Origin of the sequence: Pseudomonas asplenii (assembly GCF_001293465.1) — a bacterium.
In the GTDB taxonomy this organism is placed as follows: Bacteria; Pseudomonadota; Gammaproteobacteria; order Pseudomonadales; family Pseudomonadaceae; genus Aquipseudomonas; species Aquipseudomonas fuscovaginae_B.
In genome coordinates this window covers 115,344-158,654 of the sequence record NZ_JSYZ01000030.1, presented here as the reverse complement: position 1 = coordinate 158,654, position 43,311 = coordinate 115,344, and the positions used below count along the sequence as shown (strand labels likewise).

39 protein-coding genes and 1 pseudogene (1 of these 40 cut by a window edge) are annotated in these 43,311 nt (G+C 62.3%); 20 read left to right on the top strand and 20 right to left on the bottom strand.

Annotation, left to right across the window (positions count from 1 at the left end; genetic code table 11):
- Positions 1–154: 154 nt before the first annotated feature.
- A complete protein-coding gene (tyrS, locus tag PF66_RS30050) occupies positions 155–1,354 on the bottom strand; it encodes a tyrosine--tRNA ligase (RefSeq protein WP_054056989.1) in 1,200 nt (399 codons plus the stop codon).
- A gap of 210 nt (positions 1,355–1,564) precedes the next feature.
- Between tyrS and PF66_RS30045 the strand changes: the two genes are divergently transcribed.
- Entirely contained in the window at positions 1,565–2,983 is a 1,419-nt protein-coding gene (locus tag PF66_RS30045) for a peptidoglycan DD-metalloendopeptidase family protein (protein ID WP_054064673.1), read from the top strand.
- 3 nt (positions 2,984–2,986) lie between these two features.
- Positions 2,987–4,078, top strand: a complete 1,092-nt coding sequence (locus tag PF66_RS30040; protein WP_054064672.1) for an anhydro-N-acetylmuramic acid kinase — start codon at positions 2,987–2,989, stop codon at positions 4,076–4,078.
- A gap of 61 nt (positions 4,079–4,139) precedes the next feature.
- Here the strand turns inward: PF66_RS30040 and erpA are convergent, their stop codons facing one another.
- Together erpA and argC are read right to left on the bottom strand one after the other, a co-directional pair.
- Positions 4,140–4,490, bottom strand: coding sequence for an iron-sulfur cluster insertion protein ErpA (erpA, locus tag PF66_RS30035; protein ID WP_017902852.1), 351 nt, complete (start codon positions 4,488–4,490; stop codon positions 4,140–4,142).
- Positions 4,491–4,659: 169 nt separating this feature from the next.
- Entirely contained in the window at positions 4,660–5,694 is a 1,035-nt protein-coding gene (gene argC, locus PF66_RS30030; protein ID WP_054064671.1) for an N-acetyl-gamma-glutamyl-phosphate reductase, read from the bottom strand.
- A gap of 134 nt (positions 5,695–5,828) precedes the next feature.
- Here argC and hemJ point away from each other — a divergent pair, with 134 nt between their 5' ends.
- The 6 genes from hemJ (at position 5,829) to coq7 (ending at position 10,406) form a co-directional block, all read left to right on the top strand.
- Complete coding sequence (hemJ, locus tag PF66_RS30025; protein ID WP_054056993.1) at positions 5,829–6,260, top strand: protoporphyrinogen oxidase HemJ; 432 nt, start codon at positions 5,829–5,831, stop codon at positions 6,258–6,260.
- A 32-nt stretch (positions 6,261–6,292) separates the two neighbouring features.
- On the top strand, positions 6,293–7,264 hold the full coding sequence (locus PF66_RS30020) for an NAD(P)H-dependent flavin oxidoreductase (RefSeq protein ID WP_054056994.1): 972 nt from the start codon (positions 6,293–6,295) through the stop codon (positions 7,262–7,264).
- 74 nt (positions 7,265–7,338) lie between these two features.
- Positions 7,339–8,181, top strand: coding sequence for a DUF805 domain-containing protein (locus PF66_RS30015; protein ID WP_054064670.1), 843 nt, complete (start codon positions 7,339–7,341; stop codon positions 8,179–8,181).
- A 122-nt stretch (positions 8,182–8,303) separates the two neighbouring features.
- Positions 8,304–9,092, top strand: coding sequence for an SDR family NAD(P)-dependent oxidoreductase (locus PF66_RS30010; protein ID WP_054056996.1), 789 nt, complete (start codon positions 8,304–8,306; stop codon positions 9,090–9,092).
- Between the two features lie 65 nt (positions 9,093–9,157).
- Positions 9,158–9,496: a histidine triad nucleotide-binding protein gene (locus PF66_RS30005; RefSeq protein ID WP_054056997.1), complete on the top strand. Its 339-nt coding sequence runs from the start codon at positions 9,158–9,160 to the stop codon at positions 9,494–9,496.
- Positions 9,497–9,758: 262 nt separating this feature from the next.
- Positions 9,759–10,406, top strand: coding sequence for a 2-polyprenyl-3-methyl-6-methoxy-1,4-benzoquinone monooxygenase (coq7, locus tag PF66_RS30000; protein ID WP_054057052.1), 648 nt, complete (start codon positions 9,759–9,761; stop codon positions 10,404–10,406).
- 92 nt (positions 10,407–10,498) lie between these two features.
- Here the strand turns inward: coq7 and PF66_RS29995 are convergent, their stop codons facing one another.
- The gene (locus tag PF66_RS29995) at positions 10,499–10,921 is read right to left on the bottom strand and encodes an OsmC family protein (RefSeq protein ID WP_054056998.1); all 423 of its coding nucleotides are present in this window, start codon (positions 10,919–10,921) and stop codon (positions 10,499–10,501) included.
- 208 nt (positions 10,922–11,129) lie between these two features.
- Here PF66_RS29995 and crp point away from each other — a divergent pair, with 208 nt between their 5' ends.
- Positions 11,130–11,780 (top strand): cAMP-activated global transcriptional regulator CRP, encoded by a 651-nt coding sequence (gene crp, locus PF66_RS29990; protein ID WP_054056999.1) that lies wholly within the window; start codon positions 11,130–11,132, stop codon positions 11,778–11,780.
- On the opposite strand, the gene PF66_RS29985 is transcribed toward crp, so the two are convergent.
- From PF66_RS29985 to PF66_RS29925, 13 genes are all read right to left on the bottom strand, one after another.
- Positions 11,777–12,478 (bottom strand): lipoate--protein ligase family protein, encoded by a 702-nt coding sequence (locus PF66_RS29985; RefSeq protein WP_054064669.1) that lies wholly within the window; start codon positions 12,476–12,478, stop codon positions 11,777–11,779. The genes crp and PF66_RS29985 overlap by 4 nt on opposite strands.
- A gap of 67 nt (positions 12,479–12,545) precedes the next feature.
- Positions 12,546–13,385: an indole-3-glycerol phosphate synthase TrpC gene (trpC, locus tag PF66_RS29980; RefSeq protein WP_054064668.1), complete on the bottom strand. Its 840-nt coding sequence runs from the start codon at positions 13,383–13,385 to the stop codon at positions 12,546–12,548.
- Positions 13,382–14,431: an anthranilate phosphoribosyltransferase gene (trpD, locus tag PF66_RS29975; protein ID WP_054057002.1), complete on the bottom strand. Its 1,050-nt coding sequence runs from the start codon at positions 14,429–14,431 to the stop codon at positions 13,382–13,384. The genes trpC and trpD overlap by 4 nt, the downstream gene beginning before the upstream one ends.
- 9 nt (positions 14,432–14,440) lie before the next feature.
- Positions 14,441–15,034, bottom strand: coding sequence for an aminodeoxychorismate/anthranilate synthase component II (locus tag PF66_RS29970; protein ID WP_054064667.1), 594 nt, complete (start codon positions 15,032–15,034; stop codon positions 14,441–14,443).
- A 13-nt stretch (positions 15,035–15,047) separates the two neighbouring features.
- On the bottom strand, positions 15,048–16,535 hold the full coding sequence (gene trpE, locus PF66_RS29965) for an anthranilate synthase component I (protein WP_054057004.1): 1,488 nt from the start codon (positions 16,533–16,535) through the stop codon (positions 15,048–15,050).
- 71 nt (positions 16,536–16,606) lie between these two features.
- The gene (locus PF66_RS29960) at positions 16,607–17,425 is read right to left on the bottom strand and encodes a phosphoglycolate phosphatase (protein ID WP_054064666.1); all 819 of its coding nucleotides are present in this window, start codon (positions 17,423–17,425) and stop codon (positions 16,607–16,609) included.
- The gene (gene rpe / locus PF66_RS29955; RefSeq protein WP_054057006.1) at positions 17,422–18,096 is read right to left on the bottom strand and encodes a ribulose-phosphate 3-epimerase; all 675 of its coding nucleotides are present in this window, start codon (positions 18,094–18,096) and stop codon (positions 17,422–17,424) included. Before rpe ends, PF66_RS29960 begins: the two co-directional genes overlap by 4 nt.
- A gap of 249 nt (positions 18,097–18,345) precedes the next feature.
- Positions 18,346–19,170, bottom strand: a complete 825-nt coding sequence (locus PF66_RS29950; RefSeq protein ID WP_054057007.1) for an ABC transporter permease — start codon at positions 19,168–19,170, stop codon at positions 18,346–18,348.
- A gap of 13 nt (positions 19,171–19,183) precedes the next feature.
- A complete protein-coding gene (locus PF66_RS29945) occupies positions 19,184–20,431 on the bottom strand; it encodes an ABC transporter permease (RefSeq protein ID WP_054064665.1) in 1,248 nt (415 codons plus the stop codon).
- A 211-nt stretch (positions 20,432–20,642) separates the two neighbouring features.
- A complete protein-coding gene (locus tag PF66_RS29940) occupies positions 20,643–21,686 on the bottom strand; it encodes an ABC transporter substrate-binding protein (RefSeq protein ID WP_017902871.1) in 1,044 nt (347 codons plus the stop codon).
- 71 nt (positions 21,687–21,757) lie between these two features.
- Positions 21,758–22,882: an ABC transporter ATP-binding protein gene (locus PF66_RS29935; protein ID WP_054057010.1), complete on the bottom strand. Its 1,125-nt coding sequence runs from the start codon at positions 22,880–22,882 to the stop codon at positions 21,758–21,760.
- A 248-nt stretch (positions 22,883–23,130) separates the two neighbouring features.
- The gene (locus PF66_RS29930) at positions 23,131–23,760 is read right to left on the bottom strand and encodes a response regulator (protein ID WP_054057011.1); all 630 of its coding nucleotides are present in this window, start codon (positions 23,758–23,760) and stop codon (positions 23,131–23,133) included.
- Positions 23,761–23,777: 17 nt separating this feature from the next.
- Positions 23,778–26,201, bottom strand: coding sequence for a PAS domain-containing sensor histidine kinase (locus PF66_RS29925; protein ID WP_081009942.1), 2,424 nt, complete (start codon positions 26,199–26,201; stop codon positions 23,778–23,780).
- Positions 26,202–26,265: 64 nt separating this feature from the next.
- Between PF66_RS29925 and PF66_RS29920 the strand changes: the two genes are divergently transcribed.
- Positions 26,266–27,258, top strand: a complete 993-nt coding sequence (locus tag PF66_RS29920; protein WP_054064664.1) for a DUF3530 family protein — start codon at positions 26,266–26,268, stop codon at positions 27,256–27,258.
- Between the two features lie 12 nt (positions 27,259–27,270).
- Here PF66_RS29920 and PF66_RS29915 read toward each other — a convergent pair whose 3' ends face one another.
- The 3 genes from PF66_RS29915 to PF66_RS29905 are packed head-to-tail and all read right to left on the bottom strand — an operon-like array spanning position 27,271 to position 29,736.
- Positions 27,271–28,038 carry a TerB family tellurite resistance protein gene (locus PF66_RS29915; protein ID WP_054064663.1) on the bottom strand — a complete coding sequence of 256 codons (768 nt, stop codon included), beginning with the start codon at positions 28,036–28,038 and terminating at the stop codon, positions 27,271–27,273.
- A gap of 1 nt (position 28,039) precedes the next feature.
- Positions 28,040–28,714 (bottom strand): N-acetylmuramate alpha-1-phosphate uridylyltransferase MurU, encoded by a 675-nt coding sequence (gene murU / locus PF66_RS29910; RefSeq protein WP_054064662.1) that lies wholly within the window; start codon positions 28,712–28,714, stop codon positions 28,040–28,042.
- Positions 28,711–29,736, bottom strand: coding sequence for an aminoglycoside phosphotransferase family protein (locus tag PF66_RS29905; RefSeq protein ID WP_054064661.1), 1,026 nt, complete (start codon positions 29,734–29,736; stop codon positions 28,711–28,713). The genes murU and PF66_RS29905 overlap by 4 nt, the downstream gene beginning before the upstream one ends.
- A 1,124-nt stretch (positions 29,737–30,860) precedes the next feature.
- On the opposite strand from PF66_RS29905, the gene ltrA reads away from it, so the two are divergent.
- From ltrA to PF66_RS29855, 10 genes and pseudogenes are all read left to right on the top strand, one after another.
- Entirely contained in the window at positions 30,861–32,555 is a 1,695-nt protein-coding gene (gene ltrA / locus PF66_RS29900) for a group II intron reverse transcriptase/maturase (protein ID WP_054064660.1), read from the top strand.
- A 421-nt stretch (positions 32,556–32,976) separates the two neighbouring features.
- Positions 32,977–35,532: pseudogene (locus PF66_RS29895) on the top strand (LPS-assembly protein LptD); the annotation flags it as partial.
- The gene (locus PF66_RS29890; protein ID WP_081009941.1) at positions 35,507–36,829 is read left to right on the top strand and encodes a peptidylprolyl isomerase; all 1,323 of its coding nucleotides are present in this window, start codon (positions 35,507–35,509) and stop codon (positions 36,827–36,829) included. The pseudogene PF66_RS29895 and the gene PF66_RS29890, both read left to right, overlap by 26 nt.
- Complete coding sequence (pdxA, locus tag PF66_RS29885) at positions 36,826–37,815, top strand: 4-hydroxythreonine-4-phosphate dehydrogenase PdxA (protein ID WP_054064658.1); 990 nt, start codon at positions 36,826–36,828, stop codon at positions 37,813–37,815. Before PF66_RS29890 ends, pdxA begins: the two co-directional genes overlap by 4 nt.
- Positions 37,812–38,630, top strand: a complete 819-nt coding sequence (rsmA, locus tag PF66_RS29880; protein ID WP_054057019.1) for a 16S rRNA (adenine(1518)-N(6)/adenine(1519)-N(6))-dimethyltransferase RsmA — start codon at positions 37,812–37,814, stop codon at positions 38,628–38,630. The genes pdxA and rsmA overlap by 4 nt, the downstream gene beginning before the upstream one ends.
- Before the next feature lie 121 nt (positions 38,631–38,751).
- On the top strand, positions 38,752–39,132 hold the full coding sequence (gene apaG / locus PF66_RS29875; RefSeq protein WP_054057020.1) for a Co2+/Mg2+ efflux protein ApaG: 381 nt from the start codon (positions 38,752–38,754) through the stop codon (positions 39,130–39,132).
- On the top strand, positions 39,132–40,007 hold the full coding sequence (locus PF66_RS29870) for a symmetrical bis(5'-nucleosyl)-tetraphosphatase (RefSeq protein ID WP_054064657.1): 876 nt from the start codon (positions 39,132–39,134) through the stop codon (positions 40,005–40,007). The genes apaG and PF66_RS29870 overlap by 1 nt, the downstream gene beginning before the upstream one ends.
- A 35-nt stretch (positions 40,008–40,042) precedes the next feature.
- On the top strand, positions 40,043–40,372 hold the full coding sequence (gene glpE, locus PF66_RS29865) for a thiosulfate sulfurtransferase GlpE (protein WP_054064656.1): 330 nt from the start codon (positions 40,043–40,045) through the stop codon (positions 40,370–40,372).
- Between the two features lie 301 nt (positions 40,373–40,673).
- Positions 40,674–42,596 (top strand): PrkA family serine protein kinase, encoded by a 1,923-nt coding sequence (locus PF66_RS29860; protein ID WP_054057023.1) that lies wholly within the window; start codon positions 40,674–40,676, stop codon positions 42,594–42,596.
- 139 nt (positions 42,597–42,735) lie between these two features.
- Positions 42,736–43,311, top strand: the start of a protein-coding gene (locus tag PF66_RS29855; RefSeq protein ID WP_017902887.1) for a YeaH/YhbH family protein. 696 nt of this gene lie beyond the right edge of the window; the window shows 576 of its 1,272 coding nt (coding positions 1–576); its start codon is at positions 42,736–42,738; its stop codon lies beyond the right edge, outside the window.

Here is a 43,311-nt window from a genome sequence, read left to right as displayed (position 1 = left end):
TCAACCGTTATTTTCAGATTTCTGTCATAAAGGTCAAAACGCCCACAGATACCGGAGCAGGAACCTGAACTGCTGTCTGACTCCTATAAAAGCAAAAAGCAGAAGGCCGGCCCCAAGGGGCCGGCCTTCTTTGAGCCTGACACGGAAACGCGAATTACTCGGACTTCAGGGTGATCCGGGCAAATGCCTTCTTGCCGGCCTGGCAGACATGGGTAGCCCCCAGCTTGAAGACGAACGCACGATCGACCACTTCGCCATCCACCCGCACACCACCGGAACCCAACAGATCACGAGCGACTGCCGAGTTCTTGACTAGGCCCGCCTTGTTGAGGATCGCAGCGATCGGCATATCTTCGGCCGCTGCCAACTCGATCTCCGGCAGATCGTCCGGCAGTTCGCCATCCTTCATACGATTGCCCGCGCCACGATGGGCATTGGCCGCCGCCTCCTCGCCATGGAAACGGGCAACGATCTCTTCGGCCAGCAAGATCTTGATATCCCGCGGGTTGGCACCGCCCTCGACATCCTTGCGCAACTGATTGATCTCATCCATCGAACGGAAACTCAACAGTTCGAAATAGCGCCACATCAGCGCATCAGGGATCGATACCAGCTTGCCGTACATCACACCCGGCGCTTCCTGGATACCCACATAGTTACCCAGGGACTTGGACATCTTCTTCACACCGTCCAGACCTTCGAGCAGCGGCATGGTGAGGATGCATTGCGCCTCCTGCCCATAGGAACGCTGCAACTCACGCCCCATCAGCAGGTTGAACTTCTGGTCGGTACCGCCCAACTCGACATCGGCCCGCAACGCCACCGAGTCATAGCCCTGCACCAGCGGATAGAGGAACTCATGGATCGCGATCGGCTGCTTGGAGCTGTAGCGCTTGTCGAAATCGTCACGCTCGAGCATACGCGCCACGGTGTACTGCGAAGTCAGGCGAATGAAGTCCGCCGGCCCCATCTTGTCCATCCAGGTGGAGTTGAACGCCACCTCGGTCTTGGCCGGGTCGAGAATCTTGAATACCTGGGACTTATAGGTCTCGGCGTTCTCGAGCACCTGCTCGCGAGTCAGCGGCGGACGCGTAGCACTCTTGCCACTCGGGTCACCGATCATGCCGGTGAAATCGCCGATCAGGAAAATGACCTGGTGACCCAGATCCTGGAACTGGCGCAGCTTGTTGATAAGCACCGTATGACCCAGATGCAGATCCGGCGCCGTCGGGTCAAAGCCAGCCTTGATACGCAGCGGCTGGCCGCGCTTGAGCTTCTCGACCAGTTCCGACTCGACCAACAACTCTTCCGCACCACGCTTGATCAGCGCTAGCTGCTCTTCAACCGACTTCATAACCAACCTGCAAGGCTCAGATTCAAAGGGAACCAACCATACAAGATCGCAGCCCAATTACAAGTTTTGCCCGGCGTACGGCCAAGCCAGGGCCTGCCTGCACATGACAGACTTGCTTCAGAGATGTTTTGGTTATATTTTATACAGTTATTTCATCTTCATCATGTCATTCATCTTTTCCAATTCATCTTTTTCAAAGTCAAATCACTCATGAGCACAGAACCGCCTAAAGCGCCGCCGCTTTATCCGAAGACCCACCTGCTGGCCGCAAGTGGTATCGCCGCCCTCCTCAGCCTGGCACTGCTGGTGTTTCCATCCAGCGATGTCGAAGCCAAGAAAACGACCCTGAGCCTTGAACTGGAAAGTCCCGCTGCTCAACTGACACAAGACAAAGACGCTGTAGAACTCGACCAGGCCACAAATGAAGGCAATGAATCGCCTTTCGCCCAGATCGAAAACAGCGACGATGACAGCAAGAACACCGCCAAAAGCGAGCCTGCACCTGCCGTGGAAGAGAAGAAGGCACCCGGTCACCGCGAAGTGACCGTTGCCCGTGGCGACACGCTCTCCACCCTGTTCGAAAAGGTCGGCCTGCCTGCTGCAGCCGTGCATGAAGTGCTGGCCAGCGACAAGCAGGCCAAGCAGTTTTCCCAGCTCAAGCACGGCCAGAAACTGGAGTTCGAACTGAGCCCCGACGGCCAGTTGAACAACCTGCACAGCAAGGTCAGCGACCTGGAAACCATCACCCTGACCAAGGGCCCGAAAGGCTTCACCTTCAATCGCGTGGTCACCAAGCCAACCGTCCAGTCGGCCTATGTACATGGCGTGATCAACAGCTCCCTGTCCCTCTCGGCCCAACGCGCCGGCATGCCCCACAGCCTGACCCGCGAGATGGCCAGCGTCTTCGGCTACGACATCGACTTCGCCCAGGATATTCGCCCAGGCGACGAGTTCGAGGTGATCTACGAACAGAAAGTGGTCAACGGCAAGACCGTCGGCACCGGCAACATTCTGTCCGCCCGCTTCACCAACCGCGGCAAGACCTACACCGCCGTGCGTTACACCAACAAGCAGGGCAACAGCAGCTACTACACCGCCGACGGCAACAGCATGCGCAAGGCTTTCATCCGTACTCCAGTGGACTTCGCCCGCATCAGCTCGCGCTTCTCCATGGGCCGCAAGCACCCGATCCTGAACAAGATCCGCGCCCACAAGGGCGTCGACTACGCCGCCCCACGTGGTACGCCAATCAAGGCAGCGGGCGACGGCAAGGTGATCCTGGCGGGGCGTCGCGGCGGCTACGGCAACACCGTGATCATCCAGCACGGCAATAGCTACCGTACCCTCTATGGCCACATGCAGGGCTTTGCCAAGGGCGTCCAGACCGGCAGCAACGTCAAGCAGGGCCAGGTGATCGGTTATATCGGCACCACCGGTCTGTCGACCGGCCCGCATCTGCACTACGAGTTCCAGGTCAACGGTGTGCACGTCGACCCGCTGAGCCAGAAACTGCCGATGGCCGACCCGATCGCCAGATCCGAGCGCGCCCGCTTCCTGCAACAGAGCCAGCCGCTGATGGCGCGCATGGACCAGGAAAAGGCCACCAAGCTCGCTTCGGCCAAGCGCTGAACCATGGCGCTCTATATCGGCGTGATGTCCGGCACCAGCCTGGATGGGCTGGATATCGCGCTGATCGAGCTGGGCAGCGGCATCCAATTGCTGGCCACCCACTACACTCCCATGCCTGACGCACTGCGAGCCGAACTGCTCGGCCTGTGCGCCAGCGGCCCGGATGAAATCGCCCGGGCCGCGATAGCCGAACATAAGTGGGCGACCCTCGCCGCCCGTGGCGTCAACGCCCTCCTCGCCCACCAGTCGCTCACCCCCGAATCGATTCGTGCCATCGGCAGCCATGGCCAAACCATCCGCCATGAACCGGCCCGCGGCTTCACGGTACAGATCGGCAACCCGGCGCTGCTGGCCGAACTGACCGGGATCAGCGTCGTCAGTGATTTCCGCCGGCGTGACGTGGCAGCCGGCGGCCAGGGCGCACCGCTGGTACCCGCCTTCCATGAGGCTCTGTTCGAGGAGCGCAGTGCAAATTGCGCGGTACTGAATATTGGCGGCTTCAGCAACCTGAGCCTGATCGAGCCGAACAAGCCGGTGTCAGGCTTCGACTGCGGCCCTGGGAACGTGCTGCTGGATGCCTGGATTCAAGACCAGCGCGGCGAGACCTACGATCGCAACGGCCAGTGGGCCGCCAGCGGCCAGGTCGAACCGCAGTTGCTGCAGGCGCTGCTGGGCGACCCCTTCTTCCAGACCACCGGCCCCAAGAGCACCGGACGGGAAGTCTTCAATCTGAACTGGCTGAAGCAACACCTGGGGCGCCTGCCGACCTACAACGCCGAGAACGTGCAAGCCACACTGCTCGAACTCACCGCACAGAGCATCATCGAGTCGCTGACCCATGCCCAGACAGGCACCGAGCAGTTGCTGGTCTGTGGTGGCGGCGCCCATAACGCGGCACTGATGGCACGGCTGGGCCAACTGCTGCCCGAAGCCAAAGTCGCCAGCACCGCAACCCACGGCGTAGATCCCGACTGGGTCGAGGCCATGGCCTTCGCCTGGCTCGCCCACTGCTGCCTGGAGGGCATCCCGACCAACCGCCCCAGTGTGACCGGCGCGCGCGGCTTGCGGGTGCTGGGCGCGATCTACCCGGCCTGAGCCCCACAAGGCAAAACGCCGCGAAGATTCGCGGCGTTGAGATCAGGCGCTTGAAGACCCGTCAGATCGAGAACGACGAACCGCAACCACAGGTGGTGGTGGCGTTCGGGTTCTTGATCACGAACCGCGAACCTTCCAGACCCTCCTGGTAATCCACTTCCGCACCGGCCAGGTACTGGAAGCTCATCGGATCGACCACCAGGCTGACGCCTTCGCGCTCGACGATGGTGTCGTCCTCGGCCACATCCTCGTCGAAGGTGAAGCCGTACTGAAACCCTGAACAACCGCCGCCCGTCACGAATACGCGCAGCTTCAAGCGATCATTACCCTCTTCATCGACCAGGCTCTTCACCTTGTGCGCGGCACCCTGGGTGAATAGCAAAGCCGTGGGGGTGAAGGATTCGACGCTCATGTTGACTATCTCCCGGCGTTACGCCGCCATAATGCGTGATGACGTGCATTATCCGCTTCTCCTAGAAAAGCGGTCAACTATTGTTATGGTATATCAATAAACCCGTTACACGAGGCACCATGCAAAAAGGCCCGCATGGCGGGCCTTTTCGGTGAATCGCAAGATGCGGTTATGGCAGCATGCCGGCATGGGACAGGCCCAGGCGCTCATCCAGGCCGAACAGGATGTTCAGGTTCTGTACCGCCTGGCCCGAAGCGCCCTTGACCAGGTTGTCGATCACCGACAGCACGACCACCAGGTCGCCGTCCTGCGGACGGTGCACTGCAATCCGGCACACGTTCGCACCACGCACGCTACGGGTTTCCGGATGGCTGCCAGCCGGCATCACATCAACGAACGGCTCGTTGGCATAACGCTTCTCGAACAGCGCCTGCAGGTCGACGGAGCGGTCCGCCACAGTCGCGTACAGAGTGGAGTGAATGCCGCGAATCATCGGTGTCAGGTGCGGCACGAAGGTCAGGCCGACGTCCTTGCCGGCGGCACGATGCAGGCCCTGACGGATTTCCGGCAGGTGGCGGTGCCCCTTGACCGCGTAGGCCTTGAGGCTTTCCGAGGTTTCGGAATACAGCGAACCGACGCTGGCACCACGACCGGCACCGCTGACACCGGACTTGCAGTCGGCGATCAGCCGCGAAGCGTCGGCCAGGCCGGCTTCCAGCAATGGCAGGAAGCCCAGTTGCGTGGCGGTGGGGTAGCAACCCGGTACAGCGATCAGCCGAGCCTGGCGGATCTTCTCGCGGTTCACTTCCGGCAGGCCATAGACCGCCTCGTCCAGCAGCGCCGGCGCACCGTGCGGTTGGCCATACCACTTGGCCCATTCATCGGCATCCTGCAGACGGAAGTCGGCGGACAGGTCGATGACCCTGGTCCCGGCGGACAGCAGTTCGCCGGCCAGGGCATGGGCAACGCCGTGAGGCGTGGCGAAGAACACCACATCGCAGGCGCCCAGTGTCTTGACGTCCGGCACGCTGAACTTGAGGCCATCGTAGTGACCGCGCAGGTTCGGATACATGTCGGCCACGGCCACTCCGGCCTCGGATCGGGAAGTGATGACCACCACCTCTGCCTGCGGATGCTGTGCCAACAGACGCAGCAATTCGACACCGGTGTAACCCGTGCCGCCGACGATACCGACCTTCACCATGACCTGCCCCTCAACGAACCCACTGGAAAGCCCTCGATAATAGGGCCCGCGCAGGCCTGCGACAACCGTCAAGGTGACGTGCGGAGGCTCGAGACTCTACTATTTGTTCCACCGTGAACCTGGAAATCAAAAAAATGCTCTATCTCTGGCTCAAAGCCTTGCACATCGTCAGCGTCGTCTGCTGGTTTGCCGGCCTGTTCTACCTCCCGCGCCTGTTCGTCTACCACGCCCAGAGCGAGGACAGTATCAGCAAGGAACGCTTCAGCGTCATGGAGCGCAAGCTGTACCGCGGCATCATGGGCCCGGCGATGATCGCCACGCTGATCTTCGGCGGCGCGCTGATCAGCCTCAACCCCGCTGCCTACTTCACCCAGGGTGGCTGGATGCACGCCAAGCTGACGCTGGTGGTGCTGCTGATCGGTTATCACCACATGTGCGGCGCCCAGGTGAAGCGCTTTGCCCGTGGCGAGAACACCCGCAGTCATGTCTTTTATCGCTGGTTCAATGAAGTACCGGTTGTGATATTGCTGGCTATCGTAATTCTGGTCGTGGTCAGACCGTTCTAAGCCAATAAGCCGTCACTCCCGGAGTACCGCCCATGTCGCTGCCCGTCCTGCTCGAACAACGCCTGCGCCTGCCCGTCGTGGCGGCGCCGATGTTCCTGATTTCCAACCCGCAACTGGTCCTGGCCTGCTGCCGCAACGGCGTGGTCGGCAGCTTCCCGGCCCTCAACCAGCGTGAAAGCAGCGGTTTCAAGGCCTGGCTGGAGGAAATCGAAAGCGGCCTGGCGGAACTGGACAATCCGGCGCCCTACGCCGTCAACCTGATCGTGCACCACAGCAACCCGCGCCTGCAGGCCGACCTGCAGATCTGCATCGAACACCAGGTGCCGATCGTCATCACCAGCCTGGGTGCGGTCAAGGAAGTGGTCGACGCGGTGCACAGCTACGGTGGCCTGGTTTTCCATGACGTGACGACCCGTCGTCACGCCGAGAAGGCCGCCGAGGCCGGTGTCGACGGCCTGATTGCAGTCGCCGCCGGCGCCGGCGGGCATGCCGGCACCTGGAGCCCGTTCGCGCTGATCGCCGAAATCCGCCAGTTCTTCGACAAGACACTGCTGCTGTCCGGCTGCCTGAACCATGGCCACGAGATTCTCGCCGCGCAGTTGCTGGGCGCGGACCTGGCCTATCTCGGCACCCGCTTCATCGGCACCACGGAAAGCCATGCGCCCGAGGCCTACAAGCAGATGCTGCTGAAGTCGCATGCCGCCGACATCGTGCACACCGCCGCCGTTTCGGGCGTCCCGGCCAGCTTCATGCGCCAGAGCCTGGAAAACGCCGGTTTCGACCTTGCCGCCCTGCAGGGCAAGGGCGAAGTCGACTTCGGCAGCAAGCTCAAGCCGCTCAATGACGAAGCCAAGGCCTGGAAAACCGTCTGGTCCGCCGGTCAGGGCGTTGGCGAGATCAACGACCTGCCGAGCATCGACCAACTGATCGCACGACTCGACGACGAGTACCGCCAGGCGCAATCCCGGGCGGCGCAACTGTCAGGACACTGGCCCCGCCCGTGAGCCCGCTGTGGCCTGCAAGTATCTTGCGGGCCTACACTAGGCGCCATCCATCAGTATCGAGACAGGGACGCCCAATGAGCAACACCCGCTTCAAGATCGTATTCGATGGCACCTTGCTGCCCGGCGTGGAACAGACCACCGCCCAATTCAACCTTGCCGAACTGTTCAAGAGCGACATGGCTTCCGTGGAAAAGCTCTTCAACGGTCACCCCATTGCGCTCAAGCGCGACCTTTCGGCCACCGAGGCGCAAAGCTATCTCCAAGCCCTGCGCAACACCGGGATCGACGCACGGATCGTCGAGGAAACACCGAGCGTCGAACTGAGCCTGGCGGATGTCAACGAGCTGCCCGCCAGCGTGCCGCCTCCCGCAGCCGGCGAACCGCAGTCACGGTACGTTCCACCTCCAGAGAACAACCCGTCGCACTCACCCTACGCGCCACCTGCCGCCCAGGTTGGAGATACGCTGCCCACCTTCGGGCCGCTGAAGGTGTTCAGCCTCAATGGCCGGATCGGACGATTGCGGTATCTGGCGTGGAGCATGACGGCGGCACTCGTGACCTTCGTTCTGCTGATGCTTCTGACCACCATCCTCAGAGGCTCGGCGATCGTTGGCGGCCTGGTCGTGGTGGTTGCCGCCGCTTTTTACCTCCTCCTGACCATCCAGATCGCCGTACAACGCCTGCACGATATCGGCTGGTCCGGCTGGCTCTGGCTGCTCATGCTGGTGCCCCTCATCGGCTACGTGTTTCCCTTCATCCTGCTGTTCTGCCCAGGCAACGCCTCGGCCAACCGGTACGGCGCTCCGCCGCCGCCCAACAGCACATCGGTCAAGGTGCTCTCGATTCTGGCAAGTATCTTCGTCTTCCTGATCAGCCTGACCGTCGTACTGGGAGCCGCCAGCATCAGGAACATCTAGGCCAGCCAGGCCAAGAGCAGCGCCAAGCAACCGTGGCCCCTGTAGACTATCGGCAAAATAAACAGCGCTGACCTTGCGACCTCCCTGTCCCGAGGCCCGGCGCCGTTGCCATGGAGAATTGCATGACCCGTTACGCCCTGATCACCGGCGCTTCCAGCGGTATCGGCCTGGCCCTGGCCGAAGCCCTGGCGCGCCGCGGTCGCAACCTGATCCTGGTTGCCCGTCAACGTGATCGGCTGGAAAGCATTGCCATCGAACTGACCCAACGCTTCGGCGTCGAGGTGCTGTTCCGCGCCTGCGACCTGGGCGAACCGCTGCGTCTGTCCGGCTTCCTGCTGGAGCTGGAGGAAGGCGCGCACCAGATCGATCTGCTGGTCAATTGCGCCGGTATCGGCACCAGCGGCCCGTTCCTGGCCCAGGACTGGGGTACCGAGCAGGACCTGATCGAAGTGAACATCCTCGCCCTCACCCGCCTGTGCCATTCCCTCGGCAACCTGATGGCGATCCAGGGCGGCGGGCAGATCCTCAACGTCGCCTCGATCGCCGCCTTCCACCCGGCGCCATGGATGAGCAGCTACTACGCCAGCAAGGCTTACGTCCTGCACTTCAGCGAAGGCCTGCGCGAAGAGTTGAAAAAAACCGGGATCAAGGTCTCGGTGCTCTGCCCCGGCCTGACCCGCACCGCCTTCTTCGATACCGCCCAGTTGCAAGCCGACAAGCTCAAGCAGAGCAAGCTGATGATGAGCCCCGAGGAAGTCGCGCTCTACACGGTACGCGCCCTGGACAAGAATCGCGCGATCATCATCCCCGGCTGGCGCAATCGCTGGCTCACCCGCCTGCCGCGCCTGGGCAGCCGCTGGATGGTGCGCAAACTGGCCGGCCTGATTACCCGGGCATACTGCCCACGCTGACACTTGAACTCGCGGGCCGCAGCAGACAGACTCCGGCCCATCCCTACGCAAATGGAGAAACAGTTGTGGATACTCTGTTCACCAAGATCATCAACCGGGAGATACCCGCGAAGATCATCTACGAAGACGACCAGGTCCTGGCGTTCCACGATATTGCCCCGCAGGCACCGGTGCATTTCCTGGTGATCCCGAAGAAGCCGATTCGCACCCTCAATGACCTGACCGAGGACGACAAGGCACTGGCCGGGCATATCCTGTTCACCGCCCAGCGCCTGGCGCTGGAGCTGGGCTGCGAGGAAGGCTTCCGCGTGGTGATGAACTGCAACGAGAAAGGTGGCCAGACGGTCTACCACATCCACATGCATGTGCTGGGTCAGCGCCAGATGAACTGGCCTCCGGGCTGATACGCCTCCTTGTTGGAGCAGGTTTGCCGGCAAAGATGATCGCAAGATCGGTACAAGGCTTGCCGGCCTGTTCGCGGGCAAGCCCTGCTCCTGCCGGGAATGCGTGAGCGGCTCGATCATGGCGGGAGCCGGCTTGCTGGCGACAGGGATCGCCAGTCCACACAAACCCTTCCGCTGCCCGGCCATCCAGCCGATGACCCAGCTCAAACCTTCCGCCCCGGATTGCGGTAAACTGCAGACCGAGATTCCTCCGGAGGTCAGCATGACTACCCAACGTCACTACTCGCCGATTGACCGCCTGCTGCTGCAGGCCGACGCCGCCATGCGCACCCTGCTCCCGTTCAGCGGCCAGCCGTATCGCCCATCGCCGGCCATCGTCCAGCCCGAAGCGCAGATGAGCGAGGAGGATACCCGCCATGTCGCCGGACTGATGCGGATCAACCACACCGGTGAAGTCTGTGCCCAGGCGCTGTACCAGGGCCAGGCCCTGACCGCCAAGCTGCCCCACGTACGCGAAGCCATGGAGCACGCGGCCGAGGAAGAGATCGACCACCTGGCCTGGTGCGAGCAACGTATCCGCCAGCTGGGCAGCAGCCCGAGCGTGCTGAATCCGTTGTTCTATGGCTTGTCCTTCGGAATTGGCGCGGTGGCTGGGCTGATCAGCGACAAGGTCAGCCTCGGGTTCGTCGCGGCGACCGAAGACCAGGTCTGCAAGCACCTGAACGAACATCTGGAACAACTGCCCGCCGAAGACGAGAAATCCCGGGCGATTCTCGAACAGATGCGCATCGACGAGGAACACCATGCCGAGTCGGCGCTCGATGCCGGCGGTTTCCGCTTCCCGGCGCCGGTGAAGTTCGGCATGAGCCTGCTGGCCAAGGTGATGACCAAGAGCACCTACCGCATCTGAACCGGCGGATCATAGGCGGGGCTGCGACCGCTGCTTTTTTGTAGGAGCGGCCGGCCGACGCTCCTACAAACAGCGCAAGCCTGCCCAGGGCATCAGCCGAGTTCGACGATCTCGTAGTCATGGCTGATGGCCACACCTGCGGCACCGAGCATGATCGAAGCCGAGCAGTACTTCTCGGCCGACAGCTCGATCGCCCGCTTGACCTGCGATTCCTTCAGGCCCCGCCCCTTGACCACGAAATGCAGGTGGATCCTGGTGAACACCTTCGGATCTTCGGTCGCACGCTCGGCTTCAAGGAACGCTTCGCAGCTCTCGACCGGCTGGCGCGCCTTCTTCAGGATGCTGACCACGTCGAAGTTGCTGCAGCCACCCAGGCCCAGCAGCACCATTTCCATGGGACGTACGCCCAGGTTGCGGCCACCACTTTCCGGCGGGCCATCCATCACCACCACGTGTCCGCTACCCGACTCTCCGAGGAACATGGCTTCGCCAGCCCATTGGATGCGTGCCTTCATCGCCAAGACTCCACTGATTAAAAAGGTCGCCAGCTTAGCACAGCACCCTGTGGGCTCAGGCGACGACCGGTTGGTCGGTCCATTAAATTCCACCATCTCGACACCGCGTGTCTGTTAAGCTGACGCCAAATCGCTGGCGTTATGCCAGCTTTTTGGCTACGCCTAAAAAAACCAAACCAAACCGTGCAGTCTTTTCCAGGATACAAACATGGTTGCTCTGGCTTCCGCTTCCCCCTCCAAGATCAAGAACCTCGACAAACTGCTGATGCACTGCCAGCGTCGTCGCTACCAGGCCAAGAGCAACATCATCTGCGCCGGCGATCGTTCGCAGACCCTGTTCTTCATCGTCAAGGGCTCGGTCACCATCCTCATCGAAGACGATGACGGCCGGGAAATGATCATCGCCTATCTCAATGCCGGGGATTTTTTCGGTGAGTTGGGGCTGTTCGAGCAGGCGGGGGTCGAACAGGAGCGCAGCGCCTGGGTACGCGCCAAGGTCGAGTGCGAGGTGGCGGAAATCAGCTATGCCAAGTTCCGCGAACTGGCCCAGCAGGACCCGGACATCCTCTACGCCCTCAGCGGACAGATGGCACAGCGCCTGCGCAACACCACCCGCAAGGTCGGCGACCTGGCCTTTTTCGACGTGACCGGGCGCGTCGCCCGCTGCCTGCTGGACCTGTGCAAGCAGCCGGATGCCATGACCCACCCGGACGGCATGCAGATCAAGATCACCCGCCAGGAAATCGGCCGGATCGTCGGCTGCTCGCGGGAAATGGTCGGCCGAGTGCTCAAGGATCTCGAAGAGCAGAACCTCGTACACGTCAAGGGCAAGACCATGGTGGTCTTCGGTACCCGCTAGGCGTCGAGCAGACCTGCCAGCAGTTGCTGGTACGAACCGGCCAGCCGCTCAAGGAACAGCGGGGCCGGATAGACCTCATGCAGGGCGACATGGCTCGCAGCGCGCACCCGCTGCTCCAGACTGCACGCCTGATAGAACAGATTGACCGCCGCCACCATCGACTCACGTTCGTCGTCGATCAGCATCGCACCATGCACCAACCCCACCGGACGCGTTCCGCCCCGGCTCTGCCGCCAACGCTGAGCAGTGCCGACCAGCTTGCGCCCATTGAGGTTGACGTTGTACCGACCATCGCAGAACGCCCCCTCGATCTCCCCCAAGGAAGCGACACCCCCCAGTTCGTCCAGCGCCTCGCAAATGGGCTGACACAGGCGCAGGTAACCGGTTTCGATGCGGTTCTGGTCACCCTCGCTGCGCGGTGGCGCATAGACCAGGGAAATGTTCACCGTCGACGAGGACTGCGGCACCGGTTCACCACCGGTCTCTCGCAACAGGACCGGCCAACCGCTGGCCGCCAGCGCCTCACAGGCCGCTTCAAAACCCGGCAACCGATTCAGCCGCCGCGGCATGACCAGGGCACGATCACTGGGCTGCCACAACAACAGCCCCCAGTCCCGCTCGCCGGCACAGACTTCGGCCAGCAGATCCTGTTCGGCACGCAGGCCGGCTTCGACGGTAAAGGCTACAGGCAGGGTCATGGCAAAAAGATCCGTTCAGTCAGGCCATGAAAAAGCCGGCAATGCCGGCTTGTTCGAACAACAGGTTTCAATCGAGGGTGGAACCGGTGATCACCGGCGTCCCGCGCTCCGGGAAGAACAGCCGCTGCAGTTCATCACCCGGGTTCTGCGCACGCATGAACGCTTCGCCGACCAGGAACGAGTACACCTGGCTGATTTCCATCAGCTCGACATCGGCCCGGTTGAGGATGCCACTCTCGGTGACCACCAGGCGGTCGCGCGGCACCATCGGCAACAGGTCGAGGGTGGTTTCCAGGCTGACGTCAAAGGTGTGCAGGTTGCGGTTGTTGATACCGATCAGCGGTGTGTCCAGATGCTTCAGTGCCCGCTCCAGCTCGGCGGCGTCATGGGACTCCACCAGCACGTCGAGCCCGACAGCCTTGGCCACCGAGGCCAGCTCGGCCATCTGCCCGTCTTCCAGTGCGGCGACGATCAGCAGGATGCAATCGGCGCCCATGGCCCGGGCCTCGACGATCTGGTACGGATCGACCATGAAGTCCTTGCGGATCACCGGCAGCTTGCAGGCCGCACGGGCCTGTTGCAGGTACAGGTCCGAGCCCTGGAAATAATCCACGTCGGTCAGCACCGACAGGCAGGTCGCCCCACCCTTCTCGTAGCTGCTGGCTATTTCCGCCGGGATGAAATGCTCGCGAATCACTCCCTTGCTCGGCGAAGCCTTCTTGATTTCGGCAATGACCGCCGGCTGCTTGCGCTTGGCCTGGTCGAGCAGCGCCTGGGCAAAACCGCGAGGAGCATCGGCGGCGCGAGCCAGGTTCTCAAGCTCAGCCAGACTCAGGCGCGCACTGCGCTCGGCAACCTCCTCGGCCTTGCGGGCGAGGATCTTCTCCAGAACGGTTGGCACACTCATGCTTCATTCTCCTGCTTGAATACCGCGGTGAACGCGCCCAGCTCCTCGAGTTTTTCCCGGGCAAGGCCGGTATGCAGCGCATCATGGGCCAGGGCAACGCCTTCCTTGAGGCTGCTGGCCAGATCGGCGGCATACAGCGCGGCACCGGCGTTGAGCACGATCATTTCCGCAGCTTTCTGGCCGTTCTCGGTCTTGCGGCGCCCCAGTGCATCGCGGATCAACGCCAACGACGCCGCCGGGCTGTCCACCACCAGGCCAAACAGACTCTGACTCTTTATACCCAAGTCTTCGGGCTGAACCCAATACTCGGTTATTGCACCATTTTTCAGTTCGGCAACGTAGGTCGGTGCCGCCAGGCTGAATTCATCCAGGCCGTCCTGGGAATGCACCACCAGCACGTGCTTGCTGCCCAGCCGATGCAGGACTTCCGCCAGTGGCCGGCAGAGTGCCTGGGTGAACACGCCCACCACCTGGTGCTTCACGCCAGCCGGATTCGTAAGCGGGCCAAGCATGTTGAACAGGGTGCGCAGGCCCAGGTCGCGACGCGGGCCTGCGGCGTACTTCATCGCACTGTGGTGGGTCTGGGCGAACATGAAACCGATACCGACGTTATCGATGCAACGCGCCACCTGGACCGGCGTCAGGTTCAGATAGACACCGGCCGACTCCAGCAGGTCGGCACTGCCGCTCTTGCCCGACACCGCCCGGTTGCCATGCTTGGCGACAGTACCGCCAGCCGCTGCGACGACGAAGGCCGACGCGGTGGAAACGTTGAAGATGTTGGCACCATCACCGCCGGTACCGACCACGTCGACCACACCGTCGAGGCTCTGCAGTTCGACCTTGTCCGCCAGCTCGCGCATGACCGAAACCGCACCGACGATCTCGTCGATGCTTTCGCTCTTCATGCGCATGGCCATCATGAAGGCGCCAATCTGCGCCTCGGTGCACTGCCCGGTCATGATCTCACGCATGACATCGCGCATTTCTTCGGTGCTCAGGTCCAGGTGGCCGACGATACGGCTCAGGGCTGTCTTGATATCCACGAAAACTCCTTAGCGCACGCCGCCGGTCTGTTTGAGGAAGTTGGCGAACAGCTGGTGTCCCTGCTCGGAGAGAATCGACTCGGGGTGGAACTGTACCCCCTCGATGTTCAGCGTCTTGTGACGCAGGCCCATGATCTCGTCGACCGAGCCGTCTTCCAGCCGGGTCCAGGCGGTCAGCTCCAGGCACTCGGGCAGGGTCTCGCGCTTGACGATCAACGAGTGGTAGCGGGTAACGGTCAACGGCAGGTTCAGGCCCTCGAATACCCCCTTGCCTTCGTGGTACAGCGGGCTGGTCTTGCCGTGCATCACCTGACGGGCACGCACCACATCGCCGCCAAAGGCCTGGCCGATGGACTGGTGGCCGAGGCAGACGCCGAGAATCGGCAGTTTGCCGGCGAAATGCCGGATGGCCTCCAGGGAAATGCCCGCCTCGGTCGGCGTGCAAGGGCCAGGCGAGACCACGATGCGCTCGGGCTTGAGGTCTTCGATTTCAGCCACGGTCAGTTCGTCGTTACGTACGACCTTGACGTCCGCGCCCAGCTCACCGAGGTATTGCACGACGTTGTAGGTAAACGAGTCGTAGTTATCGATCATCAGCAACATGACAAAGGGTTCCTCAGGCGTCGGACGCGGGGGTTTGTTCAGCAAGGGCGACCGCGCGGAACATCGCGCGACGCTTGTTCAGCGTTTCTTCCCATTCCAGCGCCGGCACCGAGTCGGCGACGATGCCGCCACCGGCCTGCACATGCAGTTCGCCGTCCTTGATCACCGCAGTACGAATGGCAATCGCGGTGTCCATGTTGCCGTTCCAGGCGTAGTAGCCGACCGCGCCGCCATACACGCCGCGCTTGACCGGCTCCAGTTCGTCGATGATTTCCATGGCGCGGATCTTCGGTGCGCCGGACAAGGTCCCTGCCGGCAGGATCGCCCGCAGCGCGTCCATGGACGTCAGGCCGCTCTTGAGCTGGCCGGTGACGTTGGAAACGATGTGCATCACGTTGGAGTAGCGCTCGATCACCATCTTCTCGGTGAGTTTCACCGAACCGATCTCGGAAACCCGGCCGGTATCGTTGCGCCCCAGGTCGATCAGCATCAGGTGCTCGGCGATCTCCTTTTCATCCGACAGCAGGTCGTCTTCCAGTGCCCGGTCGGCGTCCTCGGTGGCACCGCGCGGGCGGGTGCCGGCGATCGGCCGCACGGTGATCAGGTTGTCCTCGACCCGCACCAGCACTTCCGGCGAACTGCCGACCACATGGAAATCGCCGAAGTTGAAGAAGTACATGTACGGCGTCGGGTTGAAGCAGCGTAGCGCCCGGTACAGGTCGATGGGCGCAGCCTTGAAGTCGATCGACATGCGCTGCGACGGCACCACCTGCATGCAGTCGCCGGCCAGGATGTATTCCTTGATGGTATCGACCGCACGCTCGTAGTCACCCTGGGTAAAACTGGAGCGGAACAGCGGATCGGCCGCCGGTGGTCGATCGAGTGCCAGCCCGCGCCGCGGCGTGATCGGCTGGCGCAGTTGCTCGAGCAACTGCTGCAGGCGCGCCTGGCCCTGCTCGTAGGCGTTGTCCTGCGCCGGGTCGGCGAGGACGATGGCGTGCATCTTGCCGGCCAGGTTGTCGAACACCACCACCGCATCGGAGACCATCAGCAGGATGTCCGGCACACCCAATGGATCGGGGTTCGGGCACTGGCCCAGGCGCTTCTCCACGTAGCGTACGCAGTCATAGCCGAAGTAGCCCACCAGGCCGCCGTTGAAACGCGGCAGGCCAGGGATGGTCGGAACGTTGTAGCGCGCCTTGAACGCCTCGACGAAGGCCAGCGGATCATCGGCCTCGCAGGCTTCGATCTCGACGCCGTCGTGGGTCACGCGGATCTGGTGGTCATGCACCCGCAGCACGGTGCGGCATGGCAGGCCAATGATCGAGTAGCGGCCCCACTTCTCGCCGCCCTGCACCGATTCGAGCAGGTAGGAGTTGGGCTGGTCGGCCAGTTTCAGGTAGATCGACAACGGCGTATCGAAGTCGGCCAGGGTTTCGCAGGCAAGCGGGATGCGGTTGTAGCCGGCAGCGGCCAAACGCAGGAATTCTTCGCGGGTCATCATGTGCCTCGTGGCTTGAGGTTCAAACGGTCAGGTATGCAAACGCGCCGCACGGAGCGGCCAGATAAATGTCAGGCGCGCCAACGCCAACGGGCCAAGGCCTTGATGACTTTCATCCAGAGTTTGCGAGTGACCACCACGATGGCGTTTCCAGGAGGGGATTGAGTACAGTCCGCCGACATTAGCTCAGCGCCGCCCTCCAGGCAACCGGGAATCAGTGCGCGCAGATCATCGATGACCAGCGCCGGCTGCTCTTCGGCGATCGGCCGGCCATGGTTGTAGCCATAGCTGAGGGCCACGCAGGCGACTCCGGCGGCCCTGGCGGCCTGCACATCGCTGCGCGAATCGCCGACGAACAGGCTCTGCGATGCCGGGATGCCGGCCATTTTCATGACATGGAACAGCGCCGCCGGATCGGGCTTGCGCTGTGGCAGGGTGTCGCCGCCAATGATCCAGCGGAAGAAGCGCCCCAACTGCATCTCGTCGAGCAGGGGCGCGACGAAACGTTCGGGCTTGTTGGTGATCAGGGCCATTTCCACACCCTGCTTCTGCATCCAGCGCAGGGTTTCCCGGACGCCGGGGTAGACCGTGGTCCGGTCATGGCCGCCATCATAGGCCTCCATGAACAGCTCCAGGCCCTGCTCGGCGTCGCTTTCGCTCACCGCCGAGTGATCGAGGCCACCGGCCAGGGCCCGACGCACCAGCACCGGGGCGCCGTTGCCGACCCATTCGCGCACCGCTTCCAGGCCGGCAGCGGGCCGGCCCAGGGCGAGCAGCATCTTGTCGACGGCGGCCGCCAGGTCCGGTACCGAATCGATCAGCGTACCATCCAGATCGAACATCACCAGCTTGGGCAGCCCACCCGCAAAGAGCTGCTCGAAGGCACTCATGATCGGGCCAGCGCCAGCTCGGCGCGCATCTTCTGGATGACGTCGCGGTAATCCGGAGCGTTGAAGATCGCCGAGCCGGCGACGAAGGTGTCAGCTCCGGCCTCGGCGATTTCGCGGATGTTGTTCACGTTCACCCCACCGTCGATCTCCAGGCGGATATCACGGCCGCTGGCATCGATCAGCGCCCGTGCCTCGCGCAGCTTGTCGAGGGTCCCGGGAATGAACTTCTGCCCACCGAAGCCCGGGTTGACGCTCATCAGCAGGACCATGTCGACCTTGTCCATCACGTACTTGAGCACATCCAGCGGCGTGGCCGGGTTGAACACCAGGCCGGCCTTGCAACCACCATCGCGGATCAGTTGCAGGGAGCGGTCGACATGCAGGGTGGCTTCGGGATGGAAGGTGATATAGGTCGCACCGGCCTCGATGAAGTCGCCGATGATACGATCCACCGGGCTGACCATCAGGTGCGCGTCGATCGGCGCGGTAATGCCGTACTTGCGCAGCGCCGCGCAGACCATCGGGCCGATGGTCAGGTTGGGGACGTAGTGGTTGTCCATGACATCGAAGTGCACGATGTCGGCGCCGGCGGCGAGAACGTTGTCCACTTCCTCACCCAGACGGGCGAAGTCGGCGGAAAGAATCGACGGAGCAATTGCGAAGGGCTGCATGACGCACCTTTTTGAGCGGAATCACGGTGGCGCGCATTGTATACCTCATGTTTCGCCAAACGCACCGTGACCGCGATAATTGGCCGCACATGCAGCAGGCTCTTTTCCTACGACTTTAGTCGCCCTCGCAGCGGTTTCCCCCGTATTTACGGACACCCTCCTTAGGAGCCGGCTCTGGCGATAGCGCCCTTGCCATCGCCCGAGATATCACTGGATGGCCGCCTTCGGCGGATCGCCAGCCAGCCGGTTTCAGGCCTGGGTCGTACGCAGCTTCTCGCTGCGCCCGCGCAACCATTCCAGGGTCAGCAGCAGGATCACCGAGAAGGCGATCAGCAAGGTCGCGGCTGCGGCGATGGTCGGGCTGAGGTTTTCGCGGATACCGCTGAACATCTGCCGTGGCAGCGTCGCCTGTTCGGGGCCGGCGAGAAACAGCGTCACCACCACCTCGTCGAAGGAGGTGGCAAAGGCGAACAGCGCCCCGGAAATCACCCCCGGTGCAATCAGCGGCAGGGTCACCCGGCGGAACGTCGTCAGCGGCGATGCCCCCAGGCTGGCCGCAGCACGTACCAGGTTGTGGTTGAAGCCCTGCAGGGTCGCCGAGACGGTGATGATCACGAACGGCACACCCAGCACCGCATGCACCACGATCAGCGAGGAAAAGCTGTTGCCCAGCCCCAGTGGCGCAAAGAACAGGTAGCTGGCGACGCCGATGATCACCACCGGCACCACCATCGGCGAAATCACCAGGGCCATCACCAGCGGCTTGCCGGGGAAGTTGCCACGGGTCAGGCCGATGGCCGCCAGGGTACCGAAGACCATCGCCAGCACCGTCGCCGCCGGAGCGACGATGATGCTGTTCTTCAGGGCGCGCATCCACTCGGCGGAGGCGAAGAAATCCTGGTACCAGTGCAGCGAGAAACCTTGCAGCGGATACACCAGGAAACTGCCGGCATTGAACGACAGCGGAACGATCACCAGTACCGGCAGGACCAGGAACAACAGGATCAACCCGCACAGGATGCGCAAGCTATAGAACCAGACCCGCTCGACGGGCGACATGTATGGACTGAGCATTTCGATTCTCTCCTTAACCCAGGCTCAGGCGGCTGGCGCCCACCAGCCGGCTGTAGATCAGGTACAGCAGCACGGTCGCCAGCAGCAGCAGGCCGCCCAACGCCGTCGCCATGCCCCAGTTGATGCTGGTGTTGGTGTAGAAGGCGACGAAATAGCTGACCATCTGATCGTTCGGGCTGCCCAACAGCGCGGGGGTGATGTAGTAGCCGATCGCCAGGATGAACACCAGCAGGCAACCGGCGCCGACACCGGCATAGGTCTGCGGGAAGTACACCCGCCAGAAGCTGGCGAACGGGTGGCAGCCCAGGGAGATCGCCGCCCGCATGTAGGTCGGCGAGATACCTTTCATCACGCTGTAGATCGGCAGAATCATGAACGGCAGCAGGATGTGGACCATGGAGATGTAGACCCCGGTACGGTTGAACACCAGTTCCAGCGGCTTGTCGATCACCCCCATGGCCATCAGCGCGCTGTTGATCAGGCCGCCCGACTGCAGCAGCACGATCCACGCCGCCACCCGCACCAGGATGGAGGTCCAGAACGGCAGCAGCACGAGAATCATCAGCAGGTTGCTCTTGCGTGCCGGCAGGTTCGCCAGCAGGTAGGCCAGCGGATAGGCCAGGACCAGACAGACCGCGGTGATCACCAGGCCCATCCAGAACGTGCGGGCAAAGATATCGAGATAGATGGCCTGGTCAGGGGTGGCCGCGGCCAGTTCGCCGAGGTCGTCGATGCGATGATCGACGGCCGCCAGCAGGTAATAGGGGGTGACACTACTGGTATTGCGCCGGATCGCCTGCCAGTAAGCCGGATCGCCCCAACGTTCATCGAGGGCTTCCAGGGCTTCCTTGTAGGAGGCCGGTTCAGTCTTGAACGGCAGGGAGCGGGCAGTCTTGGTCAGCAGGCTGCGGTAGCCGGCCAGTTCCATGTTCAGGCGCTTGGACAAGTCGCCCAGGTTCTGATTCTTGCGGGCCTCACCCAGCTCTTCGCCAAGGGCCTTGTAGGCTGCCTCTCCAGGCAGGCCCTTGCCATCCCAGGCCGACACGGCTGCCACGGTACGCGGCAGGGCGCTGATCACCTCGGGGTTGCCGACGCTCTTGTAGAGCAGCGCGACGATAGGGACCAGGAACACCAGCAGCAGGAACAGCACCAGCGGCGCGATCAAGGCCTGGGCCTTCCAGCGGTTGACCCGCTCGGCGCGTGCCAGGCGCTGCTTCAGGGTGGGACTGGTCCCCTCGTTCAGAGGAACGGTGATGGCCATGACGAACTCCGGAAAATTTTTATTGTTACTGACGCATACCGACACCCGATGTGGCGCCTGTAGGAGCGCGGCTTGCCCGCGAATAGGCCCTTGAGGCCGCTAAAAGCTTCGCGGGCAAGCCACGCTCCTACAGGTCAAGGCCAGCAGCATTGGCGGCGCTTGAACGGACGCCGCCGCCAGCAAGCCGGCTCCCACAAAGGGCTGTGGTGTATTACTTGGCCGCCCAGGCGTTGAAGCGCTGCTCCAGTTGCTCGCCGTTGTCAGCCCAGAAGCTGACGTCGATCTGCACCTGGTTGGCGATGTTTTCCGGCGTGGTCGGCATATCCTTGAGGATGTCCTTGGCCAGCAACGGTACCGCCTGGGTGTTGGCCGGGCCGTAGGCGATGTTCTCCGAGTAGGTCTTCTGCTGCTGCGGCATCACCGAGAAGGCGATGAACTTCTTCGCCACGTCGGCACGTGCCTTGTCCAGGCCCTTCGGAATGGCCCAGGCATCGAAGTCGTAGATACCGCCGTTCCACACCACCTTCAGGTTGCTTTCCTTCTGCACCGCGGCGATCCGGCCGTTGTAGGCCGAGCTCATCACCACGTCGCCCGAAGCGAGGTACTGCGGTGGCTGGGCACCGGCTTCCCACCACTGGATGTAGGGCTTGAGTTCATCGAGCTTCTTGAAGGCGCGATCCTGGCCATCCTTGCCGGCCAGCACCTTGTAGACGTCCTTCGGTGCAACGCCGTCAGCCATCAGGGCGAATTCCAGGGTGTACTTGGCACCCTTGCGCAGGCCGCGCTTGCCCGGGAATTTCTTGGTGTCCCAGAAATCGGCCCAGCTGGTTGGCGCGGAAGCGAGCTTGTCGGCGTTGTAGGCCAGTACGGTCGACCAGACGAAGAAGCCTACGCCGCATGGCTGGATGGCACCCTTGACGTAGTCTTCGGTCTTGCCGAACAGCGCCGGGTCCAGTTGCTCGAACATGTCTTCGTCACAGCCGCGGGACAGTTCCGGCGACTCGACTTCGACCAGGTCCCAGGACACGCTCTTGGTGTCGACCATGGCCTTGACCTTGGCCATCTCGCCGTTGTACTCGCCGGCGACGATCTTGCCGTTGCCCGCCTGAGCCTCCCAAGGGGCATAGAACGCCTTGACCTGGGCCGCCTTGTTCGCGCCACCAAAGGACACCACGGTCAGGTCGGTCGCCGCCATGGCATTTGCCGCGCACATCAGCCCTACTGCGAGGGCACTGAATTTCAGGGATTTGAGCATTTATTCTTCTCTCCACGAGTGCAGGTTGGTGAAGCACGGGGCGATGGATTCGCCTCTTGGGGTACAGCGCTTCAGCTGGCGTCGAGCACCGGGTCCAGCGCGCGAACGTGCTCGACCTGCCAGCCAAGGGGTACGACATCACCGACCGCCAGCGCCGGGTCGAGCTCGGCGATGGGCTGTTTCACGAAGAAGTCGGTTTTGCCGCAGACTTCCAGACGCACGCGAACGTGGTCGCCCAGATAGATGAATTCGGCCACGCGCCCGGAGAAGCGGTTGACGCAGGATTCGCTGGAACCGTTGAGGCTGATGCGCTCGGGGCGGATCGACAGGGTCACCGGCTCGCCGGCCTTGCCGACATTCACCGCCAGGGCCTCGACCTTCTCGCCGCGCCCCAGCTCGACCACGCAGCGATCGCCGTTGTGGCTGTGCAAGCGCCCGCTGAGGCGGTTGTTCTCGCCGATGAAGTTGGCGACGAAAGTGTTGCGCGGCTCTTCATAAAGCGTGCGCGGTGGCGCGATCTGCTGGATCTCGCCCTGATGGAACACCGCCACCCGATCGGACATGGTCAGGGCTTCGCCCTGGTCATGGGTCACGTAGACCACGGTCACGCCGAGACGCTGGTGCAGGTGCTTGATTTCCATCTGCATGTGTTCGCGCAGTTGCTTGTCCAGCGCGCCCAGCGGCTCGTCCATCAGCACCAGTTGCGGCTCGAACACCAGTGCCCGGGCCAACGCCACCCGCTGCTGCTGGCCGCCGGACAACTGCGCCGGGTAACGCTGGGCGAACTTGTCGAGCTGGACCATGCCCAGCACACGCTTGACCCGCTCGCTGATGTCGGTCTTGCTCAGGCCGCGCACGGTCAGCGGGAACGCCAGGTTCTCGGCCACGGTCATGTGCGGGAACAGCGCATAGTTCTGGAACACCATGCCGATATCGCGCTTGTGCGGCGGCACGTTGTTGATGGAGCGCCCGGCCAGTTGGATCTCGCCGGCGGTCGGTGTTTCGAACCCGGCCAGCATCATCAGGCTGGTGGTCTTGCCGGAACCGGAGGGCCCGAGCAAGGTAAGGAATTCGCCCTTGCGAATGTCCAGGTTGAGGTCCTTGACGATCAGGTTTTCCCCATCGTAGCTCTTCTGCACGCCACGAAAGCTGACCAGGATGTCCTTGGCCCCAGCGCTTGAATCAACCTCGCTCATACCCACACCTTTTTGTTTTGACTGCCGTGGTCTAAGCCTAGTGAAGGCTGCACACAGCGCAAATCGGGGGCCGGGAGAGATTGTCCTCAGCAGTCTGGAAGAGTTGTTGTAGGGATTGCCCTACAGGGATGGCGCTATTGGATAAGCCGACAAACGGATCGCCACGGCAGGCCTTATGACATCATCCAGCCCCGACCGACAGTTGTCGCAAATGGATACGCCCACTCTTTTTTCCATCGGCGCAAGCGTCAGAGCAACTTGTGCTCCATGGCGTATTTCACCAGTTCAGCCAGGGAGGTGACGTTGAGTTTCTGCATCAGCCTGGCCTTGTGGGTACTGATGGTCTTGCTGCTCAACGCCAGTTGCTGGGCGATGTCGTTCACGTTGGCGCCCTGGGCCAGGCGCTCGAATACCGAGAATTCCCGCTCCGACAGCAAAGCGTGCAGTGGCCGGGAATCGGTCAGGCCGACCTCGAAGACCATCCGGTCGGCCAGTTCGGGGTCGATGTAGCGCCCGCCCGCCGCCACCTTGCGAATGGCGGTCAGCAACAGCGACGGATCGCTGTCCTTGGTGGCATAGCCGGCGGCGCCGATCTTCAGCGCCCGGGCGGCCATCTGCGCCTCGTCATGCATCGACAGCACCAGGATCGCCGGCGGATCGCTCAGCGCGCGAATCCGCGGAATGGCCTCCAGGCCGTTGACCCCGGGCATCGAGATATCCAGCAGCACCACCTCGCAGGGCGTATGCCGCAAGGCTTCCATCAGTTGCTCGCCATTGCTCGCCTCCCCCGCCACCTGCAGGTCCTTGGCCAGGCCGATCAACTGCTTGATGCCCTCGCGGACGATGGTGTGGTCTTCGGCTACCAGTACGCGGATCACGTCTTACTCCTGCTCGGTCAAAGGGCTTGCATGGCCTGCGGCGGGTCCAACGGTACACGAACGCTCAGCGTCGTGCCTTCGCCGACAGCGCTTTCCAGCGACAGGCTGCCGCCCAGCATCAGTACGCGCTCGCGCATGCCGACCACGCCGAACGAAGTCGGCCGGCCACTCGGGGCGACAAACCCGACACCGTCATCGCTGATGCTCAGGCACAGGTCCTGCCCGTCGATCGCCAGCGTCAGTTCCACAGTATGCGCCTGGGCATGGCGCATGACATTGGTCAGCGCCTCCTGGAGAATCCGGAACAGCCCGGTGGCCTTGGCATCGCTGAGCGCCGGCAGGTTTTCCGGAACCTGCACCAGGCACGGGATCTGCGTCCGCGCCTCGAAACGCCGCGCCTGCCATTCGATCGCCGAGGCGATACCGGCATCGAGAATCGGCGGGCGCAAGGCGGTCGCGACATCGCGCACCAGTTGGAACAATTGCGCGATCAGCTTCTTCATGCTGTTCAGGCGCTCGTTCAACCCGGGGTCCAGCTCGGCATAGGCCAGCTCGCACATGGAGGTTTCCAGCTTGAGCACCGTCAGCATCTGCCCCAGCTCATCGTGAACCTCCCGGGCGATACGGGCCTTCTCCTCCTCCCGGACACTCTCCAGGTGCGCCGACAGCTCGCGCAGTTGCTCGCGCGAACTGGCCAGTTCCAACTCGATCCGCTTGCTTTCACTGATGTCCCAGACGATACCGTCCCAGACCATCGTGCCATCCGCCAGACGGCGGGTGATGGCCTTGATCTCGGCCCAGCGCTGCCGGCCTTCGCGGGTCATGATCCGGCCCTGCCAGGACCAGTCGCTGCCGGAATCGATCGCCAGGTCCTGGACACGATGATAGTCGGCGCGGTCGTCCGGATGGACCACGCTGCGCAGGCCGACCTCCTGCCGACGCAGGGTGGCGGGCGCATGGCCCACCAGGCTCTCGCTGCCCTCGCTGATATACGGGAAGTACAGCTCGCCGGTCTGCGGCACCCGCTCCAGGCGAAATACCAGCCCCGGAACGTTGGCCGCGATCCCCTTGAGTCGGGCCTCGCTCTCCTGCAGCGCGGCCAGGGCACGGCGGCGCTCGGTGACATCGTTGAGATAGACCACCAGGTATTCGCCATCACGAAAGCGCAGGAAGCTGAGGGACACGTCGGCCGGCAGGATGCTGCCGTCGGCCCGCAGGCATTGGGTCTCGAAGCTTTGTGGCGCCTCGTCGCTGGCCCGGGCGCGCTTCCACAGGTTCAGCCAGCGGTCCATGTGCAGGTTCGGCTCAAAGTCGATCAGCGGCCGATCGAACAACGCGCCCGGGGGGTAGCCGAGCATCTCCTCGGCCGCCCGGTTGGCATAACGCACGTGGCTGTCCCAGTTGACCCAGAGAATGCCCACGGTGCTCTGGTCGATGGAAAACTGGGTCAGGCGCAAGGCCTCCTCGCTGGCCTCGCGTCGGGCCAGGTCCTCGCGGGCGGCGAGCAGGGCCTGCTCGAGGCTGCGTTGCTGGCGGCGCAACCAGAACACGATCGCCAGGCCCGCCATGAACATCACCGCCAGCAGCAGGCAAAGGTTCTGCCAGAAGCCCGGCGATGCCGACAGGCGCGGGTACTTGGGTTGCAACCAGCGCAGGTGGAGTTGATCGAGGTCCCGAGCCGGTATCGCATGCAACGCCTTCTCGACGATGCCCGCCAGTTCCGGCCAGTCACGTCGGCTGGCCACCCGCAACAGTTGCGGCAGGCCGATATCGCCGACCACCGCCAGCCCGGCGAACTCTTCCTCGCCGGACAGGCGACTGAGTTGCGCCTCATCGACCACGGCATAACGGGCCTGCTGGCTCAACAGCAGTTGCAAGGCCTGGCGCTCCGCCGGAACGCCCTGCAGGTTGAGATTGCTGTAGGTACCGCGCAGGTAATCGGCAATCGCACTGGGCATGCGCACGGCGACCCGGGTCTGGCTGTCGAGCTTTTCCAGCTCCACGGCCCCGGCGCCGTTGCGCTCGCCAACGACCAACTGCGGCACCCGCATGTACGGATCGGAGAACAGCCAGAGGCGCAGGCCGGCCGGCGTCTGGGTCAGGCCCGGGGCGAGATCGACCTCGTCCTCCTCCAGAGCCTTTTCCAACTGGGCCTGGTCGGGAAAGTTACGCCAGGTCAGCTCGACATTCATCGCCTTGGCCAGCCACTGCATCAACTCGACATTGGCCCCCGACAGGCGCTGCAGGCGTCGGTCGTACTGCGCGTAAGGCGCCTGCAGTACCAGTCCGACCCGCAGTTCCCGATGCTCGTCGAGCCAGCGGCGCTGCTCGGCGGACAAAGGCAGGCCATTGCCCGCAGGGGCCGGCGCAGCCCAGGCGATCAAGGGAAGACACAGCCAGCCGATAACCCAAAGACAGCAAAAACGCATGATTCGACTCATCCACACTGACAAATACTGACCAACCCATTAGGCTGCCAGGATTACCTCTGGCCTGGAAAATCCGATGCCCCCTGTCTACCGCTCGGCACTGCCTGCGCTGTGCCTGTCGATGATCCTACCGCTTGCCGCGCCGGTCCTGGCGGCAGATCCGGCACCCGCACCGGCGAAAGACACGCCCGCCGAGAAACCGGTTGAACGCCAGTCCTTGCCCGAACGCAGCCAGGAAGACGCCACCGCCCTGGAGCGGCAACTGCCGCTACAGGAGCAACAACAGCTGCAGGCGGCCGGTGACACCTTCCTGGCCCTGTGGAAACCGGCCAACACCCCGACGCCCAGCGGTGCGGTGATCATAATCCCCGGGGCCGGTGAAACCGCTGACTGGCCCCAAGCCGTCGCGCCCTTGCGCAACCAATTGCCGGACGCCCAGTGGAGCAGCCTGAGTCTGACACTCCCGGACCTGCAAAGCGACGCCTCCCTGCCACGGGTGGTCGAAGCGCCAAAACCGGCGGAGCCGGCAGCGAGCAACAGCAAGGACGCCAGTACCACCAGCAAGCCGATCGAACAGGCGGCCAGCGCCGAAGCCGACATCCCCGACCAAGCCCCCGCCGCCACCGCCGAGGACCCGCTCAAGGGCGATGCCGAGCGGATCTTTGCCCGTTTCGATGCCGCCATTGCCTACGCTCAACAGCAGAATGCCCGCAGCATCGTGTTGCTGGGGCATGGCACCGGCGCCTACTGGGCAACCCGCTATCTGATCGAGAAAGCCTCGCCACAAGTGCAGAAGCTGGTGCTGGTGGCTGCGCAGACGCCGGCCAGCGCCAAGGCAGACCTGGCGCAACTGACGCCCGGCCTGAAAGTGGCGACCGCCGACTTCTTCTATCAGGAAAAGGCGCTGGATCGCAAAGCCGCCCTGCTGCGCCTGCAAGCCAGCAAACGCCAGAAGACTTCCAGCTACACCCAGGTGGGACTGAAGGCGATACCGGGCAACCCGGGCCAGCAACAGTTGGTCCGGCGGGTTCGTGGCTACCTGAACCCGCAGGATCAGGACAGCCAGTAACCCGCCTGCACCTCAGCGGAAGTCCCGGCGCTCGCGGATCAGCGCATAGGCCTGATGTAACTCCCGGGTTTTCTCGGTGGCTTCCTGCACCTGGGCCGGGGTCGCGCCCATCCCGGCCACCTTGTCCGGGTGGTGACGACTGAGCAGGCGCCGATAAGCCCGCTTGATCTGTGCCGGCTCGCTGGTCGCGGTCACCCCGAGTACCCGTAAGGCATCCTGATAGCTGCCGGCGCTGCTCATCAGCGGCTTGCGGCTGGGCTCGTAGTCACTGGCCAGGGCCTGGACCTGCTGCGTCGTCCAGCCCAGCCACTTGCCCCAGAGCAGAATCAGCTCGCGCTCCTCCCGCCCGGCCCGACCGTCGGCCCAGACCATTCGCCAGCAGGCCCGCAGCACACCCTCGGCGGCGTGGGGCTGGGCCTTGAGGTGACGCAGGTAGCCACGCAGGCGATCTTCTCCCGACTTGCCCCGGTTGAACGCGGCAATCGCCCGCCGCTGCGCCGGTTCCCCCATGTCCAGTTGGCGCATTTCCTGACGCGCCTGCTGGATGTGCCCGTCGACCACCCGTCCATCACTCTTGGCCAGGCGCCCGAGCAGGACGAACAGCAGTTCGTCGTTGCGCAGTGCCGGTTTGCCGCCCAGGCGCTCGCGCAAATGTGCCCAACTGTGCAACTGCAGGCGCCGATCCAGCGCCTGCCCCAACAACCCGCCCAACATGGCCCCCGGAATGCTGGCGATGGCAAAGCCCGCCCCGGCTCCAATCAGAGTCCCTGGCCACAACATATCAGTGCCTCTCTTGCAGCAGTTGCTCGACTTGGGCCAGGCGCTCCACGGTGCCGACATCCACCCACTGTCCCTGAAGGTGCTCGCCGCTCACCTGCCCTCGGGCCATGGCCTCGCGCAACAGTGGGGCCAGCTTGAACGCCCCGGCATGGCAACCGGCAAACAGTCGCGGATGCAGCACCGAGATGCCGCTGAAGGTCAGCCTGGGCAGATCCGGACGATCGTCGAACAGCCGACCGTCAAGCAGCGCAAAGTCGCCCCCGGACGGATGATGCGGCGGGTTGTCGACCATCACCAGGTGAGCCAGGCCAGCCAGCGGACGGCGCAATGCCGAGAAATCATAATCGGTCCAGATATCGCCATTGACCACCAGGAAGGGCTCGTCGCCCAGCAACGGCAGCGCCCGGAAGATCCCGCCACCGGTCTCCAGCGGCTCGCCTTCCGGCGAATAGGCGATGCTCAGGCCATGACGCGAACCGTCGCCGAGGTAATCCTCGATCTGCTGGCCGAGCCAGGCATGATTGATGACGATCTCCCTGAAGCCGGCCGCCGCCAGGGCCCGCAGGTGATAGTCGATCAGCGGCACGCCGTTGGCCCGGATCAGCGGCTTGGGTGTGTGCAGGGTCAGCGGGCGCATGCGCTCGCCCTTCCCCGCCGCCAGGATCATCGCCCTCATAGCGCGGCCCCGGACGGCAGGCGCAGGCTGTCAAGCAGTTCACCCAGCTCGGCCAACTCCGGCCGGCGTGCCAGCACCGCTTCGATATAGGCGAAGAAGCGCGGCACGTCCGCCAGGTAGCGCGGCTTGCCATCGCGATGGCAGATACGGGCAAAGATACCGATCACCTTCAGGTGGCGCTGCACCCCCATCAGGTCGCTGGCCCGGTGGAACGCCTCGAAATCCGCCTGGACCGCAATGCCCTGCCGACGAGCCCGCTCCCAGTAGCCATGCAGCCAATCGACGACCCGGGCCTCGGGCCAACTGAGAAACGCATCCTTGAACAGGCAGGTAATGTCGTAGGTCACCGGGCCGTAGACCGCATCCTGAAAGTCCAGCACCCCCGGGTTGGGCTCGCTCAGCATCAGGTTGCGCGGCATGTAGTCACGGTGCACCAGCACCTTCGGCTGTGCCAGGGCACTGTCGATCAACAACGTACTGACCCGCTGCCACAGCTCCAGTTGCCGTGGGCTGAAGACGGCACCCAACTCGCGCCCCACATACCATTCGGGGAACAGCTCCAGCTCGCGCCGCAGCAGGGCGACGTCGTAGCTCGGCAGATCGGCCTCCAGCGGCAGTTGCTGGAAAGCCAGCAAGGCATCGATGGCATCGGCGAACAGGGCATCGGCGTTCTCGTCGTCGATCACATCCAGATAGGTCCGGTTGCCCAGGTCGTTGAGCAACAGAAAGCCGTTTTCCAGGTCCTGAGCATAAATTTCCGGCACGTTGATGCCGGATTTCGCCAGTAAATGGGCAATATCCACGAAGGGTTTGCAGTTCTCGCGCGGCGGCGGAGCATCCATCACGATGAAGCTGCGGCCCTCGCCCTGCCAGCGGAAATACCGGCGAAAACTCGCGTCGCTGCTGGCTGCGGTCAGGGTGGCGTCCGGTACGGCACCCCAGCCCCTGGCCAGGAACAGGGATGCCAGTTGCTCATCCAGCCAAACTTTCAGGTGTTGCAAGCGTAGATCTTGGTCGGGCATTACTAAGGGTCTCCGACGGCGCTAGCCGTCAAGCGGGTCATGCTTTATTATCCAGCATCTTGTGCGACACGTGCGACGTGTCTCCCTTACTTCGAGGTGTAGAGCCATCTTGAAGGACTTCGCGAGAAGTCGATTGCTCGGGAGCTTAATCCCTTGAACCAAAGCCACTTTAGAAGTCTATTGCCTTCAAGGACTTACCGCAGCGGCGGAATGGCATCCCCTAGGTCGGAAAGCGCTTTGCAACACGACCGAAGACCGGCATACCGGATCTTAAGCGCATGCTTATCCTCAGTCCTCTATGGACTCAACCCACGCGGGAGAGAATCCCCGCTGGGGTTATCTCCTGTAATAGCAACAGGAGGTAACAAATCAAAGAGCAGGCTGCATACGCCAGTCCCTGACTCATCTTCAACCGGAGACACGAGCGAAAGTTCTGTCTGTCATTGTCCAACCGCTCTACATGAACGGCAGCGGACTCGTTGTGCGACCAACGATAGCCTAGGAAGACATGCGTCACTGGTAACGGTGGGGTGTGAAGCTCTTCCAACAATGTAGCCCCTTAGGGCATGTTCTTGCCGCGAGGCAAAACATGGATGCTCGGAGCAGCACCGGGTTGAGGCGCTAGGCTGGCTGGCATGGGCAACATAAGTGAACTGCTGATAAACGCCGTAAGGATAGACGTGCCTAAGCTGCTGTCAGGCATTAACCAAAAGGTATGAGGCTAGCTATTCCTGTGGGATGTAGGAATACGTCGCTACAACGCCTCCGGTGAAAAGGCAGGCCCTAAACCAATCGTGTGACAGGCAGGGAACGTGGTAAGCCCGTATAGCTGCCCTAGGGCAGGTGAACCGCAAGGGGATCTGTTGGCTGTGCGGGTATGGGATCGCAGAAAAAGCGAACGCCGGGCTGTAATGGTTCGGATAGGGGTTGAAACATCATCCCACGGGAAACCGGGCAGACTTCTGCGTGGTCTTTCGTCGCATGAACACTGAATGAGTCTGTCTCAACGAAACTGAAGATTCAGAAGATCTGAATCTCTTCAACAACCTTACCCTGACGGGGACGTCCCTCCCCTCAGGGAGAAGGAACGTCTTCCGACCAGGGGTACCTGAGAGGAAGGCAGCATGTTGGAACATAGCCAAACGGCAATGTCTGCGCCTTCTGGCGCTCCGCACGAGTGGCACGACATCGACTGGTGGCGTACTCAACGGAACGTTCGGACGATGCAGATACGGATTGCGAAGGCTTGTCGGGAAGGCAACTGGCGCAAGGTGAAAGCCCTGCAACGGATGCTGACCCGCTCATACTCAGCCAGGTACCTGGCTGTTAGGAGAGTCACTGAAAATCAGGGCAAGCGCACGACGGGAGTCGACCGCGTGCTCTGGGATACACCCGAAGCTAAGTGGAATGCGGCCATAGGGTTGAAACGCCATGGATACAAGCCCCAGCCGTTACGGAGGGTCTTTATTCCTAAGTCGAACGGAAAGGAACGCCCACTGGGCATTCCAACCATGAGGGACAGGGCGATGCAGGCTTTACACCTGCTGGCCTTGGCCCCCATTGCAGAGACCACCGGCGATCCTAATAGCTATGGCTTTAGGATCGAACGTTCCACGGCGGACGCAATGGGACAGTTGTTCGTCTGCCTGTCCAAGCGGCTATCAGCTCGCTGGGTACTGGAAGCGGACATACAAGGCTGTTTCGACCACATCAACCATGAGTGGCTGATCACCAATGTACCTACGGACAAGGTGATCCTGCGCAAATGGCTGAAAGCCGGAGTGGTCCATAAAGGTCAGCTTCAGGCAACTGATGCTGGTACACCACAAGGCGGGATTATCTCGCCGACCTTGGCAAACATGGCGCTGGACGGACTGGAGACACAGCTCAAGCGACACCTGGGCGTGACGAGAGCCAAGAAGCTGAAGGTCAATGTAGTGCGATATGCAGATGACTTCGTCATCACCGGTGACTCGAAAGAGATACTGGAGGAAGTCAGATCTTGGGTAGAGCAGTTCCTGGCAATCCGCGGGCTACAGCTATCACCCGAGAAAACGCGTGTTACCCACATAGATGATGGCTTCGACTTCCTGGGATGGAATTTCCGGAAATACAGCGGAAAGCTCCTGATCACGCCAAGCAAGAGGAACGCAAAGGCGTTCTACAGCAAGGTGAAGGAGGTCATCAGCGCCAACAAAGCGGCGACACAGGAGGATCTGATCCGCCAGTTGAACCCGATGCTACGAGGCTGGGCGTTTTACCATCAGCCCGTGGTAGCCAAGAAGGCGTACAGTCGCATGGACTACCAGATATTCCAGGCGCTATGGCGATGGGCAAAACGGCGCCACCCAAACAAAGGTCTGGAGTGGATCAGGAGGAAATACTTCCAGCCTACCGAGGACCGAAACTGGGTGTTCCGTACCACATTGCTCAACGAGGCAGGAGACCAAGAGGAGATCAGGCTATATGCCCTTGAGGCTACGCCGATCGAGAGACACAGGAAAATCAGCGGGGACTACAACCCGTTCGACCCTGCAATGGAGGAGATGGGCGAGAAGCTTCGAATGTCCCGGATGCTCGGGAAGATAAAATATCGCAAGCAGGTAGCACGTCTGTTCCAATCGCAAAAAGGGCTGTGCTCTCTGTGCAAGAGCCCCATAACTAGGGAGACGGGGTGGCATGATCACCACATCATCTATCGCTCACAAGGCGGTGGTGACTCTCTAAACAACCGGGTACTATTGCATCCCATTTGCCACCTGCAGCTTCACGCACGTGGTTTAACAGTGAACAAACCGACTCCCAATTCGGGGGTTTAGTAAAGACTTGAGCCGTATGCGCTGAAAGGCGCACGTACGGTTTTTAGGGGGGGACAGGCCAGAAATGGTCTGTTCCTACCCAACTTTCAGACCATCGATAGGCGTGCGGCCCTTACCGCGGGCAGATGGCACGCAGGAAGCCCGGACTAATAAGATGGCATTGAAATCCCCCGCGTTTCGTAGAAAGTTTCCGTTGCTGGTCACCGGCGGTTTGCTGGCCCTGCAACCTCTGGCCACTTCGTTCGTTGTTGCTGCTGAACAGTATGACTGCTCGGCCTCGGCTTCGGGCGCCTGGAGTTGTGCGCCGAAAGCGACCACCGCCCAGTTGCCACCGCGTCCCGTGCACGACGCCGGCTCGGTCGGCGGCACCTCCCAGGCCACCGCGGACAGCAGCTCCGGCAGCGACAGCGCGCCGGCGACCAAGCTGGTCACCGAAGCCAAGGGCCGTGGTCTGAAATCCCGCAGCGCCGACTACAGCCACCTCGACTGGGTTCCCCGCGAGAAGCTGACGCCGGCCCAGTTGGCCGAGACCGGACCATACTGCTCTGGTGCCTATATCGAACCGATTCGTCCTGGCATGAATGACAAGACGAATAAAAGTGATGCGCCGACCTTCATCGGTGCCAAGGCTTCGCGTTACGAGCAGGAGCAACAGGTCGCCAGCCTGGCCGGTGACGTGGTCATGCGCCAGGGCAGCATGCAGGTCGAGGCCGACGAGGCGAACCTGTACCAGGCGGAAAACCGTGGCGAGCTGAGCGGCAACGTGCGTGTTCGCGACAACGGCGCCCTGATGGTCGGCGATCACGCGGACGTCCAGCTGGACACCGGCGAAGCCAAGGTCGACAACGCCGAATACGTGCTGCACAAGTCACGCGTGCGGGGCAGCGCGCTCTACGCCAAGCGGGCAGAGAACGCGATTATCCGTCTCAAGGACGGTACGTACACCACCTGCGAACCGAGCAGCAACGCCTGGCAACTCAAGGGCAACAACATCACCCTGAACCCGGCGACCGGCTTCGGTACCGCGACCAACGTGACACTGCGGGTCAAGGACATTCCGGTCCTGTACACGCCGTATATCTACTTCCCGATCGACAACCGTCGCCAGTCCGGCTTCCTGCCGCCGAGCTTCAGTTCGGATAGCGACAACGGCTTCACCCTGGTCACACCGTACTACTTCAACCTGGCACCCAATTACGATGCCACGTTGTACCCACGCTACATGACCAAGCGCGGCTTGCTGATGGAAGGCGAATTCCGCTACCTGACCAAGTCCAGCGAAGGCCAGTTCGGCGGCGCGTACCTGAACGACGACAGCAACGATCGCTCGAAGCAGACCGACTCCGAAAAAACCCGCTACATGCTCAACTGGCAGCACAAGGGCGGCCTGGACTCGCGTATCCTGACCGAAGTCGACTACACCAAGATCAGCGACCCCTACTACTTCCAGGACCTGACCAGCGACCAGATCGGCGTCAAGGATGCCGGTGCCTACGTCAACCAGCAGGGTGCCGTCAGCTACCGCGGCGACAGCTACACCGCCAGGCTGAACCTGCAGGCGTACCAGATGGCCAGCGTGTCCAACATCACGCCTTACAACCGCCTGCCGCAGATCACCTTCAACGGTGAACTGCCTTACCATCCCGAAGGTCTCGATTTCACCTACGAGACTGAAGCGGTGCGTTTTGAGCGTAGCCTGGAGACCGGCAACTTTCTTGACAAGGATGGCGGGCCGTTCAACGCGGACGGTACCGTGGGCACACCACGCCTGGACACCAACGTCGCCGGTCTGGCCCGCGCCAACGGTGACCGCCTGAATCTCAAGCCAGGTGTCAGCCTGCCACTTAACTGGACCTATGGCTACGTAAAGCCATCGCTCAAGTACCAGTACACCAAGTACGATCTGGACCTTGGCGCCCAGGGCAGAGAGGATCTGCTCACCAACCGTGGCAACGCTTCTGCCTTGGGTGAGAGCTACAGCAGCTCGCAAAGCCGTGGTGTACCTATCGCCAGCATCGACAGCGGCCTGTACTTCGACCGCAATACCAGCATGTTCGGCACCAACTATCGCCAGACCCTGGAACCACGCCTGTTCTATCTCTACGTTCCAGAGAAGGACCAGAAGGACATTCCGGTTTTCGATACAGGTGAGTACAGCTTCAACTACGCCTCGCTGTTCCGCGAGAACCGTTTCTCCGGTTCGGACCGTGTCGGCGACGAGAACAAGCTGTCCCTGGGCGTGACCAGCCGCTGGATCGAGGACAACGGCTTCGAGCGCCAGCGCATCAGCGTCGGCCAGGCCCTGTACTTCAAGGACCGCGCCGTTCAATTGCCAGGTGTCGACTACCATACCCGCGCCGACGCCAAGGCCAACGTATCGCCCTACGCCCTGGAATACGCCTACCGTTTCAACCGCGACTGGCGCGCGACCGCCGACTACAACTGGGACCCGGACAGCCACAGCCCACGCTCGGGCAGTGCGATGTTCCACTACCAGCCTGAAGACAACCCGAACAAGGTCTTCAACGCCGGCTATCGCTATCGCAACGACCAGGTCATCTACAACCAGAACACCGGTCAGTGGCAGTTCGGTGGTGACTACGGCACTCCAGGCACGCCTGGCTACGTGAAGGACTACTACAAGATCCAGCAGCACGATTTCTCGGTCATCTGGCCGGTGGTGCCGCAGTGGAACGTCATCAGCCGCTGGCAGTACGACTACAACCGCAACCGCACGCTGGAAGCCTTTGGTGGTTTCGAGTATGACAACTGCTGCTGGAAACTGCGCCTGATCAACCGTTACTGGGTCAAGTATGACGAATTCAGTCAGGAAGCCCCACAGAACGAGAAAGGCGACCACGGCATCTTCCTCCAAATTGTCCTGAAGGGTCTGGGCGGCGTTCTCGGCCAGAAAGTAGAAACCTTCCTCGACAAAGGCATCCAAGGTTATCGTGAACGTGAAGATCAAGCTTTCTGATTGTCTGCGCCCGCTGATGCTGGGCGCACTGGCCCTGAGTGCCGCGGTTCACGCCGCGGTACAACCCCTGGACAACGTCGTGGCGATCGTCGACAACGACGTGATCATGCAGAGCCAACTGGACCAGCGCGTCCACGAAGTCCAGCAGAGCATTGCCAAGCGCGGCGGCGGCGTACCACCGACCAGCGTCCTGGACCAGCAGGTCCTCGACCGCCTGATCGTCGAGAACCTGCAGCTGCAGATCGGCGAACGTTCCGGCATTCGCATTTCCGATGAGGAACTGAACCAGGCCATCGGCAGCATCGCCCAGCGCAACAACATGTCGATCGACCAGTTCAAGGCCGCCCTGGCCCACGACGGCCTCTCCTACGAGGACGCCCGCGACCAGGTTCGCCGTGAAATGATCATCAGCCGCGTGCGCCAGCGCCGGGTTGCCGAGCGGGTGCAGGTGTCCGAACAGGAAGTGAAGAACTTCCTCGCCTCGGACCTGGGCAAGATGCAGCTTTCTGAAGAACTGCACCTGGCCAACATCCTGATCGCCACCCCGGACAGCGCCAGTTCGCAAGCCATCCAGGCCGCGGCGGCCCAGGCCCAGGACATCTACCGGCAGCTGAAGCAGGGTGCCGACTTCGCCCAGTTGGCGATTGCCAAGTCCGGCAGCGACAACGCCCTCGAAGGCGGTGACATGGGCTGGCGCAAGCCGGCACAACTGCCACCACCGTTCGACCAGATGTTGAGCAACCTGCCGGTAGGCGGGATCACCGAGCCAGCCCGTGCACCCGGTGGTTTCATCATCCTCAAGGTACTGGACAAGCGTGGTGGCGAGACCCAGATGCGCGACGAAGTGCATGTTCGTCACATTCTGATCAAGCCGAACGCCATCCGCAGCGAAGCCGAGACCCAGGCACTGGCCCAGAAACTCTACGAGCGCATCCAGAATGGTGAAGACTTCGCCACCCTGGCCAAGAGCTTTTCGGAAGACCCGGGTTCGGCTCTCAACGGTGGCGACCTGAACTGGATCGACCCGAAGGTACTCGTTCCCGAGTTCCAGGAAGTGATGGCCAAGACCCCGCAAGGCGTGCTGTCCAAGCCATTCAAGACCCAATACGGCTGGCACGTGCTGGAAGTCCTCGGCCGTCGCGCCACCGACAGCACCAATCAGGCTCGCGAGCAACAGGCCATGACCGTACTGCGTAACCGCAAGTACGACGAGGAGCTGCAGACCTGGCTGCGTCAGATCCGCGACGAGGCCTACGTTGAAATCAAGCTCCCTGGCGCAGACCAGGCAGCCAAGTGAAACCCTGGCGTTTTGCGCTGACCCCCGGCGAGCCGGCAGGCATCGGTCCAGACCTTTGTCTGCTGCTGGCCTCGCAGCCCCAGCCCTACCCCCTGATTGCCATTACCAGTCGTGACCTGCTCGCCGAGCGGGCCACGCAACTGGCGGTGGCCGTCGACCTGCTGGCGGTAGGGCCGGACCACTGGCCAGAGCAGCCGGCCCCCGCTGGCAGCCTCTACGTCTGGGATACGCCACTGGCCGCCCCGGTCGTGCCCGGGCAACTGGACCAGGCCAACGCGGCCTTCGTCCTGGAAACCCTGACTCGCGCCGGCGAAGGCTGCCTCAACGGCGATTTCGCCGGCATGATCACCGCTCCGGTGCACAAGGGCGTGATCAACGACTCCGGGATCGCCTTTTCCGGGCACACGGAGTTCCTCGCCGACCTGACCCATACCCGCCAGGTGGTGATGATGCTCGCCACCCGCGGACTGCGCGTGGCGCTGGTCACCACGCACCTGCCGCTGCGCCAGGTGGCCGACGCGATTACCGACGAGCGCCTGGAGCGCGTCACGCGCATCCTGCACACCGATCTCAAGGAAAAGTTCGGCATCGCCCAGCCACGAATCCTGGTATGCGGGCTCAACCCCCATGCCGGTGAAGGTGGTCACCTGGGCCACGAAGAGATCGACGTCATCGAACCGACCCTGGAGCGTCTGCGCAGTGAGGGCATGGACTTGCGCGGCCCGCTGCCCGCCGACACTCTGTTTACCCCCAAATATCTGGAGCACTGCGACGCGGTGCTGGCGATGTACCATGATCAGGGCCTGCCCGTGCTGAAATACAAAGGTTTCGGCGCGGCAGTCAACGTGACCCTCGGCTTGCCGATCATCCGCACCTCGGTCGACCACGGCACTGCCCTGGACCTGGCCGGCAGCGGCAAAATCGACACCGGCAGCCTGCAAGTCGCCCTGGAAACCGCCTACCAGATGGCCGAGACCCGTTTATGAGCGAGCAATACCAACACCGGGCGCGCAAGCGCTTCGGCCAGAACTTCCTGCATGATGCCGGCGTGATCGATCGCATCCTGCGGGCCATCCGAGCCAAGGCCGAAGACCGCATGCTGGAAATCGGCCCGGGCCAGGGCGCCCTGACCGAAGGCCTGCTGAGCAGCGGCGCACAACTGGACGTGGTTGAACTGGACAAGGACCTGGTCCCGATCCTCAACCAGCAGTTCGCCGGCAAGCCGAACTTCCAACTGCATCAGGGCGATGCACTGAAGTTCGACTTCACCACGCTGAACGCCGCCCCCAACAGCCTGCGAGTAGTCGGCAACCTGCCCTACAACATCTCGACACCACTGATTTTCCACCTGCTGGACAATGCCAGCCTGATCCGCGACATGCACTTCATGCTGCAGAAGGAAGTCGTCGAGCGTCTGGCCGCCGGCCCCGGTGGTGGCGACTGGGGTCGCCTGTCGATCATGGTCCAGTATCATTGCCGCGTCGAACACCTGTTCAACGTCGGCCCTGGCGCTTTCAATCCGCCACCCAAGGTCGACTCGGCGATCGTCCGCCTGGTACCTCACCAGGTGCTACCGCACCCGGCCAAGGATCACCGCCTGCTGGAACGCATCGTTCGCGAAGCCTTCAACCAGCGCCGCAAGACCCTGCGCAACACGCTCAAGGCCCTGCTCAGCAGCGCCGACATCGAGGCCGCCGGCGTCGATGGCAGCCTGCGCCCGGAGCAACTGGACCTGGCCGCCTTCGTCCGCCTGGCCGACAAGCTCAGCGAACAGTCCGACAAGTCGCCTGTCACCGACTGACAGTACACCCCACCGTGACCGGGTACGGCGCCAGACAGCATATCTGGCCTACTACCCGGCACTTGGCCTAGACTGAGTGCCATCAGTCGCATCTTTCGCTTTTGCTTCCAAGGCCTCTTGCATGTCCGATCCTCGCTATCAGGTCGACGTCAGCGTCGTCACCCGGTTCCTCGCTGAACAATCCCAGCCCGAACAGAACCGCTTCGCCTTTGCCTACACCATTACCGTGCAGAACAACGGGCAGTTGCCTGCGCGCCTGCTGTCCCGACACTGGGTGATCACCGACGGTGACGGCCACGTGGAGGAGGTTCGCGGGGCCGGCGTGGTCGGCCAGCAACCGCTGATCGAAGTCGGAGAAAGCCACACCTACAGCAGTGGCACGGTCATGACCACCCAGGTCGGCAACATGCACGGCAGCTACCAGATGCTGGCCGAGGATGGTCAGCACTTCGACGCCATCATCGCGCCGTTCCGTCTTGCCGTACCCGGAGCCCTGCACTGATGGCGGTGTACGCCGTCGGCGACCTGCAAGGCTGCCTGGAACCGCTCAAGTGCCTGCTCGAACGGGTGCGCTTCGACCCTGCCTGCGATCGCCTGTGGCTGGTCGGCGACCTGGTCAACCGCGGCCCGCAGTCCCTGGAGACCCTGCGCTACCTCTATCGCAGGCGCGACTCGCTGGTCTGCGTGCTCGGTAATCATGACCTGCACCTGCTGGCTGCCGCGCAGAACGTTGAACGCCTGAAGAAAAGCGACACCCTGCGCGAAGTACTCGAAGCCCCGGATGCACCGGAACTGCTCGGCTGGTTGCGCCAGCAGAAGCTGCTGCATCATGACCCGGAACGCAACGTGGCACTGGTCCATGCCGGTATTCCGCCACAGTGGTCGCTGAAAAAGGCGCTCAAACTCGCCGCGGAAGTCGAAGCGGCCCTGCGTGACGACCAGCAGTTCAGGCCCTTCCTGGCTGGCATGTACGGCAACGAACCGAACAAGTGGGACGGCGACCTGGAAGGCATCACCCGCCTGCGGGTGATCACCAACTATTTCACCCGCATGCGCTTCTGCACCGCCGAAGGCAAACTCGACCTCAAGGGCAAGGAAGGCGCCGACACCGCGCCGGCCGGCTACGCGCCCTGGTTCAGCTTCAGGGAGCGCAGGACCCAGGGGCTGAAGATCATCTTCGGTCATTGGGCCGCACTCGAAGGCCAATGCGACGTGCCGGACATCTTCGCCCTCGACACCGGTTGTGTCTGGGGCAGTGCCATGACCCTGATGAACGTCGACACCGGCGAGCGCCTGAGCTGCAAGTGCGACAGCCAGGGCGGCGTCGCACCACCGCCGACCCTGGCCGAGCGATTCCGCGCCTGGCTCTATCGCTGACTCTACGACCTACAAGCCCCCGACCGGAGCCAACCATGAGCGAATTCAAACGCATCCCTCCCGAACAAGCCCAGGCCCTGCGCGAGCAAGGTGCCGTGGTCGTCGACATCCGCGATCCGCAGGCATTCGCCCTGCAGCACATCGCGGGCGCGAAACACCTGGACAATCACTCACTGCACGACTTCATCACCAACGCCGATCTGGATAAGCCGCTGGTGGTGTGCTGCTACCACGGCAATTCCAGCCAGAGTGCGGCAGCCTACCTGGTGGGCCAGGGTTTCTCCGAGGTCTACAGCCTGGATGGCGGCTTCGAACTGTGGCGTACGACCTATCCTTCGGAAATCGCTCAAGATATTTCCGAATAATTTTTTTCTTCCGCTCAAGCCCGCACGAACCGCGGGCTAGAGCATTTCCTGACGAACGGTAAAGCGCAACTAATTGCGCATCCCGCCTTGACCTCCCCGATTCCGAACTATCCTTAAGCGCGAGGCCATCCAAATCAGGGGAGAGCCGGTACACCGGCGTACGGGTCATCGGTAGTAATTTTCAAGGCCACCGCCGCCTTGAAGGTGTTCTGGGGGGTAAACGGCAACGGCTTCACCGTTGCATGCCAGCACTTGACTGACTGATCCGGCACCGGCTCCAAGTATCGAGCGAGGTGACGTCATGAGCATATTCAGCCATTTCCAACAACGCTTCGAATCCACACGGCAGGAAGAACTCACGCTGCAGGAGTATCTTGAGCTGTGCAAAAAGGATCGCAGCGCCTACGCCTCGGCAGCCGAGAGGATGCTACTGGCAATCGGCGAACCCGAACTGCTGGATACGTCCACCAACTCACGGTTGTCGCGCATCTTCTCCAACAAGGTGATCCGTCGCTATCCGGCCTTTGAAGACTTCCATGGGATGGAGGAATGTATCGACCAGATCGTTTCGTATTTCCGCCACGCCGCCCAGGGCCTGGAAGAGAAGAAACAGATCCTCTATCTGCTCGGTCCGGTGGGGGGTGGTAAATCCTCCCTGGCGGAAAAGCTGAAACAACTGATCGAGAAGGTGCCCTTCTACGCCATCAAGGGCTCGCCGGTGTTCGAGTCGCCACTGGGCCTGTTCAACGCCACGGAGGACGGCGCGATCCTCGAGGAAGACTTCGGCATTCCGCGGCGCTACCTGAACACCATCATGTCGCCCTGGGCGACCAAGCGCCTGGCCGAGTTCGGCGGCGACATCAGCCAGTTCCGCGTGGTCAAGCTCTACCCTTCGATCCTCAACCAGATCGCCGTGGCCAAGACCGAGCCCGGTGACGAGAACAACCAGGACATTTCCGCGCTGGTGGGCAAGGTCGATATCCGCAAGCTGGAGGAATTCCCGCAGAACGACGCCGACGCCTACAGCTACTCAGGCGCCCTGTGCCGGGCCAACCAGGGCCTGATGGAGTTCGTCGAGATGTTCAAGGCACCGATCAAGGTGCTGCACCCATTGCTGACCGCCACCCAGGAAGGCAACTACAACAGCACCGAAGGCCTGGGGGCGATTCCCTTCACCGGCGTACTGCTGGCGCACTCCAACGAATCGGAATGGCACACCTTCCGCAACAACAAGAACAACGAGGCGTTCATCGACCGGATCTACATCGTCAAGGTCCCCTACTGCCTGCGGGTCAGCGACGAGGTGAAGATCTACGACAAGCTGCTGCACAACAGTTCGCTGTCCAAGGCGCACTGCGCGCCCGACACCCTGCGGATGCTCGCCCAGTTCACCGTGCTCTCGCGCCTCAAGGAGCCGGAAAACTCGAACATCTACTCGAAAATGCGCGTCTACGACGGGGAAAACCTCAAGGACACCGATCCCAAGGCCAAGTCGATCCAGGAATACCGCGACGCGGCTGGCGTCGATGAAGGCATGAACGGCCTGTCGACCCGCTTCGCGTTCAAGATCCTGTCCAAGGTCTTCAACTTCGACCCCCATGAGATCGCCGCCAACCCGGTACACCTGCTGTATGTGCTCGAACAGCAGATCGAACAGGAACAGTTCCAGGCCGAAACCCGCGAACGCTACCTGCGCTACCTCAAGGAATACCTGGCGCCGCGCTACATCGAGTTCATCGGCAAGGAAATCCAGACTGCCTACCTGGAATCCTACAGCGAATACGGCCAGAACATTTTCGATCGCTACGTGCTGTACGCCGACTTCTGGATCCAGGACCAGGAATACCGCGATCCGGAAACCGGCGAGATCCTCAATCGCGTCGCGCTCAACGAGGAACTGGAAAAGATCGAGAAACCGGCCGGCATCAGCAATCCGAAGGATTTCCGCAACGAAATCGTCAACTTCGTACTGCGCGCCCGGGCCAACAACAACGGCAAGAATCCGACCTGGCTCAGCTACGAGAAGCTGCGGGTGGTGATCGAGAAGAAAATGTTCTCCAACACCGAGGATCTGCTGCCGGTCATCAGCTTCAACGCCAAGGCCAGCAAGGAGGATCAACAGAAACACAACGACTTCGTCACACGCATGGTCGAACGCGGCTACACCGACAAACAGGTACGCCTGCTCTCCGAGTGGTACCTGCGGGTTCGCAAGTCGCAGTAACGGCAGCTGCAAGCGCCAGGCTGCAGGTCGTCGACACGTCCACCGGCGTGTCCGCGGTCCGCGCAGCCAACCGCTTGTCCCCGAGTTTCCAGCCCGGTGCTGGAAGCCTGTAACTTGAAGCTGCCCGGAGGGCTCCACCATGAGCTATGTGATCGACCGACGCCTCAATGGCAAGAACAAGAGCACGGTGAACCGCCAGCGCTTCCTGCGGCGTTACCGTGACCACATCAAGAAAGCGGTCGAGGAGGCCGTGAGCCGCCGTTCCATCACCGACATGGAACACGGCGAACAGATCAGCATTCCCGGTCGCGACATCGACGAGCCGGTGCTCCACCATGGACGCGGCGGCAAGCAGACCGTGGTCCATCCCGGCAACAAGGAATTCACCACCGGCGAACACATTCCCAGGCCACAGGGCGGAGGCGGCGGACGCGGTCCCGGCAAGGCCGGCAACTCCGGCGAAGGGATGGATGAGTTCGTCTTCCAGATCACCCAGGAGGAATTCCTCGAATTCATGTTCGAGGACCTGGAACTGCCGAACCTGGTCAAGCGCAACCTCACCGGCACCGACACCTACAAGACCGTCCGCGCCGGGATCAGCAACGAGGGCAACCCCTCGCGCATCAACATCATCCGCACCCTGCGCTCGGCCCATGCCCGACGCATCGCCCTGTCCGGCAGCAGCCGGGCGAAACTCAAGGAGGCCAAGGCCGAA

Coding starts and splice junctions, on each gene's coding strand:
- tyrS (WP_054056989.1), bottom strand. CDS start 1,354: ATGAAGTCGGTTGAAGAGCAGCTAGCGCTGATCAAGCGTGGTGCGGAA.
- PF66_RS30045 (WP_054064673.1), top strand. CDS start 1,565: ATGAGCACAGAACCGCCTAAAGCGCCGCCGCTTTATCCGAAGACCCAC.
- PF66_RS30040 (WP_054064672.1), top strand. CDS start 2,987: ATGGCGCTCTATATCGGCGTGATGTCCGGCACCAGCCTGGATGGGCTG.
- erpA (WP_017902852.1), bottom strand. CDS start 4,490: ATGAGCGTCGAATCCTTCACCCCCACGGCTTTGCTATTCACCCAGGGT.
- argC (WP_054064671.1), bottom strand. CDS start 5,694: ATGGTGAAGGTCGGTATCGTCGGCGGCACGGGTTACACCGGTGTCGAA.
- hemJ (WP_054056993.1), top strand. CDS start 5,829: ATGCTCTATCTCTGGCTCAAAGCCTTGCACATCGTCAGCGTCGTCTGC.
- PF66_RS30020 (WP_054056994.1), top strand. CDS start 6,293: ATGTCGCTGCCCGTCCTGCTCGAACAACGCCTGCGCCTGCCCGTCGTG.
- PF66_RS30015 (WP_054064670.1), top strand. CDS start 7,339: ATGAGCAACACCCGCTTCAAGATCGTATTCGATGGCACCTTGCTGCCC.
- PF66_RS30010 (WP_054056996.1), top strand. CDS start 8,304: ATGACCCGTTACGCCCTGATCACCGGCGCTTCCAGCGGTATCGGCCTG.
- coq7 (WP_054057052.1), top strand. CDS start 9,759: ATGACTACCCAACGTCACTACTCGCCGATTGACCGCCTGCTGCTGCAG.
- PF66_RS29995 (WP_054056998.1), bottom strand. CDS start 10,921: ATGAAGGCACGCATCCAATGGGCTGGCGAAGCCATGTTCCTCGGAGAG.
- crp (WP_054056999.1), top strand. CDS start 11,130: ATGGTTGCTCTGGCTTCCGCTTCCCCCTCCAAGATCAAGAACCTCGAC.
- PF66_RS29985 (WP_054064669.1), bottom strand. CDS start 12,478: ATGACCCTGCCTGTAGCCTTTACCGTCGAAGCCGGCCTGCGTGCCGAA.
- trpC (WP_054064668.1), bottom strand. CDS start 13,385: ATGAGTGTGCCAACCGTTCTGGAGAAGATCCTCGCCCGCAAGGCCGAG.
- PF66_RS29970 (WP_054064667.1), bottom strand. CDS start 15,034: ATGTTGCTGATGATCGATAACTACGACTCGTTTACCTACAACGTCGTG.
- trpE (WP_054057004.1), bottom strand. CDS start 16,535: ATGACCCGCGAAGAATTCCTGCGTTTGGCCGCTGCCGGCTACAACCGC.
- PF66_RS29960 (WP_054064666.1), bottom strand. CDS start 17,425: ATGAGTGCCTTCGAGCAGCTCTTTGCGGGTGGGCTGCCCAAGCTGGTG.
- rpe (WP_054057006.1), bottom strand. CDS start 18,096: ATGCAGCCCTTCGCAATTGCTCCGTCGATTCTTTCCGCCGACTTCGCC.
- PF66_RS29950 (WP_054057007.1), bottom strand. CDS start 19,170: ATGCTCAGTCCATACATGTCGCCCGTCGAGCGGGTCTGGTTCTATAGC.
- PF66_RS29945 (WP_054064665.1), bottom strand. CDS start 20,431: ATGGCCATCACCGTTCCTCTGAACGAGGGGACCAGTCCCACCCTGAAG.
- PF66_RS29940 (WP_017902871.1), bottom strand. CDS start 21,686: ATGCTCAAATCCCTGAAATTCAGTGCCCTCGCAGTAGGGCTGATGTGC.
- PF66_RS29935 (WP_054057010.1), bottom strand. CDS start 22,882: ATGAGCGAGGTTGATTCAAGCGCTGGGGCCAAGGACATCCTGGTCAGC.
- PF66_RS29925 (WP_081009942.1), bottom strand. CDS start 26,201: ATGAGTCGAATCATGCGTTTTTGCTGTCTTTGGGTTATCGGCTGGCTG.
- PF66_RS29920 (WP_054064664.1), top strand. CDS start 26,266: ATGCCCCCTGTCTACCGCTCGGCACTGCCTGCGCTGTGCCTGTCGATG.
- PF66_RS29915 (WP_054064663.1), bottom strand. CDS start 28,038: ATGTTGTGGCCAGGGACTCTGATTGGAGCCGGGGCGGGCTTTGCCATC.
- murU (WP_054064662.1), bottom strand. CDS start 28,714: ATGAGGGCGATGATCCTGGCGGCGGGGAAGGGCGAGCGCATGCGCCCG.
- PF66_RS29905 (WP_054064661.1), bottom strand. CDS start 29,736: ATGCCCGACCAAGATCTACGCTTGCAACACCTGAAAGTTTGGCTGGAT.
- ltrA (WP_054064660.1), top strand. CDS start 30,861: ATGTTGGAACATAGCCAAACGGCAATGTCTGCGCCTTCTGGCGCTCCG.
- rsmA (WP_054057019.1), top strand. CDS start 37,812: ATGAGCGAGCAATACCAACACCGGGCGCGCAAGCGCTTCGGCCAGAAC.
- apaG (WP_054057020.1), top strand. CDS start 38,752: ATGTCCGATCCTCGCTATCAGGTCGACGTCAGCGTCGTCACCCGGTTC.
- PF66_RS29870 (WP_054064657.1), top strand. CDS start 39,132: ATGGCGGTGTACGCCGTCGGCGACCTGCAAGGCTGCCTGGAACCGCTC.
- glpE (WP_054064656.1), top strand. CDS start 40,043: ATGAGCGAATTCAAACGCATCCCTCCCGAACAAGCCCAGGCCCTGCGC.
- PF66_RS29860 (WP_054057023.1), top strand. CDS start 40,674: ATGAGCATATTCAGCCATTTCCAACAACGCTTCGAATCCACACGGCAG.